Annotated in this window: 59 protein-coding genes, 1 tRNA gene and 1 pseudogene (2 of these 61 running past the window's edge); 14 read left to right on the forward strand and 47 right to left on the reverse strand. The window is 45.0% G+C overall.

Going from position 1 to position 55954, the window contains the following annotated elements:
• The 20 genes from ADU37_RS09605 to ADU37_RS09700 form a co-directional block, all read right to left on the reverse strand.
• On the reverse strand, positions 1-625 hold the 5' portion of the coding sequence (locus ADU37_RS09605) for an FprA family A-type flavoprotein (protein WP_058947373.1). It extends 602 nt beyond the left edge of the window; the window shows 625 of its 1227 coding nt (coding positions 1-625); it begins with the start codon at positions 623-625; the stop codon falls past the left edge of the window.
• A gap of 48 nt (positions 626-673) precedes the next feature.
• Positions 674-1120 carry a peroxiredoxin gene (locus ADU37_RS09610; protein ID WP_058947374.1) on the reverse strand — a complete coding sequence of 149 codons (447 nt, stop codon included), beginning with the start codon at positions 1118-1120 and terminating at the stop codon, positions 674-676.
• A 26-nt stretch (positions 1121-1146) separates the two neighbouring features.
• Positions 1147-2019, reverse strand: a complete 873-nt coding sequence (locus tag ADU37_RS09615) for a thiamine pyrophosphate-dependent enzyme (protein ID WP_058947375.1) — start codon at positions 2017-2019, stop codon at positions 1147-1149.
• Positions 2016-3728, reverse strand: coding sequence for a 2-oxoacid:acceptor oxidoreductase subunit alpha (locus ADU37_RS09620; protein ID WP_058947376.1), 1713 nt, complete (start codon positions 3726-3728; stop codon positions 2016-2018). The genes ADU37_RS09615 and ADU37_RS09620 overlap by 4 nt, the downstream gene beginning before the upstream one ends.
• Before the next feature lie 137 nt (positions 3729-3865).
• Positions 3866-4516 carry a peroxiredoxin gene (locus tag ADU37_RS09625; protein ID WP_058947377.1) on the reverse strand — a complete coding sequence of 217 codons (651 nt, stop codon included), beginning with the start codon at positions 4514-4516 and terminating at the stop codon, positions 3866-3868.
• Positions 4517-4647: 131 nt separating this feature from the next.
• Complete coding sequence (locus ADU37_RS09630; RefSeq protein WP_238981965.1) at positions 4648-5388, reverse strand: N-glycosylase/DNA lyase; 741 nt, start codon at positions 5386-5388, stop codon at positions 4648-4650.
• 61 nt (positions 5389-5449) lie between these two features.
• A complete protein-coding gene (nuoI, locus tag ADU37_RS09635) occupies positions 5450-6067 on the reverse strand; it encodes an NADH-quinone oxidoreductase subunit NuoI (RefSeq protein WP_058947379.1) in 618 nt (205 codons plus the stop codon).
• A 5-nt stretch (positions 6068-6072) separates the two neighbouring features.
• Positions 6073-7248, reverse strand: coding sequence for an NADH-quinone oxidoreductase subunit D (locus tag ADU37_RS09640; RefSeq protein WP_058947380.1), 1176 nt, complete (start codon positions 7246-7248; stop codon positions 6073-6075).
• Between the two features lie 10 nt (positions 7249-7258).
• Complete coding sequence (locus ADU37_RS09645; RefSeq protein WP_058947381.1) at positions 7259-7786, reverse strand: NADH-quinone oxidoreductase subunit C; 528 nt, start codon at positions 7784-7786, stop codon at positions 7259-7261.
• On the reverse strand, positions 7783-8370 hold the full coding sequence (locus tag ADU37_RS09650; protein ID WP_058947382.1) for an NADH-quinone oxidoreductase subunit B family protein: 588 nt from the start codon (positions 8368-8370) through the stop codon (positions 7783-7785). The genes ADU37_RS09645 and ADU37_RS09650 overlap by 4 nt, the downstream gene beginning before the upstream one ends.
• Before the next feature lie 10 nt (positions 8371-8380).
• A complete protein-coding gene (locus ADU37_RS09655; RefSeq protein ID WP_058947383.1) occupies positions 8381-9310 on the reverse strand; it encodes a respiratory chain complex I subunit 1 family protein in 930 nt (309 codons plus the stop codon).
• Positions 9311-9313: 3 nt separating this feature from the next.
• Entirely contained in the window at positions 9314-11167 is a 1854-nt protein-coding gene (locus tag ADU37_RS09660) for a proton-conducting transporter membrane subunit (protein ID WP_058947384.1), read from the reverse strand.
• Positions 11164-12648 (reverse strand): proton-conducting transporter membrane subunit, encoded by a 1485-nt coding sequence (locus ADU37_RS09665; RefSeq protein ID WP_058947385.1) that lies wholly within the window; start codon positions 12646-12648, stop codon positions 11164-11166. The genes ADU37_RS09660 and ADU37_RS09665 overlap by 4 nt, the downstream gene beginning before the upstream one ends.
• Entirely contained in the window at positions 12645-12986 is a 342-nt protein-coding gene (locus tag ADU37_RS09670) for an NADH-quinone oxidoreductase subunit K (protein WP_058947386.1), read from the reverse strand. The genes ADU37_RS09665 and ADU37_RS09670 overlap by 4 nt, the downstream gene beginning before the upstream one ends.
• Complete coding sequence (locus ADU37_RS09675; RefSeq protein WP_058947387.1) at positions 12983-13696, reverse strand: Na(+)/H(+) antiporter subunit B; 714 nt, start codon at positions 13694-13696, stop codon at positions 12983-12985. The genes ADU37_RS09670 and ADU37_RS09675 overlap by 4 nt, the downstream gene beginning before the upstream one ends.
• Entirely contained in the window at positions 13690-13965 is a 276-nt protein-coding gene (locus ADU37_RS09680) for a DUF4040 domain-containing protein (protein WP_058947388.1), read from the reverse strand. The genes ADU37_RS09675 and ADU37_RS09680 overlap by 7 nt, the downstream gene beginning before the upstream one ends.
• Positions 13958-14371, reverse strand: a complete 414-nt coding sequence (mnhG, locus tag ADU37_RS09685) for a monovalent cation/H(+) antiporter subunit G (RefSeq protein ID WP_058947389.1) — start codon at positions 14369-14371, stop codon at positions 13958-13960. The genes ADU37_RS09680 and mnhG overlap by 8 nt, the downstream gene beginning before the upstream one ends.
• On the reverse strand, positions 14368-14616 hold the full coding sequence (locus tag ADU37_RS09690; protein ID WP_058947390.1) for a monovalent cation/H+ antiporter complex subunit F: 249 nt from the start codon (positions 14614-14616) through the stop codon (positions 14368-14370). The genes mnhG and ADU37_RS09690 overlap by 4 nt, the downstream gene beginning before the upstream one ends.
• Positions 14613-15119, reverse strand: coding sequence for a Na+/H+ antiporter subunit E (locus tag ADU37_RS09695; RefSeq protein WP_058947391.1), 507 nt, complete (start codon positions 15117-15119; stop codon positions 14613-14615). Before ADU37_RS09695 ends, ADU37_RS09690 begins: the two co-directional genes overlap by 4 nt.
• A gap of 228 nt (positions 15120-15347) precedes the next feature.
• Positions 15348-15848: an ACT domain-containing protein gene (locus ADU37_RS09700; RefSeq protein ID WP_058947392.1), complete on the reverse strand. Its 501-nt coding sequence runs from the start codon at positions 15846-15848 to the stop codon at positions 15348-15350.
• Between the two features lie 145 nt (positions 15849-15993).
• Between ADU37_RS09700 and ADU37_RS09705 the strand changes: the two genes are divergently transcribed.
• Entirely contained in the window at positions 15994-17247 is a 1254-nt protein-coding gene (locus tag ADU37_RS09705; protein ID WP_058947393.1) for a radical SAM protein, read from the forward strand.
• A 646-nt stretch (positions 17248-17893) separates the two neighbouring features.
• On the opposite strand, the gene ADU37_RS09710 is transcribed toward ADU37_RS09705, so the two are convergent.
• From ADU37_RS09710 to ADU37_RS09720, 3 genes are read right to left on the reverse strand one after another with little or no spacing between them, the layout of a single operon-like run.
• The gene (locus ADU37_RS09710; protein WP_058947394.1) at positions 17894-19321 is read right to left on the reverse strand and encodes an McrC family protein; all 1428 of its coding nucleotides are present in this window, start codon (positions 19319-19321) and stop codon (positions 17894-17896) included.
• 14 nt (positions 19322-19335) lie between these two features.
• Positions 19336-21720, reverse strand: coding sequence for an AAA family ATPase (locus tag ADU37_RS09715; RefSeq protein ID WP_058947395.1), 2385 nt, complete (start codon positions 21718-21720; stop codon positions 19336-19338).
• Positions 21708-22154 (reverse strand): hypothetical protein, encoded by a 447-nt coding sequence (locus ADU37_RS09720; protein WP_058947396.1) that lies wholly within the window; start codon positions 22152-22154, stop codon positions 21708-21710. The genes ADU37_RS09715 and ADU37_RS09720 overlap by 13 nt, the downstream gene beginning before the upstream one ends.
• 1084 nt (positions 22155-23238) lie before the next feature.
• Here ADU37_RS09720 and ADU37_RS09725 point away from each other — a divergent pair.
• On the forward strand, positions 23239-25173 hold the full coding sequence (locus ADU37_RS09725; RefSeq protein WP_238981966.1) for an alpha-amylase family glycosyl hydrolase: 1935 nt from the start codon (positions 23239-23241) through the stop codon (positions 25171-25173).
• A 19-nt stretch (positions 25174-25192) separates the two neighbouring features.
• On the opposite strand, the gene ADU37_RS09730 is transcribed toward ADU37_RS09725, so the two are convergent.
• The 4 genes from ADU37_RS09730 to ADU37_RS09745 all read right to left on the reverse strand — a co-directional run bounded on the left by ADU37_RS09730 (position 25193) and on the right by ADU37_RS09745 (position 29621).
• The gene (locus ADU37_RS09730) at positions 25193-26506 is read right to left on the reverse strand and encodes an RNA-guided endonuclease TnpB family protein (protein WP_058947397.1); all 1314 of its coding nucleotides are present in this window, start codon (positions 26504-26506) and stop codon (positions 25193-25195) included.
• Complete coding sequence (locus ADU37_RS09735; protein WP_058947398.1) at positions 26503-27123, reverse strand: IS607 family transposase; 621 nt, start codon at positions 27121-27123, stop codon at positions 26503-26505. Before ADU37_RS09735 ends, ADU37_RS09730 begins: the two co-directional genes overlap by 4 nt.
• A gap of 81 nt (positions 27124-27204) precedes the next feature.
• Positions 27205-28338 (reverse strand): non-hydrolyzing UDP-N-acetylglucosamine 2-epimerase, encoded by a 1134-nt coding sequence (gene wecB / locus ADU37_RS09740; RefSeq protein WP_058947399.1) that lies wholly within the window; start codon positions 28336-28338, stop codon positions 27205-27207.
• Complete coding sequence (locus ADU37_RS09745; RefSeq protein ID WP_058947400.1) at positions 28335-29621, reverse strand: UDP-N-acetyl-D-mannosamine dehydrogenase; 1287 nt, start codon at positions 29619-29621, stop codon at positions 28335-28337. Before ADU37_RS09745 ends, wecB begins: the two co-directional genes overlap by 4 nt.
• 299 nt (positions 29622-29920) lie before the next feature.
• On the opposite strand from ADU37_RS09745, the gene ADU37_RS09750 reads away from it, so the two are divergent.
• The 4 genes from ADU37_RS09750 to ADU37_RS09765 are packed head-to-tail and all read left to right on the forward strand — an operon-like array spanning position 29921 to position 32283.
• Positions 29921-31009, forward strand: coding sequence for a DUF354 domain-containing protein (locus tag ADU37_RS09750; protein ID WP_058947401.1), 1089 nt, complete (start codon positions 29921-29923; stop codon positions 31007-31009).
• On the forward strand, positions 31006-31515 hold the full coding sequence (locus tag ADU37_RS09755) for a hypothetical protein (protein WP_058947402.1): 510 nt from the start codon (positions 31006-31008) through the stop codon (positions 31513-31515). The genes ADU37_RS09750 and ADU37_RS09755 overlap by 4 nt, the downstream gene beginning before the upstream one ends.
• Entirely contained in the window at positions 31499-32038 is a 540-nt protein-coding gene (locus ADU37_RS09760; RefSeq protein ID WP_144433258.1) for a hypothetical protein, read from the forward strand. The genes ADU37_RS09755 and ADU37_RS09760 overlap by 17 nt, the downstream gene beginning before the upstream one ends.
• Complete coding sequence (locus ADU37_RS09765) at positions 32035-32283, forward strand: hypothetical protein (protein ID WP_058947404.1); 249 nt, start codon at positions 32035-32037, stop codon at positions 32281-32283. Before ADU37_RS09760 ends, ADU37_RS09765 begins: the two co-directional genes overlap by 4 nt.
• Here ADU37_RS09765 and ADU37_RS09770 read toward each other — a convergent pair.
• Both ADU37_RS09770 and ADU37_RS09775 read right to left on the reverse strand, forming a co-directional pair.
• A complete protein-coding gene (locus ADU37_RS09770; RefSeq protein ID WP_058947405.1) occupies positions 32255-32812 on the reverse strand; it encodes a stage II sporulation protein M in 558 nt (185 codons plus the stop codon). The genes ADU37_RS09765 and ADU37_RS09770 overlap by 29 nt on opposite strands.
• Positions 32802-33089, reverse strand: coding sequence for a lipoate protein ligase C-terminal domain-containing protein (locus ADU37_RS09775; protein WP_058947406.1), 288 nt, complete (start codon positions 33087-33089; stop codon positions 32802-32804). The genes ADU37_RS09770 and ADU37_RS09775 overlap by 11 nt, the downstream gene beginning before the upstream one ends.
• A 69-nt stretch (positions 33090-33158) precedes the next feature.
• Here ADU37_RS09775 and ADU37_RS09780 point away from each other — a divergent pair, with 69 nt between their 5' ends.
• Both ADU37_RS09780 and ADU37_RS09785 read left to right on the forward strand, forming a co-directional pair.
• Positions 33159-35093, forward strand: a complete 1935-nt coding sequence (locus tag ADU37_RS09780; RefSeq protein ID WP_058947407.1) for an arginine--tRNA ligase — start codon at positions 33159-33161, stop codon at positions 35091-35093.
• 58 nt (positions 35094-35151) lie between these two features.
• The gene (locus ADU37_RS09785) at positions 35152-36039 is read left to right on the forward strand and encodes a dihydrodipicolinate synthase family protein (RefSeq protein WP_058947408.1); all 888 of its coding nucleotides are present in this window, start codon (positions 35152-35154) and stop codon (positions 36037-36039) included.
• On the opposite strand, the gene prf1 is transcribed toward ADU37_RS09785, so the two are convergent.
• The 3 genes from prf1 to ADU37_RS09800 form a co-directional block, all read right to left on the reverse strand.
• Positions 36019-37266, reverse strand: a complete 1248-nt coding sequence (gene prf1 / locus ADU37_RS09790) for a peptide chain release factor aRF-1 (protein WP_058947409.1) — start codon at positions 37264-37266, stop codon at positions 36019-36021. The genes ADU37_RS09785 and prf1 overlap by 21 nt on opposite strands.
• 77 nt (positions 37267-37343) lie before the next feature.
• Positions 37344-37580, reverse strand: a complete 237-nt coding sequence (locus tag ADU37_RS09795; RefSeq protein ID WP_058947410.1) for a hypothetical protein — start codon at positions 37578-37580, stop codon at positions 37344-37346.
• On the reverse strand, positions 37573-38106 hold the full coding sequence (locus ADU37_RS09800; protein WP_238981967.1) for a HEAT repeat domain-containing protein: 534 nt from the start codon (positions 38104-38106) through the stop codon (positions 37573-37575). The genes ADU37_RS09795 and ADU37_RS09800 overlap by 8 nt, the downstream gene beginning before the upstream one ends.
• Before the next feature lie 200 nt (positions 38107-38306).
• Here ADU37_RS09800 and ADU37_RS09805 point away from each other — a divergent pair, with 200 nt between their 5' ends.
• Positions 38307-38597 (forward strand): MazG nucleotide pyrophosphohydrolase domain-containing protein, encoded by a 291-nt coding sequence (locus ADU37_RS09805; RefSeq protein ID WP_058947412.1) that lies wholly within the window; start codon positions 38307-38309, stop codon positions 38595-38597.
• 52 nt (positions 38598-38649) lie between these two features.
• Here the strand turns inward: ADU37_RS09805 and ADU37_RS09810 are convergent, their stop codons facing one another.
• From ADU37_RS09810 to ADU37_RS09825, 4 genes are all read right to left on the reverse strand, one after another.
• Entirely contained in the window at positions 38650-39036 is a 387-nt protein-coding gene (locus tag ADU37_RS09810; RefSeq protein ID WP_058947413.1) for a type II toxin-antitoxin system VapC family toxin, read from the reverse strand.
• 75 nt (positions 39037-39111) lie between these two features.
• A complete protein-coding gene (locus ADU37_RS09815; protein WP_058947414.1) occupies positions 39112-39489 on the reverse strand; it encodes a class III signal peptide-containing protein in 378 nt (125 codons plus the stop codon).
• A gap of 30 nt (positions 39490-39519) precedes the next feature.
• Positions 39520-39957, reverse strand: a complete 438-nt coding sequence (locus ADU37_RS11860; RefSeq protein WP_082663053.1) for a class III signal peptide-containing protein — start codon at positions 39955-39957, stop codon at positions 39520-39522.
• Between the two features lie 105 nt (positions 39958-40062).
• Positions 40063-40548: a class III signal peptide-containing protein gene (locus ADU37_RS09825; protein ID WP_082663054.1), complete on the reverse strand. Its 486-nt coding sequence runs from the start codon at positions 40546-40548 to the stop codon at positions 40063-40065.
• A 78-nt stretch (positions 40549-40626) separates the two neighbouring features.
• On the opposite strand from ADU37_RS09825, the gene ADU37_RS09830 reads away from it, so the two are divergent.
• Positions 40627-41160 carry an HTH domain-containing protein gene (locus tag ADU37_RS09830; protein ID WP_058947416.1) on the forward strand — a complete coding sequence of 178 codons (534 nt, stop codon included), beginning with the start codon at positions 40627-40629 and terminating at the stop codon, positions 41158-41160.
• A 328-nt stretch (positions 41161-41488) separates the two neighbouring features.
• On the opposite strand, the gene ADU37_RS09835 is transcribed toward ADU37_RS09830, so the two are convergent.
• From ADU37_RS09835 to ADU37_RS09845, 3 genes are read right to left on the reverse strand one after another with little or no spacing between them, the layout of a single operon-like run.
• Positions 41489-42709 carry a site-2 protease family protein gene (locus ADU37_RS09835; RefSeq protein WP_058947417.1) on the reverse strand — a complete coding sequence of 407 codons (1221 nt, stop codon included), beginning with the start codon at positions 42707-42709 and terminating at the stop codon, positions 41489-41491.
• Between the two features lie 42 nt (positions 42710-42751).
• A complete protein-coding gene (locus tag ADU37_RS09840; RefSeq protein ID WP_058947418.1) occupies positions 42752-43144 on the reverse strand; it encodes a DUF126 domain-containing protein in 393 nt (130 codons plus the stop codon).
• A gap of 9 nt (positions 43145-43153) precedes the next feature.
• A complete protein-coding gene (locus ADU37_RS09845; protein ID WP_058947419.1) occupies positions 43154-44314 on the reverse strand; it encodes an aconitase X in 1161 nt (386 codons plus the stop codon).
• A gap of 230 nt (positions 44315-44544) precedes the next feature.
• On the opposite strand from ADU37_RS09845, the gene ADU37_RS09850 reads away from it, so the two are divergent.
• Positions 44545-44622: transfer RNA gene (locus tag ADU37_RS09850), tRNA-Met, on the forward strand.
• Between the two features lie 277 nt (positions 44623-44899).
• Positions 44900-45725 (forward strand): annotated as a pseudogene (locus ADU37_RS09855) (carbohydrate kinase family protein).
• On the opposite strand, the gene ADU37_RS09860 reads toward ADU37_RS09855, so the two are convergent.
• The 5 genes from ADU37_RS09860 to ADU37_RS09880 are packed head-to-tail and all read right to left on the reverse strand — an operon-like array spanning position 45722 to position 49552.
• Positions 45722-46135, reverse strand: a complete 414-nt coding sequence (locus ADU37_RS09860; protein ID WP_058947420.1) for a hypothetical protein — start codon at positions 46133-46135, stop codon at positions 45722-45724. The pseudogene ADU37_RS09855 and the gene ADU37_RS09860 sit on opposite strands and share 4 nt — an antisense overlap.
• Positions 46132-47367 carry a DUF58 domain-containing protein gene (locus ADU37_RS09865; protein ID WP_058947421.1) on the reverse strand — a complete coding sequence of 412 codons (1236 nt, stop codon included), beginning with the start codon at positions 47365-47367 and terminating at the stop codon, positions 46132-46134. Before ADU37_RS09865 ends, ADU37_RS09860 begins: the two co-directional genes overlap by 4 nt.
• Before the next feature lie 5 nt (positions 47368-47372).
• Entirely contained in the window at positions 47373-48326 is a 954-nt protein-coding gene (locus ADU37_RS09870) for a MoxR family ATPase (protein ID WP_058947422.1), read from the reverse strand.
• Positions 48304-48729: a hypothetical protein gene (locus ADU37_RS09875; protein WP_058947423.1), complete on the reverse strand. Its 426-nt coding sequence runs from the start codon at positions 48727-48729 to the stop codon at positions 48304-48306. Before ADU37_RS09875 ends, ADU37_RS09870 begins: the two co-directional genes overlap by 23 nt.
• Entirely contained in the window at positions 48713-49552 is an 840-nt protein-coding gene (locus tag ADU37_RS09880; RefSeq protein WP_058947424.1) for a DUF4129 domain-containing protein, read from the reverse strand. The genes ADU37_RS09875 and ADU37_RS09880 overlap by 17 nt, the downstream gene beginning before the upstream one ends.
• 73 nt (positions 49553-49625) lie before the next feature.
• Here ADU37_RS09880 and ADU37_RS09885 point away from each other — a divergent pair, with 73 nt between their 5' ends.
• On the forward strand, positions 49626-50120 hold the full coding sequence (locus ADU37_RS09885) for a DUF2118 domain-containing protein (protein WP_058947425.1): 495 nt from the start codon (positions 49626-49628) through the stop codon (positions 50118-50120).
• A 192-nt stretch (positions 50121-50312) separates the two neighbouring features.
• Positions 50313-50795, forward strand: coding sequence for a peptidylprolyl isomerase (locus tag ADU37_RS09890; RefSeq protein ID WP_058947426.1), 483 nt, complete (start codon positions 50313-50315; stop codon positions 50793-50795).
• Here ADU37_RS09890 and ADU37_RS09895 read toward each other — a convergent pair.
• The 3 genes in view from ADU37_RS09895 to ADU37_RS09905 are tightly spaced (at most 11 nt apart) and all read right to left on the reverse strand, a layout consistent with a single transcriptional unit that may run on beyond the window.
• A complete protein-coding gene (locus ADU37_RS09895) occupies positions 50781-51701 on the reverse strand; it encodes a type II secretion system F family protein (RefSeq protein ID WP_058947427.1) in 921 nt (306 codons plus the stop codon). The two genes, ADU37_RS09890 and ADU37_RS09895, sit on opposite strands and share 15 nt — an antisense overlap.
• A gap of 6 nt (positions 51702-51707) precedes the next feature.
• Positions 51708-52769, reverse strand: coding sequence for a type II secretion system F family protein (locus tag ADU37_RS09900; RefSeq protein ID WP_058947428.1), 1062 nt, complete (start codon positions 52767-52769; stop codon positions 51708-51710).
• A gap of 11 nt (positions 52770-52780) precedes the next feature.
• On the reverse strand, positions 52781-55954 hold the 3' portion of the coding sequence (locus ADU37_RS09905; protein WP_058947429.1) for an ATPase, T2SS/T4P/T4SS family. The gene runs 162 nt beyond the window's last position; only the last 3174 of its 3336 coding nucleotides appear in the window; the start codon falls outside the window, past its right edge; it ends in the stop codon at positions 52781-52783.

Raw genomic sequence — 55954 nt, forward strand, 5'->3', positions numbered from 1 at the left:
GGTAGTGGCCGATAACGGTAACTATGTACTTGGTAACGTAGGGGAGGTACTTCTCAACGATCTCTTCGTCGCTGTCATCTATGGCTTCGGGGATAGAATAACCTCCTCCAGCATCGCAAGAGAAGATTATCCTGTCCTCAACTACGTAAGTTATCATGGTATCGGGCCAGTGAAGCCATGGAACCGTTATGAACTTTAAAGTCCTGCTGCCAATCTTAAGCTCTTCTCCGTCTTCAATTGCATGAACGTTCTCTTTGATACCATAAAACGTCTCCAAAAGCCTCTTTGCGAATGCGGTGCCTATAATTTTTGCCTTGTATCCGTTGGCCTCAAGAACTTTTGGTATTGCTCCGCTATGATCAGGCTCCGTATGATGAACAACTATGTGGGTTATCTCTTTAGGGTCAACTATACCCGAGAGTGCTTCAAGAAACTCATCAGCGTAGTCTCTTTTCCAGGCATCAAAAAGAATAACAGCGCTGTCCGTCTTCATAAGGTAAGCGTTGTATGTTATTCCTTCCGGAATGTCCCATGTTGCCTCGAAGTATTTTATTTTGTCGTCGTCAATCCTCAAAAGGTAGAGCTCTGGCGTATCAAGAAGTTTCTCTATCCAAACCTTTGGCATTTTTTCACCACCCCAATTCAGTTTAAAAATAGAAATATAAAAAGTTTTTCACCCTTCCAGAAACTCGAATATCTCATCTAAATCCGGCACCTCCCTTATTGGGTAAACTTTGTAGAAAACTATCTTTCCCTCCTCATCCACCAAAACGTTTGCCCTTTCTGAAATCCCGTCCTTTTCTCTAAAAAGCCCGTATAGCCTTGCAACCTTACCGTGGGGCCAAAAGTCGCTCAGAATTCTAAGCTTCTTAAGCCCTATATGCTCAGCCCAGGCCTTTTTACTCGGCACGGGGTCAACGCTTATACCTACCGGAAAAACGTTTAGGTTTTCAAATTTTTCGTAATTTTCCTCCAGAGCTTTCATCTGTTTTTCGCAGATACCTGTCCATGCCAGCGGGTGGAAGGACAGGAGAACTTTCTTCCCTCTAAAATCCGAAAGCTTAAATTCCTCTCCGTTTTGGTCTTTCAACACAAAATCCGGTGCTTTTTCTCCAAGCATTTCCTCCACCTCAAAATTTATAAAAATCAAAACGTTCTCTTAGCCTCCAAAATTTTTCCAATTTCTTCAAGCTTAGGCTTCCTCTGCCACAGCGGTGTCTTGTCCTTCTTATAAGCTGGAACCTGCTCTTCAAAGGTTGGCTTTTCGTGGATGTAGAACACTCCCAGCGGGAGGGGATCGCTCTCTATAGCTCTCCTAAATGCCTCCTCCCTATCGTACGGGTTGTGATCCTTCATCCAGTAAGTGTGCTCGCGGTACCACTCGTAGGTGTTCACCTTGTTGAAACTCACGCATGGGTGGAAGATGTCCACTATGGCTAATCCCTTATGCTGGATGGCCTTTTTGATTATCTCCACGCTCTCCTTAAAGTATCCCATAAAAGTCCTTGCTACAAAAGAAGCATCAAGGGCTATTGCTAAAGCTATTGGGTTGAAAGGCTCTTCAAAGACTCCCCAAGGTTGAGTGGGGGTTTTCATCCCCAGCATTGTTGTTGGAGAAGCTTGGCCTTTAGTCAAACCATAAATCTGGTTGTTATGGACTAAAACCGTTATGTCCGGGTTTCTTCTTATGGCGTGGAGTAGGTGGTTGCCTCCTTCAGCGTACATGTCTCCATCTCCACCCTCCGCTATTACCGTCAAAGACGGATTTGCGGCTTTAACAGCTGTGGCTATTGGAATTGAACGACCGTGAAGTGTATGATAACCGTTGGCGTTTATGTAGTGGGGCATCTTTGCAGCTTGGCCGATTCCGCTTATTATGACAACATCCTGCGGCCTTAGGTTGAGTTCAGCAAAAGCAGACTTCAAAATGTTCCTAATACCGAAGTTTCCACACCCCGGGCACCAGGCTATATCCTTGCTTCCGGGTCTTTTGGATTCAAAAATAAGCGGAGAAATCATTCTAACACCCCCTTAAGAGCATCAAGAATCTCTTCAACGGAGAAGGGTCTTCCATCATACTTCAAAATCTTGTGATGCACTTCCACTCCAAACTCCTTCTTTAAAAGGTCTGCAAATTGAGCGGTAACGTTTTGCTCGATGTCTACTATCACTTTGCCCTCCAAGAGACCTTTGACCCTCTCGGGCAGAGGATACACCCACTTAAAGTGTAAAAACGCTACGTCTTCCCTGTTGAGAACTTCGAGGGCTTCTCTTATCACATGGTAGGTTGAACCCCATGCGACAATGACGTATTTCGCATCCTCTCTCCCCACAAGTTCCGGCATCATGGCATTTTTCCTTATCGTTTCAAGCTTCTTTATTGCCCTTTTCTCCTGCATCAGCCTTGAAAGTTCTTCGTCTTCAGTTATGTCTCCCCACTCGTCGTGTTCGTTTCCATTAGCCACCACAACCCCCTTTCCGTATCCGGGAATGCTCCTTGGAGAGATGCCGTCTTCGGTGAGCTTGTACCTCTTGTAGTCCTCATCGCTCTCGACAATGTATTTTTCCACTTTGATTTTGCTTAGATCAAGCTCTGGGAGGTTGTAGTAAGTGTCAACAAAATACTGATCCGTTAAGATTATAACGGGCACTTGGTATTTGTCAGCTAAATTGAAAGCCTCTGCCGTAAGGTAAAAAGCCTCCTCAATGCTCCCCGGAGCTAAAACTATTCTTGGAAACTCGCCATGTCCAGAATAAAGAACAAGGTTCAGGTCGCCTTGCATTGTTCTTGTGGGTAATCCCGTTGCCGGACCGGGTCTTTGGGCGAGATGAATTACCACTGGATTTTCCGCCATTCCAGCCAGACTTAGGGCTTCGCTCATCAAGGCAAAGCCGCCTCCCGAGGTTGTTACCATTCCCCTCGCACCGGCGAACCATGCTCCCAGAGCCATGTTTATTGCAGCTATCTCATCCTCCACCTGCTCCACTATTATCTCAAAGTCTTCAGCATGCTGGGCAGAGAAAACCGCAACACCTGTGGAGGGGCTCATGGGATAAAAGCTCAGGAAGTTCATCCCCCCAGCGACCGCACCCAAGGCTACGGCCTCGGTGCCGCTTAAAAGGAGCTCATTCTTAACGTTTTCATCTCTTTTAACTTCAATTCCAATTGTTCCCTCTTCACAAAGCTTCACTCCAAGCTCATAACCTCTCTTGGCGGCTTCAATGTTTTTTAACACAACCCCTTCTCCTTTGCTGCCAAATCTTTTCCTCAGATATTCCTCAAAAACCTCAAAGTCCCCGTGGAAGAGTCCAATCACAACTCCCGCTGCTATTGTGTTTAAATACAGAGGACTGCCAACTCCTTTTGCCATTTCATTGAGAGGCACTTCAACGAAGTTCACCCTGCTGAGGTATTCCTCCTCAACGTTTTCTTTTTCGCCAAGAACCACTGTATTTTCTGTTAACCTTTTTTCCACCCAGGGAAGAACTCCACGCTTGAACGGGATTAGGATATCGATTCTCCTTACAAAAGCCCTTACCTTTTTTGATGATACTCTGATTTCGGTGGTGTTTATTCCACCCCTAACCCGTGACATGTACTCTTTGTTCGCATAGACGTTGTAGCCAGAAAGCTTCAAGACCCTTGTGAGGATTTCCTCAACTGTCTGAATCCCCTGACCTGCTGCACCGCCCAAAACGATAGAAACATCCTCCTTAAACTCGACCATATGCCATCCCTTCCAATAAAGTTCGACTTTCGTCATAATAAGGTTTATGGATTAGGTTTATATAATTTTCTTCTAAAGCCCTAACGATGAAGAAAGCAAACAAACTCTGGGAAAAAGACAGAATTAAAGAGAAGAGATCACTCAAGCTTCTTGTAGCAGAACCACCAGTCGTAGCACTCTATCTCGCCCTTGGCCTTCGCTTCCTCGCGTTCTTTAACTTGGTCAACTGTACTGGCCGGTGGGACAATGACTTTGTCACCTATAAGCTCATTGTTGGGCCACTTGTGGGGCAAAGCAACTCCCTTCTCGGTGCTTATCTTCAGGGCCTTGACGAGCCTTAAAATCTCGTCCCAATCCCTACCAACTTCGGCTGGGTAATAGACTATTGCCCTGATAACGCCTTTGTCATCAACAACAAAGACCGCTCTGGCAGTTATTGTGGCACCGCTTGGTATCATGCCGAGCCTATCGGCTAGGTCTCCTCTATCGTCTGCTATTACTGGGAAGGTTATCTCCTCCCCGAGGTTCTCCTTGATCCATTCCATCCATTTGATGTGGCTGAATACTTGGTCAACGCTCAGTCCAATTGGCTCAACACCGAGCTCTCTGAACTTATCGATTCTCTTTTGTAGAGCGTAGAACTCAGTGGTGCAGACCGGGGTAAAGTCGGCCGGGTGGCTGAAAAGAAGGAACCACTTGCCCCTTTCTGCAAAGTAGTCCGGGAGCTTTATCACTCCATGGGTTGTTTTTACCTCAACCTCTGGAAACTTTTCACCGATAGCTACCATCTTCATCACCTCGCTTGTTTTCATATGAAACTTTTAAAGTTCGAATATATAAACCTTTCGGTTTTCCTAACAAAACTCAGAAACCCTAATTAGTTCAGCGACGTTTCCATTCCTAAGTTCGAAAGAATAACTCAAAGAGACACAAGTTGTAAAACCAGCCCGGATTTTTCACAGTGCTTCTTCAGTCTCTCAATGATCCTTCTATCTCCCCCGAGTACGGGCCAGAGGATGGAATCTATGTGGAGGGGAGGTATTCCAACTTCCCTCGAAATTTTCCTCCAGAATTTTACTGGCTCCTCGGATGTAAACCTTCTTGTATAATTTTCGATTCTGAAGTCTTTTGGGATGTCGATTTCCATTGGATAGGGGATGAACTCTTTGAAAGCTATCCTTGAGGCATAGCCAAACATTTTTACAGCAAAAACAATTGTTTTTGCATCTTCCTTTGAACTCATGACCCCTGCCAGACGATCCCGAAATCTCAGCATGTTGTGGTAGTAATTCCTTAAATCCTCCCCCGTTAGAGAGTTCAAAAAAGGCTCCAGCTTTTTAAGACGAGCCATCTTTGACTGAATTAATCTCCTGTTGGTTTTCGAGTTTGGTAAGAACTCGGAGTAAGCTGCTACGATGCCTTTTGGAGGGTTTTTTGAGAAGTACTCCGAGAACTCCCACCACCAGTTCTCTCCTTTGGCAGAAAGCTGATAGCTAACGATTGAATTAGCCACCACAAGCTTGAGAAAGAGCTCACCATCGTTAAGGTTTTTGTAAAGGTTCTCCAAAGCCGAAAACTGCAGGTCAACCTTCTCCTCGATTGTTCTTGCGCATTCAACACCGAGTTCCTTAAGAATGCTCTTGAGGGCTTCAACTTTCAATTTTCCCACCAAAAAGAAAAAGGGGGTAAAGCCTTATAGAATTTGCGAAAAATAAAAGAGGCTACTCGGCTTTCTTTTCTTCTTTAGCCTCTTTCTCCTCTGGTGGCTTGGGCTTTGCCGGTGGCTTTAGACCGTAGCCGAGAATCCTGAACTCTATCGCTTCACCGTCCCTCAAGATGTATCTTACCCTACCATCTTCAAGGTGCTCTATCTTCGCTAAAGGATGCCTGTAGTCTTTGAACTTTCTAACCTTCTCCTCCGGCAGGGGAACCCAGTCAAATAGCTCAAGCTCTTCCTCTTTCCACTCGGTTGTGAGGAGATAATTCTCCACATAGCCCAAGGCATTTGTGGGACAGACATCAACACAGAACTGGCAGAAAGTACAGCGTCCGTAGTCTATCTTCGGGTGGGCCCTCTTCTCGCCCTCTATCCAAGTCATCTCTATTGCCCTCGCTGGGCATATCTGGCCACACATGTTACAGCCTATGCACGTTTTCCAGTTGAGCGTGTGGAACCCCCTATACTTCTCGGCTATTTGTGTCTGTTCGTAGGGAATCTTAATGGTAACGGGTTTTTTGAAGAGGTACTTAAGCCCAAGCCACGGCTTGAGGAATGAGGGTTTCTTCTTAACTTTCTCCTCAGGGGCAACTTTAAATTCAACCTGTTTTGCGCTCTCCATTTTTATCACCTGTCTATGTCGGGTGGGCAGTTGTCGAGGCTCACCAAAATCACGGACACGTCTGCCAACCTCGCTCCAACCAAAAGCTGCTCTATGACTCTGATTCCATGGGCTATGCTCGGGCCTCTTATCTGAACCCTGTAAGGCTTGTTTCCTCCATCGCTTACTACATAAGCCCCAAAGTCACCTTTGCTCGACTCCACGTGAGCGTAAGCGTCTCCAGCTGGCACCTTAAACCTTGGAAGGGCCTTAAAGCCAGCGTGCTCCACCTTGTATGGCCCGCTCGGTGGCCCCATTTCAAGGAGCTGTTCAAGGATGTAAAGATCCTGTTCAAGTTCAAACCTTCTTACGAGAACTCTTGCCAAGGCGTCTCCCTCTCTAAGCACCGGCACCTCAAAGTCAAGCTCTGGGTAAAGGAGATATGGGTCGAGCCTTCTGACATCGGCCCTAACTCCCGTTGCTCTGAGGTTTGGCCCGGTTACACCTTCTTCTAAGGCAAATTTCTTGTCCATAACCCCAATTCCCTCAAGCCTCTTGAATGTGATGTAGTTCTCAAAGAGGACGTTGTCAAAGTCTTTAAGTTTGTCTTTTAGATACTCCACAGTGTCCTTCAACTGCCTTAACCACTTGTCACCGGGTATGTCCCTTCTAACTCCGCCCGGAATCGTGTAGATGTGATAAACCCTCGCTCCGGTAAGCTGCTCGAAGAGCGCCATGAACCTCTCTCTATAAGCGGCGGCCCACTGTCCAGCGGTGTAGACACCGAGCTTAAACGCCATTCCCATAGTCCAGAACAGGTAAGCGCTAACCCTTGCCATCTCGAGAACCGTTGTCCTTATCCATTGGGCTCTCTCCGGAACCTCCCATCCCATGAGCTCGTCAACTGCCATCGAGTAGATTGCCTCCGGCACATCTGGCTCGGGAACGCATATTCTCAAAAGGAGGGCTATGTTTGTGTACCATGGCCTGTATTCGGCAAGCTTCTCAAACCCTCTGTGGAGGAAACCGGGGTTAGCTATGGCCTTGACCACCCTGTTACCGTCCATTTTAAGGATTAGGCTGTAGTTCTCGGTGGCCATGTGCTGTGGCCCAAAGAACAACTCGTAAGTGTCCTTTTCAAGGGGTAAAAGCTCCATCCCATTTTCTCTCGCTTCCCTAATCAACTCCTGTTGTGAAACCATCTATCTCACCTCAGATCACATAGTTTTCCTTATCCTCTTCAAACCTATCGAGCAGTTTGTACTTCCTCTTGACATAGCCAAGCATGTCAAAGTCCTTCCTGTGAGAAACCCCGGCTTCTCTGTCCTCATCTTCAAGAATCCATGGCATTTCAAGCTTATCGTTACCCTCAAAGGTTACCTTGTAGAATTCATGGGCGTCTCTCTCATAAGTTTCTGCTACCGGATAGATGTCCCTAACACTTGGAACCTTTGCCCTATCAACGTCCCTTGGAATCCTCGTCTTTACAAAGGCATGAACTGCATATGTGTAGCTCCACATCTGGTAAACGAGCTCTATCTCACCGTCCTTTGGCCAATCAACCGCCGTTATCTGCATCATCGACTCAAAGTTGTTTTCCTTGAGGAGGAGAAGAAACTCCCTTATCCTGTCGGCTGGAATCTTGAATTCTATTCTTCTCTGCCTTCTAACCCTCCCCTCTGCGTACGGTGCTTTTTGGAGTATGGTATCCACGATTACCTGCTCTTTTTCAAGGCTCATTGCTCTCCTCCTCCAGTTTCTTTCTTTTTATTCATTAGCCATGGAATCCATCTTCTCGCGGTTCTCTCCCTCCAGCCCTCACCAAAGAGCTCGTCCTGGTTCTTCTTATAGTATTCGTAGTTTTCCCTGTAGCGCTTCCATCCATCGGCTTTGCCCGTTTCTATGAGTTCCATCATCTTCTTTATTCCGTCCATCACAGCCTCCGGCCTCGGCATACAGCCGGCTATTGCCACATCCACCGGGATGTACTTATCAAGGTGCTTTATTGCGTTGTAAGCGTCCCAGTAAATGCCGCCGTTGAGGGGACATGAACCGTGGGCGAGTACGTACTTAGGATCGGGCTGCATCTCGTAGGTTATTATTATTCTCTTCAGGGTCTTTGGAGTTACATAACCGGTGATGAGGAAGAGATCGGCCATTCTCGGCGCTGGATTGGGCATCATACCGAAACGCTCAAGGTCGTATCTTGAGGTCATTAATGGGGGCATTTCTATACCCCCACATCCTGTACAGAATGCAACAATCCACATGCTTCTCTTTCTCGCAAAGTTGATGAGCGGTTCATACAACCTCCAATCTACCATCTTCTCCACCTCACAAGCTTGCTAAGATAGCTCCAAGGGCCGCTATAATTGTGGGCCACTTCCAGTAGAACTTTGCGGCTTGATCTATGGTGAACCTCGGGAATATTGCGCCAACGAATGTCGCTATCAGCAGTACCGCCACCTGCTTGACGAGGAGCACGGCAAGGCTCGCTATGGTGTTGAGTATCGGACTTGCAAATGCCGTGACCACTCCTCCGCCGAGGAAGATGTTGGCGAAGAACAGCGTCTCCGCGAAGAGGGCTATGGCGTGCTGTATCTGCAGTATTCCCATGTGCTTTCCTCCGAACTCCACCATTGGACCGAGGGATATCTCACCCGGGGCTATCATGATGTCGAAGGGCTCCTTTCCGAACATCGCCTGCAGGACAATATCATAGGCTATCGCAGCAAGCAAGAGCGGAAGGTGAATTATGCTCCAGCCCATTGTCTGCTGGGCCATGACTATTTCGTAGGTGCTGAAGGTTCCGTAAAATTCAGCCAAGGCGATTATGGCAAATCCGAGCGGTACTTGAATCGCTAAAAGTGTAAGCAGGGCTCTCTGGGCACCAATGCCCGCATAAGGGTTCCCCGAGCTCATTGCAGCGAACATTATTCCCAGCATTGGGATTTCGAGGAGGAAGGTGATGAGGATTAAATCACCATAGGCTCTAAGGATTCCAATGCTGCCAAGTGGAATGAACATCAGGGCCAATATTGTCGCTCCTAAAGCGTAGATTACGCCAAAGTCGTAGATCAAACCGTGGGTTATGTTGCTCTTTTTGGAGAGAAGCTTTATTGTATCAAGGATGGGCTGGTAAATCGGGGGCCCAATCCTTCTGTGAATTCTTGCCGTGACTATTCTGATTATTCCCATGAACATGAACCCTACAAAGGTCGCATAAATTAAAATTAGGAGAGCCTTCAAAGCGGTTTCAATCATTCTTTACACCCCCCACAGTGCAAGGATTAGCAAGATTATTGCCAGATACCACGCGTAGCTTTGGACGCTTCCGTTGTAGATGTAGTTTCTCAAAACCTCGGCCAAGTCCTCAACCCATGCCCCAATGTCGCGGTAAAGCCTATCGAAGCTTATCCTGAGCCAGAAGGCAAGGGCCTCCTTGAGCGGAAGGAAGAAGTTCCTCCTTATGGTTAGGTTGTACTCCATTGTAACGGGGTTAGCGGATTGATATGTATCGGTAACTGGCACTTTCCTGACCTTTGCCCCAAGGAAGTAGATTATTCCAGCTATTATGATGCCCACTATGAGGTATATCACTATCGCGAGAGCGTTGTACCTTCCAAAGCCAAGGTCGAGGACGAAGAGGTTTCCGCCGATAACTTCCTTTCCAAATATTTTGTTGAGTTCCCTCGCAACGAGGCCGGGCGCTATGCCCAGGACAACGTTGAAAAGTGCTAAGATTGCCATCGCTATCGCCATTGGCAGCGGGGCATCCTTGGTGTCGTCAAGGTCGGTTGGCCTTTGCCCGAACCAGACGGCGTATGTGAACCTTATTAGGTAGACAAAACCTATTGCGCTTCCAAAGAAGACTATACCACCAAGTATTGGAAGGTTCTGGCTTATAACGGCTTCAAAGAGCACCCACTTGCTGGCAAAGCCAACGAGTGGGGGTATTCCGGCTAAGCTTAAAATCGCCACGAAGGCCATGGCGAAGGTGAAGGGCATCTTCTCGGCCAGTCCTCCCATGTCCGCAAAGGTCGTCTTGCCCGTTCTGTAAACGATGGTGGCCACTATGAGGAAGAACAACCCCTTGAAGAGTGCGTGGCTTAGAGCGTGGAACAGAGCTGCCTGCATGCTTAAAGCCGTGCCCACTCCTATGCCCACCAGTATGTAGCCGATTTGGCTTATACTTGAATAAGCGAAGAGCTTTCTTATGTCCTCTTGAAGAGCCGCCAAAAGACCACCGACGATTATTGTTAAACCACCGAGGAAGGCTATAATGTAGCCGAACTTTGTCGTGCTTCTAAACCCTCCAAGTTCGATAGCCAGGCGAGTCCCCATGAGGATGTAGAGCATTACAAGACCATAAACACCGGCTTTGCTTAGAACTCCGCTGAACATTGCTGCGTAGCTTTGATTGGTCTCGGAGTAAGCGTCGGGCGCCCAAACGTGGAGTGGAAACATTCCCGCTTTAACTCCAAATGCAATGAGGAAGAGCAGGTATATAAGGGCGCTCTCACCTTTGCTGAAAACCGTATCTGCCCCAAAAGCCGCTGCATAAGCTTCTTTGTACATTGCCTGCTGTATCTGGGCAAAGTCAAACGTGCCGAGCTTTGCGTAAATAATTCCCAGTGCAATAAGCATCGCATATGCTCCAAAGACACTCAACAAGAAGTACTTTAGCGAAGCAGCTCTGTTGTAGCGGAGGACCATCATGAAGCTCGCAAAGGTCATTATTTCCCAGAAGATGAAGAAAGTCATAAGGTCGTTTGCGAGGAATACTCCAAGTACTCCGCTGAGGCTCATTAACGCAAATAACCATTCATAGCTGTCCTTAGCAGTCGAAACCAGTGCCAAAACTGCCGAAAATCCCACCAAAGCACCTATCCCTAGGAAGAACCAGTTCAATGTGTTTAGGGCAAAGGTTAGCTTAAAGACGCCCAAGTTGAGGACAAAGCTAAGGCCCTCGCCCGTCTTCTGGTATAGCAGAGCGGTGTATCCGAGTGAGACCCCGGCTCCTAAAACACCAAGGGTCTCTCTAATGCCTTTCATGTCAATGAGCCACGCCAGAGCACCGGCTATTAGGGGAGCAAATATAACTAAGGCAAGTTCGTTCATGGGCTCACCCCCATTAGAGGAACGTTCTTAACATACTGGGCAACGTTGAAGATGTCACTTCCAGCTTTCTGCATAACATTCCAGAATGGTTCTGGATAGATTCCAATGAGCATTATTAACGCCACCAGCAAGAGCATCACCAATGCCAGCACGCTGTTTTCCTTCACTTTCTCGCCCTCTCCCTTGAACCATATTGTGTGTATCAGCCTTATGTAATAGGTAGCCTCCACCAAGCTTGCACCCAAGATCAGTGCGACCACCCAAGTGTACCGAGCATTTAACGCGGCAAGGATAAGTTGCATTTTGCTCCAGAAGATGTTGAATAGCGGTATCCCAATGATGCTTATTGCACCAATGGTTATTGCAAACGCGGTTACCGGCATTCTCTTTCCTAAGCCTTCAAATTTGTCCATTTCTGCCCCTCCAAGCTCCACCGCAACGTAGCCAACTGCCAAGAACATAAGGGCTTTAACTATTGCATGGTTAAACATATGGAATACGCTTGCGCTTACACCGCTTGCTGTTCCCAAGGCTAAGCCCACGGCAATCAGACCAACCTGAGCTATACTGGAATAGGCAAACATTCTCTTGACATTGCTCTGTCTTAACGCACTCATCTCACCAACGATAACAGTGAGGGTCCCCAAGATTATCAGCAACCTTAGGATTGAACTCCATCCTTCTGCGGCGCTGAGAATATACACAACCCTTCCGATTGCGTATAAAGAGGCTTTAACCACAAAGGCGGAGAACATTGCCGTCACTGGGTGTGGGGCTTCTTGATACGCATCAGGCGCCCAGGCGTTAAGTGGGAACTGCTCCGCCTCAACTGCCAATCCAAAGATAAGCAATGCTAAACCTACTTTAGCAGCGATGGGATTAATTAGATTTGCCAACTGTGCAATGTGAGCCATGTTGAGCGTTCCAAGACTACCGTAAATCAAGGCGATACCGACGAGGAAAAAGCTTGAGCCAACTCCTCCGAGGACAATGTACTTTAGAGCAGCTTCACTCGCTTCTCCGGTTTTGTTGTAAGCGGTCAATGCATAAGCGCTGATTGCGGTGATCTCCATGAAGACGAAGAGGTTGAAGAGGTCTCCAGTGGAAATCATACCGGTTGCACCGAGCATGAGGAGCAAGAACAACATTGCATACTTGTCCTTTGGTTCAACGCTAACGGATTTAACGCTAAAGATTGCCATCAGGAAGCTGGCAACTGCAATAACTAAGACGAAGAGTGCTGCAAAGTGCCCAATGTAAAGGTTGATTCCCACTGGGGGCTTGAATCCACCTGTCATGATTATTATGGGCTTTCCAGTTGAGTAAACCTCGCTAAACACCCATGCTGCAATTCCGGTCTGGATTAGCGTTACCAAAGCCAAGAAGGGCATCACTGCATTTTTGCTAATTCTCTTGAGTATTGGAATGAAGAATGCACTAAACAACGGTAACGCGATGAGGAGTGAAGCGTACTGACTCATCCCCTCAACCTCCTTATCTCTTCTACATTAAGGGTCTTGTACTTCTCGTAGAGGTTTATAACAACACTCAAGGCCATCGCAGTTGTTGCAACGCCAATAACTATTGCCGTAAGAACCAGAGCTTGAGGAATTGGATCCACGGCTTTATCTGGAGTTATTCCCTCGCTAAGTATGGGGGCGCTTTTTCCGCTCACATAGCCAACACTAATGAGCAGTAAATTAACCCCGGTTTCCATTATGCTGAGCCCAACGAGCATCTTAAGGACGTTCCTCTTTACCAACACTGCATAAAATCCGATAAGGATTAATGCGATTGAAGCAAAGTAGTAGGGGTTCATTGCCCTCCCTCCTCGGGCTCTTTAACCATGTTGTCAACGATTCCGGTAAGCTCAGTGCCGACCTTTATTCCGATTAGGGTGTAGATTATTGGTATGAAACCAGCACTGAAAAGTCTCCCTATATTTTCCCTTCCGATTCCCCATGTTTGCCATATCCAGTCAAAGAGGAAGTAGCCGCCTATTGCTAAACCTATAAGACCAACCGTAACGTAGCCAACACCGGCGAGACCTTCAAGGGGCTCAAAGATTTTGTGATCTATTTCGTAGACCGTAAAGGCCAAGTAGAGGAACAGGAACGCTGTTGCGATTGTTGCCCCGCCAGGGAATCCTCCACCCGGAGTCAGGTGTCCGTGGATGAAGATGTAAGCCCCAAAGAGCATTATGAAGGGTAAAAGGAGCCTTGCACCGGTTGTTAAAACAACGCTTCCCTCTGTTTTTGCAGTTCTCTCCCTCTTCTTTCTCCATAGAAGGGCGGCAACACCTGTGGAAGCTATGAACAGCACGGTAACTTCTCCCAGAGTATCAAAACCTCTGTAGTTAACGACCACAGCGGTTACAGCGTTTACTGCTCCGGTTTCTTCCTTAACATGCTCGAGGTAATATTTGCCTACGAGCATTCTATCTTCTCCGAAGGGAACCTGGTCGAGGGCTTTTGCCATCCAGAAACCTATTATCAAGATGAAAACTATGGCGAGGATACGCTTCACCATCTCACCCACCATCCCGTGCCTTCTTCCTCACTCTCGTATCTCTCGGTTCTCTTTATTGCGAAGATGAAAACTGCAGCGCTCAGAGCGGCCCCTATAGCTGCCTCAACCATAGCCACATCCGGCGCCTGGAGGAAGAAGAAGGCTATTGAGGCGAATAAGCTTACTGCAGCCATTCCAACTACCGCCGCCAAAAGGTCTCTCCACTCAACCGAGAAGATTGCGGAGAGTATCATAAGAGCGGCTATAAAAATGGCAACCCAGTCACTCATTCGTCTCAACCTCCTGGGAGGGTTCTTCCAAACTCTCTCCAATCTCTTCCACTTGCTCCAAAGAATAATTTGCCTCCTTGTACTTATCCACGACGCTGCCTTCCCATAAAGGCACTCCGCTCTTGTAAGCAGCCCTAATTAGTGCATGCGCCGCTATCGGATTTGTCAAAAGCAAAAACACGGCAATTATCAAGGTCTTTGGAATCCATGAATAGCTCCCAACTTCTCCAATGGCCCATATCCCAGTTCCAATGATGACGCCAAGGGACCCCAAAGTAGCGCTCTTGGTTGCAGTTTGCATTCTGTTGTAAACATCGGGCATTCTAATGAGACCTAATGAAGAGAGCACATAGAAGAATGTTCCAAAGAGCACAAGGGCTTGGCCAATTATTGAGGCAACGCTCATAGACCTCCCTCCATGTATCTGGCGAAGGCTATAACTCCAACGAAAGCAAGAACTGCATAAACTAACGCCACGTCAAGGAATATTGCTCTCCTGTAGTAGAGGGCAAACAGCACCATCAGCCCGGTGGTTAAAGTGGTCATTATGTCCACCGCAACTATTCTGTCGGCTGTCGTTGGTCCTCTGAAAAATCTGTACATGCTCAAAATAACCGCGATGGCTATTAGGTATAAATAAATCTCTATCATTCGAAGATCACCTTCAGGAATTTTTCAAAGGGTTTTGTTATGTTCTCAGAAGCCCCCTCTACACTTTTGTCTTTAACATCAATCCAGTGGATGAAGTAGCGATCGCCCTTAACATCGAGGGTAATTGTGCCCGGGGTTAGGGTTATTGAATTGGCAAGAGCCAGCTTTCCAACGTTGTTTGTGAGAACCGTTCTGCACTCAACAATTCCCGGATTTATTGGCCTTTTTGGATGTAAAACACGGTATGCAACGTCCAGATTTGCCATTATCATTGCCCAAAGGAAGTAGGGTATGTACGCTATGAAATACAGCACCCTTTTCGGATTAAGGTTTTCTAAGCCTCTCTCTGTAAAAACTTCGTAGGTCAGCGCTCCAACCATTAATGAAAATATCGCCCCGATGGTGAGCTCTTGAGGATCAAGGCTGCTGGTTAAAAACAACCAAATAATAAACAATATCAAAACGGTGTAGATGTACCGGCTTATCTTGCTTGCTTCTCCCATTTAACAACCCTCCACAAGCCAAGGTTGAAATTTTTTACACCTAACGTTTCTAACCTTTATTGGGAGATTGATATTTATAAACCTTATCAAAATACCAAAAGGTTAAAAACCAATGGTTAAACAAATAAAAACTTGCTTTCCTGAATTTAACATAAAGAAAAATCACCGACAAACCGTATCAAGATTATGGCCCAATGTGTACATCAAGATAATAAGTTAAAAGAGAGCTCAATAAATGGAAATACGCTTAACACCCTCAAGCTTCGATAGTTCATTTATCAGTTCTCCTGGAATAGGCTTCTCGGTGATTATGGTCAAAGTGGCCTCCGGATAAAGCTCCGGATCTTCTGCAACAACCTGTACAATGTTTATCCCTCTCTCTGCAATCTTTGATGCTATCTTTGCCAGTATCCCTATGGCCCTTGGCTCGGGCTCTATCTCTATGACTCCATATCCGACATGCCTTCCGACGAACTTCATATGAACTGTGGGCTCGAGGTTCGTGTATACCTCTCTAAGCTCCGGGATTTTTAGTATCATGGAAACAGTCTCCTTGACAACCCTTCTATCAACGTCGAGGGCCTTGGCTATTTTTGTGTACGGAACCTCTATGTTGCCGCATTTTATTTTCATATCATCCGAAACCTTGAGACCGTATTTCAATAACAGTTTTGCTATTTGCTTTCTTACCGGATACTCATCAAAGTAGTGCTCAATTCTGCCCCACATTTTCCCCACCCCTGTTCATAATAGTTCATCATTAGACCGTTTGCTACAAAAGTATTAAAATGTTTCCATGCAGAACTGTGTCCAATTATAGTTTTATAAGTTTTGCTAAAGTTTTAAAAGAGCATAACCATTAAAGGGGAACGTTATGAGAATAAAGCTTCCAAATTCGTATTTTGAGGAAGTTGACAATAGCATAAGATTAATCTGGAGAAACACCCTCTATGCTGATTTTGAAAAAGCCCTCCTTGAAAAGGCCATTAGAAGAAAATTTAGAGTTAAACCCGAAATTCACGTTGAGAATGGATACCTTGTAGTGAATACAGAAAGCGAAGAGATTGAAAAATTCATTGCCTTCTTCATTCAGAGCCACCTTGGAGAATTTTTAAGGAGCAGGTACACGAGAAGAAAAGTGGTATACATCCACGAAGGGATGGAAGTTCCTCTTTTGGGATATAACGGATTTGGTTTGATAGATAGGGGGACTAATCTAATTCAAATCAGAGGCTCAACTGGGTGTAATGTCTCATGCATCTTCTGCTCCGTTGATGAGGGGCCATACTCAAGAACCCGGCTTCTTGATTACGTTGTTGATATCGACTATCTGCTGAAATGGTTCGATGAGGTTGCCAGGTTTAAGGGCAAAGGTCTGGAAGCCCATTTAGATGGGCAAGGTGAACCTCTGCTATATCCGTTCATTGTAGAACTCGTCCAAGGGCTTAGGGAAAACCCAAACGTTAGTGTGATTTCGATGCAGAGCAATGGGGTGTTGCTAAACGATAAACTTGTTGAAGAGCTGGCAGAGGCAGGTTTGGATAGGGTAAACCTCTCAATTCACTCCCTTGATCCCGAAAAGGCAAAAATGTTAATGGGAATGAAGGAGTACGATCTCAACCATGTTTTGGAGATGGCTGAGGCACTTGTAAATGCCGGGATTGACGTTCTTTTGGCTCCGGTAATAATTTTTGGGATAAACGACAATGAAGCGGAGAAATTTATAGAGTTTGCAAGAAAAATTGGTGCCGGGAAAAGATGGCCTGCTTTGGGTTTCCAGAACTACGTCCCCTATAAGTTCGGGAGACATCCCACAGTAAAGTTTCTATCATTTAAAGAGTTCTACGCATGGTTGAGAACTCTTGAAGAAAAAACCGGGATGAGACCACTTGTTCTAAGACCAGAACACTTTGGGATGCACAGGAGAAAATTTATTCCCTTGCAGTTCCACACCGGAGAAGTTGTCAAAGCAAAAGTCATCCTCCCGGGAAGAATTGATGGAGAAATGCTCGGAACAGCAAGGAGTAGGTTAATAGAGATAATAAACACGAACGCAAAAGTTGGCGATGAAATTAAGGTCAAAATAGTGAGAACAAGGCACGGAATCTACGTTGGGACTCCCGTTTAGAAAAATTTATTAATTTCCAGCCCTATGTGGATATTTGAGGGAAGGCTCATCTACTTATTGTGGCTGAAAGGTTTTTAAGTTTTCTTCATGACAGGGGTAATTACAAACGACATAATCGCCCGAAGATTATTCTTACCAGACCAAGAAGAGTGTTACAGGACAATCAGACAAATCCGCTGGCCAAACGGAGTAGCTAATACTGCGGCAGTAAAAACATTCAGAAGAACGGACACACGCCGAAAAGAGCCCAGAAATACCACTGCAAAAACTGCAGAAAACACTTCAACGACCTAACAAGAACAATATTCGACCACCACTTATGATTCTCTGAAGGAGGGTTTGGGGATTATTAATTCTCATGGTGGTTCTCAGAACTAATATCAACCAGAATATCTAGATGAGCGTTATTTTTAATCAACACTCTCGCTGTGAAAACAGCCCTCTCATGCCTTCTTTTTACACATGATTAAAATTTCATGTTTCTAAGGAAAATTATTGTGGTCAAAATACGTGTATTGTCTCCAAACCCAGATGTTACAAATTGCTCCAAATGAAGCCCTCAGAAAGCTCCTTTTCAAGCCACTTAAAAGAATCCTCATATTGTCCCCAATTCGAGATGTTATTCCTCGTTTGCATTCAAGTTACTTCATGGATTCAGAAGATCACAAAGTGATTTCTTAAGTGATTCCCCAAATTTCTTCTCAATTTCCTCAATTTTAAGCTCCTTTTTGAGAGTTTCCATGTCATACACCATAACTAAGAGCTTCCTGCCATCAAAAAACATAGCACTACCAACTGTGGCTTCATTGTCTTCTGTCTTAATGCTTGAGTTGTACGTATAGCTCTTGGGGAATATGAGGACAGTAGGTACTCTACTAACATCATATTTTTCCTCAAGAATCTTGGCATAAACGTAAACCTGCCTCAGCAAATCTGGACTAATCTGAAGTTTGCCCTCTTTAATCCCTAGGGGCCTGTATTTGGCATCTAATACTGCAACAGGAATGCTGTTCTTACTAATAATAAAATCAGGATACTGTTTTCTTGTTATTATGTTTCCTCCTTTTTTCTCATCAAATAAATTCAACTCTCTCTGATACTCGACTTCATACTCTTGGAGGCTTTTCTTGAGCACCCACAGTATGAACCGCTCAAACAATTCATTCATGTCAACGAAGAATCCTCCAACTTCTTCTCCAGAAATGCCACCAAAAGATTTCAAAATAATCTTAACAAGGTTAAAGGGTTTTCTAAATCGATCATTGAGACGAGTAAAATGCACTTTTCTCAAATCAGCCTCAGTTATCCGTCTAAAACTCACACCATCAAACACCATCATGAGCTCGCTCAGCAACTTCTTGTTGGCCAGCCACATTGTTTTTGAGAGCGAAAACCGTATCGTTGCATAGAATATCTGGTTAAGGAGGTTGTCCTCACTGAACTCATGAAGTTCAACACTGAATGTGTGTCTTTTGTGAGGCAACTTCTTTATCTGCCTGCTAACCAGAAGTTTCCCCCTTAGAAACTTCTCTTCCTGCTGTATCTCTTGATATTCACGGTAGTAACCTTTCTGCACTTCCTCCCACAGGCTTTTTGCGAAAAGGTGAATAAATATTTCGAGGATGCTATTAGGAATTTTTGAGTATCTAAGGTTGGCCAATTCTACATCTCGAATTTTCAGACCATAGGACACGTTAAGCATGCGAATAAATGCTAAAAGAGCTTCTTTCTGGCCTTGATAGTTTTGTTGATTTGTGCAGTTCTTATTTGAACCTTTTGACTTGAAGACTTTAGGAAGCACTTGGATGAGCAAGTTATCAATGGTCGCAAAACCGACATAATGCCGAGCCCTTACTGCATCGCTGTAGAGAAGTAGGAATCCCTTATTTTCATTTAACTCCGTTTCTTCTGGACTGTCATTGGACATTGATTTGGGAGGATTTCTGGCAAATGCCCTATTCAATTTCCTTAAACTTTTTTCTATCTCATGCTCTGATATCCCCAGCTTTTTTGAGAGACACCCATAAGAAACTTCGTCATGCTCGTAGAGGGTTAAAATTTTGAAGGAAGGCATAGAGCTCCCCTAAATCAGCTTTGTTCAGATTGTTGGAAACCATTTTCCAATTCCTGAGAGCTTTCAGGATTTCCTGAAGTGGTTTTCTCTGAAACTTCAGGTACTGAATTGATGATCTCCTGAAGAGCTTTAATAAAATCACTCTTCTCTGTTCCTAAGTCATATTTTTTGATTTTGTAAATTGAACTAGCCTCTATTTGCATGTTGGAAGCTGTGTTGAATTTGCTTGCAGGGATGACCTCCTCGACAAATTCACTTCCAAGTAACCACCGCAGGGAGTCCCAGTCATTGTAGAAGTACTCCATGAGTAAAGGTATTATCTCATAGTACCAAGCAAACCAAAGATCCTCTAGTGTTTTGACTTTCATGAAATAGCTGTGGCCTATCCTGTGGTCCCTGTCTTTAATTGCCTCAATTTTAATGTTCAGCTTTTCAAGTAGCTCTTTTAGGTTTATCCCTTCAATGGTCTTGTTCTCCAGTTCTTTTGGCTGTGGTTCAATCTCCAGAAATGCAAACCTTCTCCTTAGTGCGACGTCAAGTAATGCAATGCTTCTGTCTGCCGTGTTCATAGTCCCAATGATGTACAAGTTAGGTGGAACACCAAATGGTTCTCCTGAATATGGGAGGGTCACAATGATTTCGTTTTCCTCGCCTAAGCGTTTGTCATTTTCAAGGAGAGTTATCAGCTCGCCAAAGATTTTGCTAATATTACCACGATTAATTTCATCAACGATAAGGTAGAATTTTGGAGCGTCTTTGTCTTTGAAGATACCTTCTCTTTTTTCTTTAGACAGCGATAGTAGTCTCCCCCATAGCTTCTTCTTGAGCTCGTGGTATCTTCCGTAATCTTTTACAGCATCTTGTCTTAGATATTGGAGAAGTTCGTCAAGTTCATCGGCAAAGTCTCCGAGTAATTCCTTATGTCTTTTCAGAGTCTCAACAATTGCCTTAAGAGCAATCTTCTTGAAAATTCCATCCTCAACCACATAGACAACATTCTCTCCTTTGCTGACTGGTCTGAAGCCCTCAATGAACTCCTCATAACTGTAAGATTGGTGGAAGGTTACAAAGTCCCACCTATTTCCTGGTGTATTTTCTTTTGTTTCTAATCTCACATAATTTTGGGCGAGCCAAGTTTTTCCGGTTCCTGGTGGACCGTAGAGAATAATTTGACCTTTTCTTTCTAGGAGCTGAGTTATTTCTTCAGATAACTCGGGAGGAATCTGTTCGTTATTGTTGGAATCGCTATTTAAGCCATTTAGAACACTTTCCAAGACTTTTCCAAATTTGCCCCAGTCAAGTTTTTCTAGAGTGTATGGAATTGAAGGAAGCTCTTCCACAGTAACACCGTCGGAATTGTACCAAATAAACTCAACTCTCCTCGAGTGATTGTAATCCGTGCCTTCAATCGGGGACTCTTCGAGATATTTGTATTTTCCCGTAACTTTACAGATGGCAACTACCCTGTTAATTCCCTTCTTTAGTACAACAATATCCCCGATATTCATGTTGTAAAAATTGATTAGCATAGTTGCAACAGGATTAGCTCCTTTAGAGGTATATTGATAAATCTCCCGAAGCTTTTGCCCCAATGCTTCTCTAAGGCCTTTTTGAGAGTTAATATCTTTTGCAATCATGGAAATGTCTCCGACTTTTCCCCATCCAATAAATATCCTTTTTTCATTGTAAAATGCTTCTAAAAATTTGCCTTCCTCACCGGGATACATCTGCCAGACCTTAACTTTGTCAAAGAAGTTGAACATCTGGTCAATTTCAGCATTAATTGGAAATACATTTTCCGAGAGTTTACCCGCGATTTTTAGATATTCTTTTTTCAGTTCTTCAAAGGTCTCTTTGAATTCATTGTAATTGTGTTTATCGAATGAATAGTATCCCTCTAGAAACCTTCTGGAGCATGCGTTCATTATTGGGCAAGTTTCTATGTGCAACTTCCCATACAGCTCACCAAAGATGTTGAATAAGTTACCTTTTAGCCCAGAGAAATTCTCAGCTTGAGGATAATGCTTTTTAAGAAGTTCATAAACTTCATCCACCCATTCTTCCCTAAATTCGTTTGAATTTTTTACATCAACAACTACTTCAGCAAGCTTTTGGATATCCGCTTTTGGAGCCCCACTTAGAAAGCTCTTGAGAAGCCAAATATTTCCAGCCCATATCTTCTTATTAAACAGTTCTTTGAGAAGCTTTGGCATATCGCCCTCTTTGTTTTCGAGCTTTCTAACAATTTCAGTAATGTCTTCTATGTTTCTCAACCATCCAGAATTACCTGTCAAGTCAAAATACGACTCATCTCTCTTTCCAACAAATTCAACAAAGTTCTTCCAAAGGATTAATCTCTCATGTAGTTCTTTACGCTTACCCTCAATTAACCTTGACATCCTAACACCTCAATTTTGTTGCTAACTTTGTCAAGTATTCTTTTTACACTTTTCCAGTAAATTAAATCTTTTTCAGTTTTAATTTTTTCTTCATTTACCAGATATGCCCCTTTCGGAGTCTGGACAATTAGCTTTTGTTCCAAAAGCTCTTCAAGAGTGTCGTCTAAAGATTTCCACGGTTTTATGATATTGAAGAACATTTCTCGATCCACATAGTAGAGAACTGCCAAGAATTCTTCAAGGTCATTTTTAGTAACTCCTCTGCTCTTCCCTCTAACATGCTGGAGGTAGTAAATAACATTCAGGAGCAGAAACCTTCTTCTCCCAGCCCTAAGCCAGTCCTCCCAATGTTCAAGGTGCTCCTCAGGATGCTCTACACACTGTCTAATGTACTCAGAGATTTCTTTTGTTCTCTTGTTAGAATCCTCATTCATAAATAACACCCTTATCCTTTTGGCTCATCTACTTATTGTGGCTGAAAGGTTTTAAGTTTTCTTCCCGAGTATTAGATCATGACAGGGGTAATTACAAACGACATAATCGCCCGAAGATTATTCTTACCAGACCCAGAAGAGTGCTACAGAACAATCAGACAAATCCGCTGGCCAAACGGAGTAGCTTGATTGCGGGAGAACTGAAGGTTTTTACTGACGAGTATTCCATTTATGATTCTCTGAGGGAGGGTTTGGGGGTTATTAATTCTCATGAGCGGGTTAATCATTCTGGGAGAGAGTTTGCACGTTGTGAGCATGTTAACAGTTGTGAGAACAGGCATGGTTTTCTGAGGGCTTATCCGAGGAAGTATCGTGTGCCAGCTTGAGTTGCAGGGTTATTTGGACTTTCTGGCGTTGCTTTTGAATAACAGGTGGGGGTGGTTCCCAGAACTAATATCAACCAGAATATCTAGATGAGCGTTTGGGAATTTTGCATTTATCAACTTAAAACAGAAAGTACAGCCTCGGGGGGAGCGGGAAAATCATACGGAAACGTAACCGTCAAAGATTGCTTCATCTACCCAAATTCCAATTTTGGAAAATTGTAGCGAAGGAACTAAAAGCCGGAGGGGAAAATGTCGTAATGCTTGAATTCCCTACAAAATGCAACGGGCAATTTTTAGCGGTGTGGGTTGAAGAAGTAAACATCACATACTCCCCTTTCTCCTCGAAAGGCAGTGCAAAAAATTGCTCTCGACAATATAGAATGCCCTTAACAAAACTTTAATATATCTAGAGGATGATCACTACCGGTGATACACAATATGAAGAGATGGGCTTCTGGGGTAGTGATGGTAATTCTCATAATAGGAACAATGGCTTCTGGGTGCGTTCAACAGAGTGTTCCTAAAACTACCGAACAAACTCTAACCCTTCCAGAAGGCAATTACAGCACTATTTATCTCAATGAAGAAACCAAAGAGACTTGCCCTCCAGGAAAAACCCCTGTAACTTTCACCTATAACCCACAGGAGGAGAATGTCACCTCCGTTAGCTTGCGCGGAACCTTCAATGACTGGGGAGAGTGGCCAATGGAAAAGAGGATGGAGTATGGACAATTTCCGTGTGCTTGGAACCTGGTAGATACGAATACAAGTTCTTCGTGGATGGCGAATGGGTAAAGGATATGTCCGCTGTAGACTCAACGGCCGATACCTACGTTGATGACGGCTTTGGCGGAAAAAATGCCGTCAAAATCGTAAAAGGCGAAAAAGGTCTGGGAATAGAGCATGACCCCAAAAATCCCGCATATCTCTCAATTGCCGATAATAGGACGGTGATCAGGTTCAAAATACATCCCAACCAGATAAAATCAGCCCTTCTCGTAACCTCCAATGGAGAATACGAAATGGAGCGCCAGCTCTGGTGGGGTTCTGGAGAAGTCTGGAGGGCTGAAATTCGGGAAGTGAAGCCAATTAAATATTACTTTAGGCTTGCGACAAAAGAGGGAGACGTTCTTCTTCTCAATACTTCCACCAATCCCTTCTTTACATTCGACGGGATAAACAGGTTCCCCCAAGTTGAATGGGTGGGCAAAGGAATAGGATACCGGATATTCCCGGATCGCTTTAACAACGGCGACCCGAGCAATGATCCCTTAGCCCTCCAAAACGACGAGCTCTGGTTCAATGAACTCACGGATAAGAAACCTACCCTTTCAAACTGGAGCGATTCTATAGGCCCGCTCCACTGCTGCCACCAGTACTTTGGTGGAGATATAAAGGGAATAATCGAAAAGCTCGATTACCTTCAAGAACTTGGAGTCACTGTTATCTACATAAACCCAATCTTTTTGGCTGGAAGCGCTCACGGCTATGATGTATACGACTATTACCGCCTTGATCCACAGTTCGGGAGCGAGGAAGACTTAAAGACCCTCATTGAAGAGGCCCATAAAAGAGGTATCAGAATCATCTTCGACTTTGTCCCCAACCACAGCGGAATCGGACACTGGGCATTCCTAGATGTTGCATCAAGGGGAAAAGAAAGTCCCTACTGGAACTGGTACTTTGTGCAGAGGTGGCCCTTCAAATTGGGTGATGGGAAAGCCTACCTCGGCTGGTGGGGACTTGGAAGTTTACCCAAGCTCAACACCGCTAACCCAGAGGTCAAGGAATACCTAATAGGGGCCGCTCTTTACTGGCTCGATTTTGGATTTGATGGCATTAGAATAGACGCTCCGCAAGAACTCATAAACGCTGAGGAGTTTTTCTCCGAGCTAAGGAAGGCCATCAAAGAAAAGCATCCCGATGCGTATATAGTTGGAGAAATCTGGTCATTATCTCCAAAATGGGTTCAGGGAAACATCTTTGATTCTCTTATGAACTACGCTCTTGGAAGAGACATCCTCCTAGCCTACGCAAGAGGGGACTGGAATGGAGAGGGGACACTAGAGCTTTTGGGCAGATACTATGCAAGTTATGGGGAAAACGTCGTTGCCATGGGCTTTAATCTGGTAAGCTCCCACGACACCTCGAGAGTCCTTACAGATCTTGGAGGCGGGAATTTAGGAGACAGCCCCAAACCAGAAGCAATACAGAGACTAAAGCTCCTATCAACGCTTCTATATACGCTCCCAGGCATGCCTGTGACTTTTCAGGGGGATGAGAGGGGGCTCCTTGGAAACAAGGAACACTTCGATTCGCAGAGGTACCCAATACAATGGGACAGTGTAAATGAGGAAGTTTTAGATCACTACAAAAGCCTTGCAGATTTGAGAAAAAGCGTTCCAGCATTAACAAGCAGCAAAATAAAGTTTTACACTGCAAAAGAAGGAGTACTGGCGTTCTTTAGAGGGCACGACGATGAAGTACTTGTGGTTGCCAACAATGCTCCAGAAGATACAGATATCTCTCTTCCTCCCGGAAGATGGAAGCTGGTGTGGCCAGATGGAGATAAAACATACGAGGGAAAGTTAACTGTCCCGGGGTTAAAAGTTTTGGTGCTTGTGAAAAGCTAGGTTCCGTTTCCTCCTGCACTTATTTTTGTTGCAGTCCTTGACTAATTATCATTAACGAGTTCTTGCAGTGCAGGAGGTTGGCCTCAACCACCAGCATCACCGGACTCACCGAGCCCTCCGCCGATGGCTCACAGGCCTTCGGGCTGAACGGAAACAGCCCCAACAAGTTCAAGACCGCAACAAAATCCCTGTCCATTGAAAAACCGCAAACCGGACACTCGAAAACCCTCCGACGCAGAGCGTCGTCACCGGGTTTAACCCTAAACGCACCACAATGCGGACAAACCTGAGAAGAATAAGCAGGATTGACAAAAACCACAGAAACACCATACTCAACCGCCTTCTCAAAGACAAAACGCTGGAAACCATTCATTCCAATGTTGTGAAGCGTATCCCTCAACCTCGCCTCGCTCTTTCTTCTTTTCCTCACAATCCTTTGATTAAAATTCTTCGGAACGGCTTCAAGGACGAGAGTAGCGTTCAACTTCCCAGCGAGATCAGCAAGCCTCATCGCCAACTTCCTTTGCAAGTCAACCCTCCTGTTCATCTTCCTCCTACCGAATTTTTTGAGGAGGTTTCTACCACGCTTTGAGGGTAGTTTCCTCTTCCAACCGACCGAGTGAGTCTTTTGAACCTGCTTCCTCACGTCAGAATAAAACCTCGTCATTCTGCCCAAATCCGTCTTAACCTGAATTAAAAACTCGCGAGTGCCAAAAGAGACATTATCGACGTTATAATCCACGCTAAGGAATCTTTCGGTTGGTTCAAGCTCGGTGAACTCTTTCTCAAAGATGAAGTATGCAAGAACTTTCCGCTCCTCTTCAACGACGCGGAGTTTCACGCCAGCCTTGACCTTCCAGCCCTCGTCAAGATACCTGAAGAAGAGTTTGTGCGGTTTCAGCGGGAGTTTTATCCTACCCCTTTTCGTCGTGAAGCCTATGATGAGGATTTTTCTCCCATTTTTCAGGACGTTGAACCGTGGAAACCTCTTGTAATCCCACAGAACGTCGTCCAGCCAGAGGGAGACGCGTTTGATGACGGGTTTCCCGGTTTTGGCCTTTCCCTTCTTCTTCAGTTCGAAGAAGCTCTTGGCTCTCGTCACTGCGTCTTGGCAAACCGTGTAATAATAGTGGGTTGGAAGATTGTGCTCCTCCTTGAGTTTTTTGTAGAAGATTTTCCTAAGTTTTAGATGGCTCTTCACTTTGTTTTCAACTGCATAGTTTGTCAGAAAGGTTAATATTTCCGAGTATTCGTCATAAATCTCTTTTATCGCCTCGAACTTCTTTCCCGTGAGTGGGAGGCTTTCGAGGATGACTGTTCGGGTTAGTTTCACTCGTTCTCAACCTCCGCGAGGAGTTTTTTAAATTCTTGAACGAACCTTTTGTTCTTGTGGCTCCTTAGCCCATAAAGTCTCCCGGCAAAGCTGGTTATTATTGCGATTAAGTCTTCAACGAGTTCTTCTTTTGGTGTCTTGTCTTCTTTGAAGACTGTTTCAATCCTCACGTTGTATGCTGAGAAGAGTTCTTCCAGATATTTGAAGCCGAATCGTGTAAGCCTATCTGGATAAGTGACGATAAGAACGTCATACTCGCTGTTTCTTGCGAGAGTGATGAGTTTTCTTAGGCCCTTTCTGTTTTCGTTCAGTCCAGAGGCTATTTCTTTCACCTCGTCCACGATTTGGTAGCCTTTGCTGATGGCGTATTGTTCGAGGGTTTTGAGTTGTGTTCCGAGGTCTTCTTTTTGGTCTCTTCCTGAAACTCTTGCGTAGAGGACTGCCCTCGTTGTTTCGTTCTTTTTACCCAGTAGTCGCTGGACTTCCTCCTCGGGAATTCTGAAGTCTCGGCCTATTTTGATGGCTCTGATTTTTCCAGCGTGAATCCAGCGAATTATGGTGACTTTGTTGTAGTTAAGGAGTTCTGCAACCTCAGAGGGTTTGTAAAATTTTGGCATTGATAACACCTAAGTCAATGTATGCAACGAAAATATTTAAAACTTACGCAAAATACCAACTAGAGAACAGCCTTTTTATTTTTAAATAAACCTCGAACTCTTCACCCTAAGTTCTCCCTTTTCGTAGAGACCGATAAGTATTTCAGCAATTCTTTCCCCAGCCTTTCCATCTCCAAAAGGATTCTTAGCACTTGCCATCCTGCCGTAAAACTCTTCATCGTTTAGGAGCTTATCGACATAGTAAAAAACCCTGTCCTTCTCAAGACCGACTAAAACGTTCCCTCCCGCTTTTATTGTCTCCGGCCTTTCTGTATTATAACGTAGGGTTATGCATGGGACGTTGAGAATTATGCTCTCTTCCTGAACTCCACCCGAGTCTGTTAAAACAAACTTAGCATTTTTTTGCAGTTTTAAAAAGTCTAAATAGCCAAGGGGTTTTGTTAGAATCACGTGCTCTTTCTCTTCCAGCTTTTCCCATAGACCTAAGGACTTTAATCTTTTTTCAGTTCGGGGATGGACGGGATAAACCACTGATATTGGGAGGGATTCTATTATTTCCACGAGTCTTTTGAGGTTCTCCTCGCTATCGGTGTTCTCAGCCCTATGGGCTGTCAAGAGGGCATATTCCTTTGATTTTAGTCCTAAAGCCTCAAGAATCCTGCTTTTCCTTTCGGCTATCTCCGAATTTTGGAGAACGGAATCAACTATCGTATTTCCAACAACATAAACCCCTTCAACGATGCCCTCCTTCTCAAGATTTTTCTTCGCCTCCTCAGTCGGAGCAAAAAGAACTTCACTCGCGTGGTCGGCCAAAATTCTATTTATTTCTTCCGGCATTGTCCTGTCAAAGCTTCTCAAGCCGGCTTCAACGTGTGCAACGGGAATTTTAAGCTTAACACTCGCCAAAGCTCCAGCCAAGACGGTATTTGTATCCCCCTGAACCAATGTAACATCGGGCTTCTCCTTCATAAGAACTTCTTCTATCTTTATCATTGCCATTCCCGTTTGATAAGCCTGGGTTCCGGAGCCCACTTCGAGATGGTAGTCAATTTTATGTAGCTCGAGCTCTTCTAAGAAAATCCTGCTCATCTCATAATCGTAGTGCTGTCCCGTGTGAACTATTAGCGGCTCAATGCCCCTTCTTTCGAATGCCCTTATTACGGGTGCGAGTTTTATTATCTCCGGCCTTGTACCAAAGACAAACGCCGGTTTCAATACTCGCCCCTCCCAATCCCTTTGAATACAAATCCTTTCGGAGGCTCTTTTACGACATGCCTTCCGTCTATGAGTATTTTGTTTCTCATAAGGCCTCCAAGGGCTTGCCAGTCTAAACTCTTAAACTCTGAATGGTCTGTTGCTATGACAGCTGCATCCGCCCCCTTTAAAGCCTCCTCAAGACTTTTATGCGTGCCTTTTACATAAGGATCGTAAGTTCTAACCTCCATAACATCTTCCCTTATCTCCTCAATGAACTTAAGGGATGGGGAATTTCTTGTATCATCGGAATTCCCCTTGTAAGACAGCCCCAGAACCACCACGACAGCTTCTTCCGGTGGAAGGTTAATCGTCTTTAGGGCATCCATAAGAAGATCCTTTGCAAAGAGCGGCATGTCTTCATTGATTTCCCTTGCTTTCTTTATCAATCCAAAGTCTTCTTTTGCAGAACTGAGGAGCAGATATGGGTCTTTTGGCAAACAGTGGCCTCCAACACCGATTCCCGGTATATGGATTTTAACCCTTGGATGGGTGTTGGCAAGCTCTATTGCCTCAAAAACATTGACCCCATACTGGTGGGCAAGAAAAGCGAATTCGTTAGCTAAAGCAATGTTTACATCCCTAAAAGTGTTCTCCATTAGCTTTACCATTTCGCTTGTGGTCGAGTTTGTTTTAAAAATTTGGCCCTTTACAAATGACCTGTACAAAAGCTCAGCGAGTTCAGAGCTTTCTTCATTTATCCCCCCGATTATTCTGGAGTTGTAAACGAGCTCCTTGAATATTCTGCCGGGCATGACCCTCTCAGGAGCATGAGCCATATAGAAGTCTTCCCCAGCTTTGAGGCCCGTCAGCTTCTCTACAAGCTTTGCCATCTTCAGAGTTGTCATAGGGGGAACGGTGCTCTCTATAATAATGAGAGAACCCCTCTTCATGGATTCAGCGGTTGTTCTAACGGCGTTTTCAAGATAGCTCAAGTCGGGAGTTCTATCATCTTTTAGAGGGGTTTGAACGCATATTATGTAGACATCCTTACCTGCTATCTCCTTCTTGTCTGAAGTAGCCTTTAAATTTCCGTTTTCAATTGCTCTCTTTAGCATCTCCTCTATTTCCGGTTCGATTATGTGGGAATTCCCCGAGTTTATCTTTTTCACCACTTCTTCCCTTATTTCATATCCTATTACTTTAAATCCGGCATTGGCAAAAATAATTGCCGTGGGAAGGCCAATGTAACCCAAACCTATGACAGCAATTTCTGCGCTTCTGTCCATTATCTTCTCCCTCATGCATTCTCACCAATGAAGAGAGATTGAGCACCAAAATTTAAGGTTTTTCCACGAAACAATTTCGGGTGGTAATCTCAAAGATTTCCCGGCAAGCTCCAAGAAAATTTTAATAGACTACGTTTTCCTACGAACCTTTATGGGGTTACTCTGGTATTAGACCTTCTTTCATGAACAGAAAGCGTAATAAACAATTGGCAGATCAAAGAATTCCTAAATAACTTGAAAAATAAAGGCAGAAAAAACCGTTTTACGGAAACCCTTTTAATGGACAAAGCTGTCCATAATAATGGGTGAAATCCGTGAAGATATGGGTAGATATTGTCAATGCACCTCACGCTCACTTCTTCAAGGGTATAATCAGGGAGCTTGAAAAAAGAGGACATGAGGTTTTGGTCACCACGAGAGAGTTTGACGGCTTAACTGGAATCTTGGATATGTTGGGAATAGACTATTACGTTGTAGGAAAGCATGGCGGATCAACCCTTGAAGGGAAGCTTATAGCAAGTGTTGAGAGACAATACAAGCTTGCTAAGCTGGTAATTGAAGAAAAACCAGATTTGGCACTCTATAAAAATTCTCCGGAAGCTCCGAGGGTGGCTTTCGGATTGGGGATTCCTACAATTGGATTTGCCGACAACGATACCGCCATAGCGGTCAACAAGCTCATGCTGCCCTTCACAAGGAGACTAATATACCCCAAAGCCATAGACGCTTACGAGCTCATAAGATGCGGGGCAGATGTAAATTCCCTCAAGCCAATAAACGGCATACCGGAGTTGGCCCATGTATATGGCTTTATCCCCAGCAAAAAGCCCCTAAGGGAGTTGGGGCTATCTTCATACAGCTACATTGTGATGAGAACCGAGCCCATAAAGGCCAATTACTTTAACGGCGACGCCGAGAAGAGCGTTCTTGAAAATATAATCCCTCTACTCCCGGATATTCCCATAGTGTTATTCCCAAGAACAGAAAGCCAAAAGAAGCGCTTTGAACACTTTGAAAACGTCATAATTCCGGAGCACGTTACTGACAGCCTGTCCCTCCTCTACTATGCAAAGCTAATGATCGGTGCGGGGGGAACGATGAACAGGGAGGCCTTGGCTTTAGGAACTCCCACCATTTCAACTTACCCGGGCAGGCTTTTGTCAATTACGAGATGGCTTATAAGCCTCGGCATTAAGTTCCACTCCACCGATCCGATAGAAGTTTCTGAAAAGGCCTGGGAGCTTATGAGGAAGAACGGAGCCTTTAGAAAGCATATAAGAGGAATAATTGCCTCCATGGAGAACCCTATAGACGCTTTCCTAAGGGAAATCGAAATCTATGAAGAGTACGGCACCTTCCCTGCTCCGGAAATTTCCACAGAGGAGCTGGTGGACAAAGGATGAAAACCAATGCTGTTGTGAGTATTCTTCTCTTACTCCTCTACGCTTTTCCAACCACAGCTTTTGAATACTACCTACATGGGATTGGGAAGATAATTGACGATCCCCCACAAGCTGTTTCTCTGAACATCCAAGAGATTCCCGTAACCTACGTTGTAGGCCCTGATCCGGAGGGGTACCTTTACGGAGTTGAGTACAGAAAACTGAGGCACGAGAGGAGGAAAATCCTAAAAAGCAGGGATGGAATAGCGTGGGAGCTTATATACGAGCATGGGACGGAGGTTAAATCTCTCTATCTCTGGAAAGGAGTTCTCTTCTTTTCAGACGCCGATGGAAGTGTATTCATGAAGAACGGAGAAAAATTCGAGGAGGTCTTAAGATTAGACAAAGACAAGTACGCAATATGGTGGTCGTGGGCAGGAAACGAGGAGTTTTTGCTTATAGGGGAATATGGGGCCAAATCCAACAGCGCAAAGGTTTACAGAAGTTTCGATGGGAGGCATTGCTAAACCCCCAGTATCGATAACCTTGGTGGAGCATCGCCCTCTGGTGATCTACCTGAAGAACGAGAAGCCGCTTGGAGTTACAGTAAAGGGGAAAGAGTTCAGAAATTATCTCTCCCCCAACTTAGCTTGGGTTCCAGTAAACGGAACTTTGGAAAAGCGGGGAAAATTTTTAGTATTTACCACATTAAGCCCCTCTGCAGTCCTTAAACTTAAACTTCCCCTAGAAAAAGGGTGGTATACCTTAGGTCTATGCATGAAAAGCTCCCGTTCATGGAACGAGATCGCTCCCGCCCGTGTAGCAGTCCTAACAAAAGAAAGAAGCTACGGGGGTTTAGCTCAAGTAAGCACTGAATTGAGACCTTTTTACTACGTATTCAACATGCCGGAAGATGGTACAGCGGAGATTGCGATAGAGTTTAACGGTAGCGCAGTTTACCAGATTGGGTGTTTATTCTTATCAAACGATTTGAGTACATCGAAGCCAAACGGTGAATTTCTAAAGGGGGAGGTTACTCAAAGAACGTGACGTTGAGGATAGATGGGAGAATTTATCACATAGGTGACCTCAGGCCGGGAGAAAAAAGAATCATCCGTGTAGAAAAGCTTCAAACTCTGGAACTCCTATCCGGAGGAGCTGTTGATTTGCTGATAACAGAAACTTCAGAAGGAGAAAAAGAAAACCCCAAGAGTACTCCCTTGACTATCCCGGCAGTCGTTGCATTTCTTGCTTTTGCATATCTACTTAAACGCCTGAAGCAACGGCCGGAGTGATGTAAGCCTCAACAAAAGCCGCCGCTAGAAGCATTACAAGGGCTAAGGCAAGCATTCTCACAGCTCTCTTAAATCCCCTTAAAAATCTCTCTCCAACGGTTCCTTCTCCGTTGATTATCTCAAGATACCACTCCACTCCCCCCATCCCGGCAACTGCAAAAGCCGGGATCTCTATCACCCCATGGGGAATAATAGCAAGAAGAATCTTCGCCAAGCTTTCCCCCTGTGCATTGAAGTACTGAATAACCACCCCCACTATAAAGCCGTTAAAGAACAATATTCCAGCCGGCACTATGCCAAAAAGAACTCCACCAAGGGTGCATATTACCGCGACCCTTGAGTTGTTGAGGAATATAAAGCTGAAGAGGCTGAACTTGTCGGTATTTTCTCCTATAGTCCCGCCAAAAAACTGCCTGAGGTTTGAGAACAGGTTCTCCGCAGAGTTTGGACTTAACATGGAAAATACCACACCAAAGAGAACTCCAGCGAGAAAAATTCCAAGAAAAGCGTAAAAAACTTTACTCCTCATTTTCACCACGCAGAGCGTTTTTGAGGGCGATTTTAAAGTCCTCAACGTTTATGTAAGGCATCTCAATGTCCAGCCTGACAGCAAAGAAGTCCTCTATCTCCTTCTCAAGCTCATCAAGTTTTTTTCCTCTTAACCGGCTCTCAAGCTCGCCGATAGCTTCCTCAGGATAGATAAAGAAGTCGCCAGTGATCTTTACGTCCTTTGCAATTCCCTTTTCTTCCTCAATCTCAAACCTTATAAGGCCCTTTTTGGCTTTGTGCTCTCCTATTCTCCTCATGCCCACCACAGACAAATTTAAAGCGGGTGGTTTTTAAAGGTTTATGAAAAATGAGAAGCGGTGATAACTGTGGCTTACGATGATGTCAAGAGAGAGGTTAAGGGGATAGTGGAGAAGGTTATTTCAGAAATGCTTGAAAAAGAGGGAAAAAGCTGGGAAGGTGAGGTTTTATTTGATGAAACGCCCAGTATGGAGCTTGGTGACTTTGCCACCACCGTTGCCTTTCAGCTTGCAAAAGTGTTTAGAAAAGCCCCAAGAGTTATAGCCCAAGAGATTGTCTCAAACTTAGAAGGAAAGCTCCCCGATTACATTTCAAGGGTAGAGGTAGCTGGAGCCGGATATATAAACTTTTTCTTAGATTACGAAAAATTCGGGAAACTTGTGGTGGAAGAGATCCTCAAAAAAGGAGATCAATTCGGAGAAAGCAATCTGGGAAATGGAAAAAAGGTTATAGTGGAGCACACCTCCGTGAACCCAACCAAGCCGCTTCACATGGGGCATGCAAGAAACTCAATTCTTGGAGATACAATGGCAAGAATAATGAGGAAACTTGGCTACAAGGTGGAGGTTCAAAATTATATAGACGATCTGGGGGTTCAGTTTGCACAGGTTCTGTGGGGCTACCTAAACCTGAGGGAAGAGTTTGGGAGGATCATTGAGGAACTCAAGGAGAAAGGACTTTCTAAGGACGATGTAATCGACCACGCTTTGGGTCTGCTCTACGTTGAGGTTCACAAGAGAATGGAGGAAGACCCGGAGGTGGAGAGACAGATAAGGGAGCTCATGAAGAAGCTGGAGGAGGGAGACAACGAGATAGCCGAGGAGGGCAGAAAGCTGGCGGAAAAGGTGGTTAGAGCTCAGATGGAAACAACCTACAGGATGAACATCTTTTACGACCTGCTCAGCTGGGAAAGCGACATAGTGAGGAGTGGAATATTTGAAGAGGCCTACGCAATGATAGAAAAGAACGAACACTTTGAATGGGCAAAAGAGGGCAAATACAAGGGAGCGTTCATCATGAAGCTTGGAGACCTCTTTCCAGACATGGAGAACCCAGACACGGTGCTCATAAGGAGCGACGGAACAGCGACTTACACGGGAAAGGACATAGCTTATCACTTGTGGAAGTTTGGTAAAGTTAAATCAGATATGCGCTACAAGCTCTGGGATAAAAAGGATGGACATGAGACGTGGACGACGGCAAAAGATGGGGAAGAAATGCCGGGAAGGTTTGCCAATGCGGATATAGTGATAAACGTCGTCGGCTCAGAGCAGAGGTACGAGCAGAAAGCAGTTGCATATGCCCTCAAGCTCCTCGGCCATGAGGATGCCTACAATAACTTCTATCACCTTGCTTACGAGCACGTTGTGAGACCTGAAGGAAAGTTCAGCGGAAGAAAGGGGACATGGATAGGCTTTACCGTGGATGAGGTGCTTGATGAGGCCATAAAAAGAGCTAAAGAGCTTGTGGAAGAGAAGAACCCCGGATTGAGCGAAGAAGAAAAGGAGAAAATAGCGGAGATAGTGGGGATAGGGGCAGTGAGGTACAACATGATAAAATACTCGCCGGAAAAGATAATAACGTTCAGATGGGACGATGTGCTGAACTTTGAGGGCGAAAGCGCCCCATACATCCAGTACGCCCATGCGAGATGCTGCTCCATAATTAAGAAGGCAAAAGAAGAAGGGATAAGCGTTGAAAGCGAGAAGCTCTTAAGCAAGGCAGACTTCTCAAATCCAGACTTAAAAGAAAAAGAGCTAATAAAGATCCTTTCCAAATTCCCGGAAGTCATAAAGACGGCCGGAAGGGACGTAAAGCCCAACCTAATAGCGAATTACGCAAATGAGCTTGCAATGGTCTTCAACAGGTTTTACATGGCGCTGCCAGTGCTGAAGGCTGAGGAAGGGATAAGGGAGATGAGATTGCTTTTGGTCATGGCAACAAAGCAGGTTCTAAAGAACGCCCTTGAGCTTATGGGAATCGAGGCTCCGGAAGTCATGTGATCCTTTCTTTTTTCCACAAACCTAAAATATTCTGAGGCTTATTTACCTTGGTGGTTCAATGAGAGGAGTGATAGTTCCCCTTGTAACGCCTTTTAATGAGGACTACTCCATAGACTTTCCTGCACTGGAAGAACATATAAACTACCTTCAAAACGCCGGAGTACATGGAATCTTCATCAATGCAACAACTGGAGAATTCACAAGCCTCAGCTTCGAAGAAAGAAAGCTTATCGCAGAGAAGGGCAGGGAGATTGTTACCTCAACTTTCTATCTGGTAGGAACGGCTTCAACAAACACCTTTGAAGTGGTTGAGCTGACTAAGCATGCCCAAGATATCGGGGCGGATTATGTGGTTATAGCGCCCCCCTATTACTGTCCTCTCAGTGATGAGGCACTCTTTAACCACTACTCCATAATAGCAGAGAAAACGGATATCCCAATAATCCTCTACAACATCCCGGGCTGTACAACTCCTCTAAGCGTTCCACTCATCAAAAAGCTCGCCACTGAGTACTCAAACATAGCCGGCATAAAGGAGACCATAGATAGCATAAACCATGTTAGGGATGTCATATTTGAGGTCAAAGAAGAAAGAGGGGACTTTAAGGTTTTTACGGGCTTAGATCAGCACTTCCTCAATACGCTCCTCCTTGGAGGTGACGGAGGGATAATGGCATGCGCAAACTTTGCCCCGGAGCTCCATCTTGCCCTATACAAAGCCTTTGAAGATAAGGACTTTGAAAAAGCTATGGAATATGCCAGAAAGCTTGCCAAACTTTCAAAGGTTTACGACCTCGCATCTTCCTTCGGCTCTGCAATAAAGATAGCAATGGGCATAAGGGGCTTCTCCATAAAGCCCATCCTAAGACCCCCATACACGATGGACGGAGAAGAGGTTATAGGGAAGGTAAAAGACCTCTTGTCTTCACTGGGTCTTGTACCTTAAAATTGCCCCGAGTCCACCAAATGCCCTGTAGAACTGCTGTCCATCCTCGGTGTCAAGGGAAATCACTTCAACTTCAGCCCCGCTCTCCTCCGCCATTTTTATTAACTCCTCCGCAACATCCCATTTTTCAAAGCTTATGTTTTGGCTTCCACATTTGGGGCATGTTTTAAGGTTCTTCTTGTAAACTTCGTATTCGCTCTCGGTCATGGTCTTGAGCTCTTCCCAGCCGCAGTGGTTGCACTTTGCCTTAACGCGAACCCTGTCGTAGCCTTCGCTTATCAGGAGCACATCAACGGCTCCAAGCTCCAGAGCTTTTCTTACTTCCTTCTCTCCATAGGTTATCAAGCCCGTGTCCTTGACCAGGTGTCTGAAGAACTCCTGCACGAGCTTTCTCTCTCTAATTGCCTCGTGCTCCTTTAGTATGTCGCTTGCCTTTTCAACGAGCTCCCTCAGCCCGTACTCGCCGTGATAGCTTATGTCAACAACGCCAATTATCTTTTTCTTGAGCTCGTGGTGTAAATAATCCCCTTCAACGAACTCCTCCTTCGTGGGTCCGGGACCGCCGACAATGATTCCCTTAAGCTCATCTTTTTCAAGGAGGGGAAGGAAAGCCTTCGTTGCATGCTCTCCAATCCTCTTCATGAACTCATGCGTTTCCTGCTCCCTAATTCTCTCATATCTCCTTGCAGACTGACCACCGGCCCTTGTCTTTCCGGGAACGTTGGAGGTGAGCTCCTCAATGACCTCTATCTTCTTCCCCCTCAGAAGGCCTATAGTCGCTTCGTTCTTTTCAACCGTTATTAAGCCGTAGGCATCTTTAACTCGGAGCATCTCCTCAAGAGGCTCCGTAACAAAGGTTTGGTCACATCGATAGAGCCTCACGTTCAACGGTTCGGGTGGGATTATGGCAAAAAGCTGTATATCCGTTACCCCTTCCTGTTCGCTGACGTTTCCAACAAATAAGGCCAAGCCCGTCTCCGGAGTTTGTTTGTAGAGCTTGAGATGCTGCATTGCCCTTTCCAGAGCTCCGAGAACGTTCTTTCGAGTTGTCTTTGATTTGATGTTTTGTGCCGTGCCGTACTCTTCCCTAAGCTGCTGCATAACCTTGTTTATGTCGTAACCGGCGGGGATGTAAAGGGAAACCAGTTCAGTCCCTCGACCTCGAATCTTCTTAAGCTCTTCTACCTTCTTTTTGAGCTCATACATTTCAGCAGATTTGTGAGACATGAACATCACCTCTAACAACTTATTTCTTCTCTCCCAACCACCTTTAAAAATTCGACTTTATAAAGGTTTGGAAAAGGCTAAAGGAAGGACAGAAAAGCCAAAAGGAAAACGCCCAAAATTCCACCCACGGCTATTATGAGGAAGTTTATAGGGGTGAGCTCTATGTGGGTAACCCCGAGGTAGTTCAAAACCCCCACGAGGATGAGCCCTATTACAGCGTTTACTGCCATCCATCTCAGCACAGCAAAGGTCAGCTTAACCACTATAACCGCGGCGAGTATCAAGAGCACTATGAATATCAGAAGGTTAATCATTTCCATCACCTCCAAGCTCTTTTATAACCTTCTCCGCTATCTCTCCGAGGGGCACCCATTTGATGCCTTCCAGGGGCAAAATTACGGTATCGCTGACGTTTCTGAATTCCTCTATTAACGGAAGGGCTTCTTTCACCTTTAGCTTTCCAAGCATTAGAATCGCAAAGGCCTTCTTGTTTTTATCTCCCGTCTGGAGAATCTCAAGCAGTAGAGAAGTCATTTCATTCCTGAACTTTTCCCCAACCCATGGGAAGTATCTCAGCATGATCTCAAAGCTCTGCATGGCGTTTTCTTTAACATAAGGATTGGGGTCGTTTATAAGCGAAAGCACGGTTATGGGGAGCCCTTCTTCAACGTATGGCATCACAAGGTCTTTGTGCCTGACCGTTAGCTCTCCAATGAGGAGAAGCGCATCTCCCCTTATCCCCGGGTTCTCCTCGTTGAGGAGCTCCACTATGGCGTCCACATACTTTGGATCTTTCGCTGCAGAGCGGAGAGCCTCCTCAAAGTTTCCCTCCGAGAGCATCTTTATGACCTTATTCTTTTTCGATCCGAAGGAGAACAATCCCATACTTCATCACTTAAGTTATCTTACACCTTCATCCTTAAATGGGTTTTGGCTAACCTTTAAAAGGCTCCCGGGAATTTAAAGTTGGGCAATGAGGAGAGCGAATTGCGCTGAGTGGTGATGACAGCTCGACCCGAGCCATCAATAGGGGTGGGAATATGCACATAAGGGAGTTCCAAGAGCTCATTAGGGAACTTTACTTCCACCGGGATAAGAGGAGGGGCTTGGAGAAGACCTTCCTATGGTTTACTGAGGAGGTAGGCGAGCTGGCCGAGGCATTGAGGAAAAACGATAGAGAGGCCATGGAAGAGGAGTTTGCCGACGTTTTAGCGTGGCTTGTGAGCCTGGCCAACATAGCTGGAGTTGATGTGGAGGAAGCGGCGAAGAAGAAGTATCCGGGAGTCTGCCCCTACTGCGGGAAGAACCCCTGTGAGTGCGAGAAGGAGTGAGGGCCTTATTTTTCCGAGATTCACTCCTTCTAAACTATGTCAAAAAGAGAAATCAACGATCCGGTAGCCTCTTGAACCCATAAACCTCAAAGTCCCGGTCAAAAGTAAAAGCTTCCTTGATTTTCAGCCTCTCCATTATAGCAAAGCTCAAGCAATCTACGACATCCATGTCGTTCTGATGCTCATACTTCTCAAATATCTCCCAGGCCTTTTCCCAGTCTTCTTCCCTTTCTTTCTCAATTATCACAACCCTACTCTTTGCGTAGCTTTTATAAAGCTGAATCGCAGTCTTCTTGTTAACCCTCTTTGAAACCCCATTAAGGAACTCCACCAGTACTGGCCTGCCAACAACGAACTTTATGCCGCTCCTAATAGATTTTTCAAAAAACTCTTTTGCTTCTTTATGATTTCTGTCGGTTCTGCTGGCTAACGCTATCATCGCACTCGTTTTAGGTTATCGGTTCTTCACAATCCAGTCCTAAATAAAAAAAGAAGTTGTGGAGCATCTCCAAGACTAATCGCCCAAAACATAAACTATCGCTTTGCATGAGTCCAGGTTGTTCTCGTAGATGCACTTGTTGTAGGCGTTCTCAAGGGTGTCTGAGTATGTAAAGGTGGAGTCGTCTATCTCTTTTGTCTCCCCGTTGAACTCACACTGCCCGTTCGAGCAGGAGATGGTTTGGGCTTTGAGTTTCCCCCAAGTTCCCGTGGCTTCGTAATTGCTCTTTATGATCTCAACGCTATCCTGATACTGGAGAAGCTGGGCCTGCTGGGCGGAGTTTATTGTCTTCGGAACAACACCTTCGCCAAGGTAAAAAACCGCAACCAATATTATGACAAGAACGAGGGCAATCATTGCAGAATACTCGAGGGAACCTTGAGCTTTTTTCATAAAAATCACCAAAAAAGGAAAGAGCCGAGATCAGGTCGTTGAACCTGCAAGAACTCCGAAGACTTGGCAAGCTTCCAACTTACCAGCTTGGCACTCATTGTAGACCGTTATTATAGACTTGTTGCTGCTGCCGAAATAAGTGGAAAGTGTATCCTTATATTCAGTGGGGACGCTGTATTGTGGGCTGGGAGAAACGCCAGGTATATTTAGGGTCAACTTCGTACTATTATTATCGTATGAAACAGTTGTACTATTACTCCACCACCCTTTTGCTTGGAATGATGATTTTACAAGTTCCGCTTGACTTTGCAACACCGTTATGTCCCCTTGTGAAGCAGCCTGCTGCCCAGTGCTTGATATATACCTAACCACAACAAAGATTATTATCAGGGCCGCTGCTATCATGAAGAGGTACTCCAGCGCACCCTGACCCTTCTTCCTCCTAAACAACTTCTTCAGGTTTATCATTTTCCAACACCTCCGAAAGGGTATCTTCAAAGACAAATTACATCGAAGACCTATAAATATCTTTCCCCTCAATTATGCCGATCACTTCCGCAAATGTGGTACAAACTATTGAGGAATCCACAACGACTCGTCGAGGGTGATTATTACCTTGCAAGCGTTTTCATCACCTGCGAGGCATTGGTCATAGAGCTCCTTAAGGGTTTTCAGATTATATTTCCCGTCCCCGTAGAGGGCCTTCACTTCCTCCCTGTATTCCGAGCCACTGTAGTCGAGGTAGTAGATGACCCTGTCACTCTTATCACACTTCCCATTTGAGCCTTTGTCCTTTATGCTTATGCCGTATTTGGAGCCAACTTTGTCTTTGGAATAACTCTCCGAGAGGATGTAAAAGCAGTATTCGTCGTTCCAGAGGCCTTTAGCAGTTAGCTTAGATTTTGCAAGCTCTGCCTGGCTTTGCAGTAATGCAATGTCACCTTGTTGTGTAGCTTGGCTTCCAGAACCGCTGATATAACTCACCACAGCGAAGATTATTATCAATGCTGCGGCAACCATGAAGAGGTACTCCAGTGAGCCTTGACCCTTCCGGCTCATGCTTTGATTATCTTCGGAAAAGGATAAATATTTTTTTCCTCAATTTTACCTATGGGATAATCAAAAGTGGGGATAGCAATGCTGGTCTTCATAGAGTGCGAGTCATCGAGCATTGAAAGCTGTTTAGAGGAGCTCAGAAAAAAGGCCGAAGTTTTAAAGAAAATCCCGGGAAGAATAGATAAAGCCAAGATAGAGCTCTCTTTCGGTGCCTTTATGAGCGTTAGAATAAGCCTGAGCATAGAGGTGGACAAAAACTATGGGAAGATGGTAATAGCTGAATACTCATCAGGGAAGGACGTCCTCGAAAGGCTGCAGGAGAAGATGGGGGAGAAGGTAAAGAATGCCCAAATAGTGGACTTCACCTTCGGAACCTACACTATGCCAATAACCAGAAGGAAATATGCCGTAGGGATAGCGGTTGTGAACATACCAAGAGAAAGAGAAAGCTTCGATAATTTGAGCATTGAAGAAAGGAGGGCAATCCTGAGAAAAGCCCTTGAGCTTTTTGGCTGGAATCCAAAGGTTTTGAACATCTCTGAGATAGCGAGGCTATTCAACGTCTCGAGGGATTCAATCTACAACGACATAGAGCAGATTTTGAAGGAAAGTTAGAGGGCCCCTGAAACTTTGGAAGAAAGCTCTCGGAAATTTTGAACCCACCTTTCCTTGGGCTTTTCATTGCTTTTGCTAATTCTTTTCTTTTGATAGACCCCCTGCATCGTACAAAAAAGCGCAAAACCTTTAAGCCCCCTCATCGCTGTAAGAAAATGCGGGGATTTTCCATTTTCGGCTCCGTTATAAAATCTTGATGTGACACCCCAGCAATTTCTGCCCTTTTTCTATAGAAGGGAGCTCATTGCCGCTAAAGCTCAAAGTCTCTACCGAAGAGTTTATGGTATTTGAAAAGAACTGACAAATCGTTGTAAAAAATATAAAAAGCTCACTGGACAACGCTTATGGGCACTGGCGTTGCCGAGAGGATGAATATTGCGAGCACTATCAAAGCCAGAACTATTCTCTTAGGCGAAACTGGGCTGACCTCATCTAAAGCCCCCGGGTTTCCTATTCTTCCCATGAGGAGGATTATGAAGCCCCAGATGAGCCACCCTGCCCAGAGGACACTTAGCCCAATCATTGCCAAGCCCAGACCAAAGGTCAAAATCGAGTGGAGCTTTTCCCCAAGGAAGGCCCTCGCTATGTGGCCACCATCAAGCTGGGCGGCTGGGATTAGGTTTAGGAATGTCACAAGTATTCCCACCCACCCGGCTATCGCCACCGGGTGGAGGTAAATCACATAGTCCCCGGGAACCCTAAAGATGTACCTCTCAAGGAGGAGCATTATAAGGCTTTGTCCAAAGGCTATCTCGCCCTCCATTTGAGCAGCAGAGATTGGTAAGGTTGGAGAGAGCCTTAACCCTATAAGTAGCACTGGAATGGCAACGATGAATCCCGCTATGGGTCCGCTTGAGCCCAGGTCTATGGCGGCGTTTCTCGTTGGTATTGGGGATTTAACCCTTATAACAGCTCCAAGAGTGCCGAGTATGTTTGGAAACGGTATGAAGTAAGGAAAAGTTGACTTTACGCCGTGAAGGGTAGCCGCTATCTTGTGCCCCATCTCGTGGGTGCCAAGAATAGCCAAAACGCTTATTGAAAAGGCCAGGGCATTTAGATAGATGTTCCTTATCCCCGGGAGGTTGTACTGGTCAAGAAAGGATATATAAGAACTTGAAAGCCAGTAGCCCGCAAAGAGGGTGCTCAAAACCGTTGCAATAAAAAGCCCTATGCCGATGAGGGGGTTTTCTTCCTTAACCTGCTGCGCTGGAAAAACGAAGAGAGCAACTTTGCCTTCCCTCTTTTTCAATGCCGCCCAGTAGCCGAGCTTCTCAAGCTCCTTAAGAACCCTCTCGAAGTTGGTCTCTTTCACCGATAAAACCTCAAAAGCCATTACGTCTCCTTTAGCCTGCATCTCGCCAAGAGAATAAAACTCGCTGAGCTTTTCCATGAGAGGCTCGTTAAAGGTTTCCTCAACCGGCTCAATCTCAAAGCCAACAAGAACCATGTCCGAGCCGCACTTTGGACAAGAATTTTCCAGCAAAGCTGCGTTGGACTCTCTAACCTCTCTATGGCCACATTTAACGCACTTGTAAATACCCTCTGCCATTTTTTCCACCACTTAAAAAGAATAGGGAAGAAAGCTTAAAAACTATTCCTCTATGATTACCTCCCCCCTGTCCGCATCCACCTCAACGATCTGGCCGCTCTTGATCTTGCTTATGTCCACTTTGTCCACCATGGGGATTTCTGCAATAATAGCTCCCGTTGCTACAATCGTCTCTGCCTCTTCAACAACTATTGCCTTAGGTGCAACACCGTTTTTCTTCAGCTGGTAAATGACGTAAGAGCCAACAGTCGAGCCTTTGCCCCTCGGAAATACAAGGATTTTGTCCTTTATGATCTCTCCCCTGATGTCACTCTCGATGTCCTTCACTATGCCAGTTTTTGGGTCGACACCCCCTAAAAATGAGAGAGGCTTTTTTGAGACAAGGGCAACTCCCTTTGCCTTTCCTCTGGTGATTTTTCTTCCCTTAAGTCTCATCTTCCCACCTCACGGTGCCTCGAGGATTAGCCTTTCAGTGTCCTCAAGCCTCACCTTCAGCCCGGCCGAGGAGAAGTAAAAGCTCGCCTTTCCGCTGTTAGTGGCTATCCCCTCATACCACCTCTCCACCGGAGATACTATTAAACAGCCGTCGGCTATTATCCTTCCGTTATATCGCTCTATAACCTCGGTATAGCCCAAGGTATCCGAGAGGGCCTTCACAGCCCTGCTTGCGGTTATTAAGAGCGGCACTTTCAAAGGCTTCCTCCTCATCTTCAAAAGCTCTGCCACCTCTTTTATCTCCTGAATTGAAGCATGGGGACAGCCTATTACTATTGCATCTATCTCTCTCCACTCTGCGTTGAACTTTTCCTTAACCTCTTCGAGTCCCTTCTCATCAACCTCAATTCTCTCGAGCTTGTCCCCTATGGCGTGCCTGTATTCCGGAGTCTCGCCTTCAACATGGTAGAGTGCTATTGAGCCCGTTGCCGCCATTGAAGCTCCTAATTCCTTGAGGTAATCCGTCTTTTCCGGTTTAAGGTTCTTGAAGTAGGGTATATCGTTCTTCAGAGCTCTGCCGAGGTAGTAGCCCAAAAAGCTGTAGTCTGCAAAGTCTTTGAGCTTTGCTTTCACCTCAACGATTACCGTTGCCTTTCTGTTCTCCTCAAGGTGGAGACCATAATTTGGAGTTTTGCCAACGATTGCGGCTGCAAGGCTTGAGGGTCCGCCTTCCCTGTTTGTTCTCGCTCCTATTATGGAGTTTGCAAAGATAACCGCGGAGCTCTCGCTCCATGCTATATGGTCACCAAACTTCGGAAGGTTTGCACCGTAGTAGGGGGTGCAGGTGGAGGTGACCTCTATTCCCATGGCCCTATAGAGCTCGAGTATTTCCCTCTGCTTCTCCATGAATAGCTCGTCTCCTATGCCAGCCGGATTGAGAGTAGTATAAACGCTAACCTTCGCCCCGGAATTAACGAGGTCTTTCAGAAACTCTATTCCGGCATCTCCGATATTTTTGTAAGAAACCCCAGCCACCTGAGCACTTTTAATCGGAATCAATCTATCCGCCCCATAGATATCTCCCAATGCAACAAGGATTTCCATGGCCTTTTGCAATGCATAGCCGTATTCTCCGGCAAGTATCAGTTCCTCCTCCTTTGTGAGGTACATCTCATCACCAATATAAAATTGGAGGGGGAGTTTAAGGGCTTTTTCATCACATGAGAAAAGCCCGGCAGTTAAATCCGGCATGGTGGGATTGGAGTTAAATCCAAATAAAGGGCTAAAAAGTTAGAAATGTTTTTAGACACTTCCAATGGAGTATCCGGCATTTGAAACTCCCGAAAGAGATACCGCAAACTTTATAAATCGGCTTCTTATTAATAGGTAACGGGTCAAGCAGCGGGGTGGGGCAGCTAGGAGTGCCCGCCGGGCTCATAACCCGGAGGTCGGTGGTTCAAATCCACCCCCCGCTACCAGTCTATTTTTGAGCATTGTTTTATACATGCTCCAGCCTAAAAGTTGCTGTTTCCCCCGTATGATAAATCCTATCATCTTGTAAAACCCAGAGAGATTATCTTTTCTGTAAATCCTTATCTCGTAAAGATCTGAGGAGTATTGGTACCCTTTTTCCCCGGATCTTTACTGTGGTGCCTCTTTTGTTAAAACTAATTCCAATTTTACTCCAAACGTTGCAGTCAATTAAGTTAGGGCAACCTTATAAACCCTCTCCGATTAGGTCAAAGGGGGCTTGCCATGGATCTGGTAGTTTTGGGGCATGTTGCGATTGACCACATAATCTTTCCCGATAAGAGAGAAATGATCCTTCCGGGAGGAGCGGCCGCGGCTGTTGCCACTTCCGCCGCTCTAAGTGGAGCCAAAGTGGGATTGGTTACAAAGGTCGGAAAGGACTTCCCCATGGAGTGGCTGAAAAACCTTGAAGGAATCATAGACATTAGGGGAGTTCACGTTCTCGAAGGGAAAACAATGCACATCTACATGATCTACCACGAAGACGGGAGCGTCGATGCGCCGGTGGAGATGGGAGTGGCAGAGAAGATGGGTGAGACAGAGATTCCGGATGATTACCTAAACGCGAAAATATTTCACATCTCTCCAATACCACCGGAAGAGCAGCTAAAGGCGATAGAAAGACTAAAAGGCAAAAGGGTTACCCTGGATTTCAACCCGACATACATGGAGGAATACAAGACAAAAAGGGAACTCATGAAGGAGATAGTGTCAAAAGCGGAGGTAGTTTTTCCAAACGAAAGGGAGGCAAAAACTATAACCGGAGAAAAGGACATCAAAAAAGCCGCCGAAAAGCTTCACGAATGGGGGGGCTAAAATCGTCGTGGTAACCATGGGAGAAAAGGGGGTTCTGCTTTATAACGGGAGAGATTTCAAAAAGTTCAATGCTCTTCCAGTAGAGGAAATCGTAGACCCAACGGGAGCTGGGGATGCTTTTGCTGGTGGCTTTCTAGCTTATTATGCAAGGGAGAAGAACCTCGAAGAGTGCATAAAGCAAGGACTGACGAGGGCAAGAGAGGTGCTAAAGAAAAAAGGAAGCTGGAGCATCTAATCACTCGTGACTATCCTTGAGAATACGTAGAGGGTAATTAGAATAAAAACGGCAACTGCGGTGACCTCGAGCTTGGGCATGACCAAAGAGAGCCCCATTATGAGGGCGTAGGTGGGAATGGCCAATAGAGATGCTATGCTCAAGATTAGATAATGCTCTCTGGGGGCTTTTTCCCTATCTAAGTAAGCGGACTCAATAAAGATTAAGGCTAAAGCCACTATCAGAACTCCCAGAGCGCCTCCTATCTTGTAGTACACTAGGAAGCCTATAACGGCCATCAAAAACAGTGTGCCAAAGAAATAGGAGACAAAAGCTAAAGGAGCAAGCAGTAAGACCGGAAGGAGTTGCCTATAGCTTAGAAAGATGAAAAACAGGATTACAAGCGGTATCGGTGAGAACTTTATCCTCATAACTTGATCACCTCTGCGATGGCGCTTCTAAGGGGTTTTCTGGTATCCCAGTCTATTATTAAGGCATAGGCGGAAAGCTTCCTTAAGTATGCTTTCCTCTTGAGGGCCAGTATCCTAACCGCCAGCTCTTCCTCTTTGCTTCTTGGCTCGATGGCTGAATACAGATCCGGGGAGATCACTATTATCTTGTATCCGTAGCGATAAATCATCTCAAGGGCCCTTCTGCTCTCTTCGCTAACAAGGGGTGAGATGTAGATTATCTGGGCATTTGCAGGAAAGCGCGTCCTTATAAGATGTTCAACCTGATAGGCGATTAGGTTATTTTTATCCGGCCTAGCAGTGCTTAGAATGTCAACACACCTGAAGAAATGCCTCTTTCCATAATCCACCCTAACCCACAGGGGGACGCTCTCCGAAAGCAAAAGACCAAAGCTCGTGCCGTTTTTAAGGCAGTCGAGCATGAGAGAGGCAGCAGCCCTTACAGAGTAGTCTATAACCCTGCCCCCCAAATAGCCAGCGTCCACTATTATCACAACATCAACTTTTCTCTCGCTCTCATACTCGTTGCTCATTATTTTGCCCATCTTTGCAGTTGCTTTCCAGTTTATTATCTTGAAAGGATCCCCGGGCTGGTATTCCCTTATGGCGTGAAACTCTACTCCTTCACCTATCCTTGGAGATGGCAAGGGACCAACGGTTATTTTCGTACCCTTTGTGGAGTAGGGAGTGATGACGTCCTCTATGAGCGGAACACCGATAAGCTCATCATACAGCTCAACCGCCTTGTCCCTTTTGAAAAATCCAAATGGATCTTGGTAGCTCAAGTATATCCAGCTAAACTCATGAACCCCTCTGCGTACCCTAATCTTGTAGGAAAGCTCCCTCACTTCATCTTTTTTTAGGGAAAGTAAGAACTCGTTCTTACCTTCAATAACCTCAAGCTCCCCCGGTGTGCCATCCACAAGCCTTAAGCTTGGAATTCTTTCGTTGGACTTTACGGTTAATCTTACTTCCACGGTTTCTCCTTCAAGAATTCTGTCGTGAGGCAGGATTCTCTTAATCTCCACGTCAAGTTTTGGTTTAAAAAATGCAACCGCTATGAAAAACAGCCAAAGTATCGGAAGGACAAGATATACCATATCCCAGCGAAGGGTAAAGAAAGCAATGAGTACCCCTATCCATAGTACAAGAAGAAGCTGAAGGGCTTTTCCAGTTGGATAAAATTCCTTCATAGCTATCACTCAAACTTTGGAACGGGTATTTTTTCAAGCATTCTCTCCATGACCATCTCTTGACTTACCCGCGTATACCAAAGCTCCCTCTTCAGTATGAGCCTATGACTTAGTGCAGGTATGGCAACTTTCTTCACGTCATCTGGGATAACGTAGTCCCTGCCTTCCAAAACAGCGTATGCCCTCGAAAGCTTGAGCAGAGCTAAAGTTCCTCTTGGAGATGCTCCAACTTCAATTTCCTTTTTATTTTCCCTTGTTGCCCTCACTATCTCGGTTATGTATTCAAGAACGGCATCGCTCACATAAACATCCTCAACTGCCCTCTGCATCTCTACAACCTCTTCAGCAGAGGTTATTTGGCCTATATCCACTTCTTCCTTCTTTCTCTTGATCCTCCTCTTGAGAATCTCGAGCTCCTCCTCCTTGGTCGGGTAACCCACCCTGAGCCTGACGAGAAATCTATCGAGCTGTGCCTCTGGCAAGGGGTATGTTCCCTCTTGCTCAATCGGGTTTTGGGTGGCTATTACGACAAAGGGCTTCTCAAGCTGGTAGGTTTTCCCTTCTATAGTTACCTGCCTCTCCTGCATAGCCTCAAGCAAAGCTGATTGAGTCTTTGGGGGTGCCCTGTTGACCTCATCGGCAAGAAGGATGTTTGTAAACACCGGCCCTTTTTTGAACTCGAATTCAAGGGTTTTCTGGTTGAAAACACTAACACCGAGTATATCTGAGGGAAGTAAATCCGGTGTAAATTGAACCCTTTTGAACTCAACTCCCAGTGCCGAGGCAAAGCTCTTTGCCATTAATGTCTTTGCCAATCCCGGGAGATCTTCAATGAGAATGTGCCCATCGGCAAGTATTGTTGCCAGCATAAGCTTTAAGACTTCCCTTTTCCCAACTATTGCCTTTCCAACTTCATTTAAAATCTCGTTTCCTTTTTCATAAACTTCCTCTACTCTCATTAACATCCGCCTCCACAATTTCAAGAACTTTTTCGAGATCTTCAAGGAATTTGTTCCCAGAGCCCGTTATTTTAAGATTCTCAACCCTTGCCTTTGCCTTTTCTCTATCCTCTTCAACTATTTCATATATCTCCAAGAGGGAGTCGAGAACTATTTGCTTGGCAACACTACCTTTCTTTGCCATTTTTATAATATCCGCAAGCCTTTCAAAGTCCTCCCTCCTCCTTTTCTGTTCTCCCCTTCTTGGAATATAAGGAAGCTCAGCCTCTTCGAGTATAAAAGCCAAAAGTATTGTTCCCACTATTAAAACGGCTATCCACCTAACCAAATACGAAGCAGCGAAGATTGCGACTAAGACGAAGGGGACAGTTAGGATCAGGGCAATGTTAAGCCTCAACTTCATTTGCATCCCCCTTGATTTTCATGTAAAGCTCATAAGCCTCCCTCGCATCTTCCATAGTTACCTTTTCCGGAGCGTATTTTGCCTTTTCAAAAAGCCTCGCAAGCTTTACATATGCGTCGTGTTTGTATTTTACCTTTTCAGCATGCTCCCAATGAGTCCAGCTTTCTCTGTAGGGGATGCCCAAAAGCCTAAGCCAGATCACTGCGTTCTTGTAGAGCTTCACCACAATTTCGTTCGGATCTCCAAGGAAATCTATGCCCTCTTCTTCCAACTTCTTATCAAATTGTTCAACAATCTCTTTAAGTTTTCTCCTTTCTCTGGCAGCCCTCAAATCAAGATAAAACCTCACCGCAACATAGCTGAGGGTTATTACAAGAACTCCAAAGAGAGCATATAGGTAAACGCTACCTTCTGAAGACCCTCCAAAGGGATTTTGGAAATACCTCTCGTAGAAGCTAACGTGATAACCCTGATTAACGTGGTAAATTCCCTCACTCCCGTTCACCGTCATATTCGGTAAGGGAGTCTTGTAAACCTTGTAGAGAATGAGGAGAGCAAGTATAGTGGAGCCTATTATTATGGCAAGGAAGATGCCCCAGTTTACACCGTATTCCGGGCCCTTTTTCGCAAAAGGATCTCCAACAGTTAGGAAAATCTGGATCAGTATTATGCCCCCAAGAACTATCAAGATAGCAAAGAAAAGCCCTGTTAGGTAATAGTCTTGATTACCCTTCTTAATTTCACCTATCTTAGCCTCAGAGCTTACTATTGCGCCCATTAGCAGGATTATCAGCAAGTATAGGGCCATTATTCCACGCCTCATAAAGTACCATCACATAGAATTATGTAAAGATAGGTTTAAAAAGTTTTACAGCTTGGAAGAAGTTGGTGAGAGTATGGAAAAACTCCCGCAGTTGTTCGTTGAGGCAGAGTTTGAAGAATGCTTTGAAGGAGACGAGGCAAAAGTTGATTGCATAATAATCCAAGACAACATAGAGGTTAGACTACAAAAGGGACAAAAGCTTCCGGAGTTTATAGACGTTAAAAAAGCAAAGTTTCTGCGGAAAGAAATTTACGACAGGTTTCACTTTTATGTGGATAAATACGAGCATAAAATGCTCTGTGATGCGAGAATAGTTTTCCCCGATAGAAGAACCGAGATAAGGCTGTATAAAGGAGACGAACTTATGTTGCTCCCGGTGGAGGGGTTTGTTTCCACGATAATAGCTGGAGTGGGAAACAGGGTAAGAAAAAGCGATGCCTTCGCTGCAATAACAACTAAAAAAGGAGAAGTCCACTACCTAAAGCCTCCAAAAAATGGGGTGGTGGTTTACATAGACGAGTTCACTAATAGGCCTCACTACATTTACTACCTTCTCCCGGAGGAATAGCTAAAGACTCCAATTATTGCCCTTACGTTTTCTCTGATTCTCATTTTTAAGCATCTCCCCCTCATACAAAAATCACCCATTGGAGTTTTGATTGAGGGAGTATATAATTTTCACAAACTTGTATAACGCTGACCAAAAATGTTATAAAGTTAGTGGAGGAGTTAAACTTGAAGAAATTTAGTTGGTGAAAAAATGAAAGTTGAAAAAGGAGATTTTGTGGTTTTTAACTACATTGGAAGGTTTGAAAACGGAGAAATATTCGATACGACTTATGAGGATATCGCCAAGGAAGCGGGCATTTATGTTGAGGACAGAGCATACGGGCCCCTTGGGGCTAACGTTGGTGTCGGTGAGCTTATCCCCGGAATAGACGAGGCTCTTATAGGGATGCAAATCGGAGAGAAAAAAACCATAGTGGTTCCTCCCGAGAAAGGCTACGGGATGCCAAGGGATGACCTGATAATTGATGTCCCAATAGAGGAGTTCGAAAAAGCAGATATAGAACCGGTAGAAGGGGCTTACATAATGACCGATAGTGGGATAGCAAGAATAACCGCAGTCACAGAAGAAAACGTAACTTTGGACTTCAACCATCCTCTGGCAGGCAAGACACTAACGTTTGAAGTGGAAATAGTGGATATAGAAAAGGCAAGGCCAGAATCAGATGAATCCTGATATCTGAACCCTGGTGGCCACAAGGAATATCACAACTCCAAGTATGGCCAGCATTGCGCTGTACTTGAAGCCTGCAGAGAACTTTCCTTCTCTTATTATTCCAATTCCTAACCCCGAAACTATGGCTTGTATTGCCACAAACGCAAGGGAAACATTTTTTATCGCTTCTAATGGCAGGTTAAGTCCCACTTCGGGAGTGTTCATACCCCCCATAATCTGGGATACAACCCCCAGGATGAATGGCCCTATGAAGCCGCTTGCAATTATAAAGAACATTGCCTGCATTCCGGTTGAAGCTTTCCTCTCCTTTTTTATTCTCAGTATTTCACGGACGTCGTTGGCAACCGCCACAAGTACATCGGCCATCGGGGCTCCTCTCTCGTAGGCCTCCAGGATGATCATTGTGGAGCGATAAATTACCGAAGATTTCTTGTTTCTTATTGCAAAGGCTCTCAGGGCTTCTATTGTTGCTCTACCCCTCTTTATCTCCTGTACTGTTCTCTTGAATTCCTCTGTCAATGCTCCAAACCTTGCAGTTGATGCCTCCTCCAAAGCTTCAGAGAAGGAAACTCCAGCCCTCAAAGAACTTGCAAGATAGAAGAAAGCATCGGGAAGATTTCTTTCCATGTCTTCTATCTTCTTGGATAGGAGGTAGTATGGATAAACAAACGCAACTCCCAGAAAAACCGCAAGAGATGGTGGGATTACGTAGATCTTGACTGGAGACAGAATGAAAACTATTATCCCGACCAATCCTGCCAGCAGTAACGATATCAGCAAAAATTCAAGCGCTAAAAATGATATTCCCGCCGAGTATAGGAAGAGCTCGTACCTCCTAACCCATCTCTGGGGAAGCAGCTTCCCAAGGGCTTTCGCAAATGGCCTGAGGAATTTAACTTCAGCCAAATTTAATCACCTCGGCTCACTGCGTTTTATCATAAACACAACGAGTGTTGAGATAGCTGGGAACCCAAAGAGCAGAATAACGGCTAACCCTTGGACGGGCATTACTAACGCCCTACTCATTAATGAAGCGGCCAGTATCGCCACAACGAATAGCGTTGGCATTATTATGGTTATGAACATGTAAACAAATGCCACACCGTTTACCTTTTGGATGTACTCCACAAGCTTCATTCTGTATTCAAAGGAAAAGTCCTCTGCCAGTTTGTAGAGAATATCCGCCAAGTTTCCACCGAATTTTGTGGCCCTAAGGATCTGCTTTACAACTCTACTAACGTTTTCGGACGCCATCCTCTCCTCAAACCTCATTAGTGCATCTTCAAAGGACGTTCCTCCGTGCATGTCTCTTATCATAAGGTCAAATTCCTCGGATATGGGACCATAATCCGCATTGGCAACGGAAACCATTGCCTCAGCTATACCAACTCCAGCACTCAAAAGCGATGCCATGTGCCTCAAAACATATGGAAGGGCTTTTTCCACCTCTACAACCCTTCTTCGCCAGACTATTCTTGGATAGTTTCTCATATACAGGAATCCACCAATAAAGCCCAGTATCCCGAGCATCAGGGAGATGTCAACAGGCATGAGGAGAAAAACGCCTATTAAAAAAGCAAAAATTGCAGTGAAAATGGAAACACCCAGCATCAGTGCAACGAACTGCTCTTTACTCATTTTAATGTTAGCCCTCACGAGGTCATAGTCGAGTCCCTTTAGGGACTTTGTAAACGATTCAACTGGACCCCTAAAGTGCCTAAGCACAAATTCTGAGAATCTATGGGTAAAAGATTCCTCCAGCTCTCTTTTTCTCCATTCAACAATCTCTTCAAGTTCTTTTTCGTATTTTTCTTCTCTCTCCTGAGAGACTTCCTCTTGAAGTTTTTTCAGGAGTTGAAGTCTTTCCTGGAAAGTTAGTGTTTTAGGAATTCTTGAAATAGGACGTTCGCTAACCTCTATAGTTTTTTCACCCAGCCTTTCAATGAATTTAAGTATTTTCTCCTTTACCCCCAAGTCCTCTCACCCTAGATGACTGTTCTAACTTTTTCAGTTAACTCAATTGAGGCGTCCTTCTCTATTTTCCTCAGCAACTCTTCTTGATCAATGTAGAATTCTCTAATGTAATGGCCAACTTCTTCTATACTCCTTATTCCTTTCTCTACCATCCATTGGAGGATAACTTCTCTCTTTATCCTCTCCTCTAGGAGCTCATCCATTGTTAAACCTGTATGCTCAGCAAGCTGGTTTAGAACCCTACTCGGAACTCCCGTGCGGTAAAGCTCATCCTTTGCTGGATTGTACTTATAGATGGTGTTCAGCTGGACGCTTTCCCCCTCTATTCCGGAAACCTCAGCTATCTCGGTGATCCTTCTTATGGTTCCTTTCTTTCTGTTGTTGAACCTTACCTGCATTATGATAACATCCAAAGCTGGAATCATGATTCTTGGAACGTTCATAGGTGGACTCTCAAGCCTTACGATTGTTTCCCTAGCTGAATTGGAGTGGATTGTACCCATACAATTGGAAACCAGTATCCCGTTGGCTACATAATTGTGGTCGTCCTCCACCGTGAGATCGTAGAGGTATTCAATACCTAGCTCTCTCGGGTCAACTTCTTCAACACTTACAACTTCATCCCAATAGACATCCCCTTCGGCTATCAGCTGGAGTCTCTTTCCCATTACCCAAGCGTCTTCATCGCCGATGTCTTTGGCCACCTGCTGAAGAGCAAGGGCTATTCCCTTAAGTGCAGAACGTCTTATTTCTCTGGCCCTTCCTTTTTCTATATGTCTGATAAGACTCTCAGAAACTTTTTCCCCTGCATAATGGGAGGCCAGCTTTGAAAGCTCTGCAACTGTCAGTCCTAACCTCCGGCGGATGGGGGTTATCATTTCGCTCGATACCGGGACTCTGCGTGTTTTTCTTCCACGGTATGCCTTCTTGGTGTTCAAGATTTCCATAAGTTTGGCCCTTTTCCTTGAATGGCGTAGGGGTATAAATTTTGCGAATTTAGTAAGGTCTTCAATTCCACCTATGATTACCCTGAATATTTCGCCTTCTTTGAATTCCCTATTCTTTACACGGGAGACTGTGCTTATTATCCCCAGTCTCTGGAGAGCGTACCATATCTTTCTCGCTGCATTTTCGCTCTTGGTTACCAAAATTATGGAGGGTCCGTTTTTATCCACATATCCATCGGCATCAAAGAGTCCAGCTATAAAGTACCTCATGAGCTCATCGTTTGAGAGAACTATATCCGGAACGTCCCATATCTCAGATTTTTTACCCTTAGGTATTCCAAATATTCTCGAAATCATTTCGGCGAAAATCTTCGAACCAACGGTCACAACTGTGCTTTTTCCATTGCCCTTCATGTGGGGCACGTAGTTCGGTATAAAGTTCGAGACTGCGCTTACAAAGGCTTCCATGTAATCTTCATCGTCAAATGTAGCTGAGATGTAGTAGCCATTTGATGAGATATATCCATCGCCAAGGATAACTCCAGCGATGTATGAGAGCTTTTCATCGACCTCCCTGATCAATTTCACATGGTGTGAATTTACTGATGACAGATATTGGGCCTTCTCCGGAGGAAGACCTTCGTTAGGAACTTTTACCATTCCCTTTCCATTGGGGATGAGGTAGTAATCGCTTATTTTTACATAAATGTGGGGATCAACAATGGCTTTGTACTGGGGCGGTTTGGGAGGATTCATCATTACTGCAACCCTATCCCCAACCCTGAGTTTCTCCGCTTCTTTCCTGATCACATCCCCATTGGAGAAGACAAAAAACGGGTGGGTCTTAGTAAGTATTACCTCATTGCCCATTCTTGTCTTTATGCGCATCAGCCTTTCTCCATCTCTGACTTTTCTTCTCCAAACTCTTGAAACAATATGCTTACCCGCCTTGAGATCTGGACCAACGCTAACTACTTCAAAACGATCTTTTTCATCGAGTACTATGTACTCAAGATCTTTGTACGTCTCAATTCTATCAGAGTACTTCTTGAAGAGTTCCTCAACCAAATCTCCTATAAGCACGAATTTCCCATTAGAGAGCTGAATAACCGAGAAGTCGTAAAGCGCTCCATTATGTCCCGTATTCATTGCCGTGAACATGGTCCTTGCCTCAGGGCCTCTGACCTCACCGACGATAATTCTATCCGGACGCATTCTTAGGGTGTTCTTAACGAGATCATCCATCGTTATTTCTCCCTTTCCTTCTATGTTTGGAGGCCTTGTTTCAAGCCTTACCCAGTGCTCGATTGGCAATTGAAGTTCTGCAGTATCTTCAATACTTATAACACGCTCACTTGGAGGGATGAACATTGCCAATGCGTTAAGGGTGGTAGTTTTACCAGAACCAGTACCTCCGGCAACGAGGACGTTCGCAGGCTTAACTCCAAGACCGTCAACAAAAACCCAGAGCAGAGACGCTATTTCCAAATTAAAGGTGCCGTACTTCAGGAGATCAATTATCGTAAGGGGGTCTTTTTTGAATTTTCTTATGGTTAACGTAGGTCCATCTAAGCTAACGGGTCTAATAGTTGCGTTTACCCTACTCCCATCGGGCAAACGGGCATCCAAGAGTGGGGTTTGCTGGTCAATTCTTCTTCCAACCTGCCTTGCTATACGTTCAATAATGTTTAATATTTCCCTCTCATCCTCAAAAACGATGTTAGTTTTGCACATGTAGAACTTTCTGTGCCACACGTATACTGGTCTTCCCGTTCCTATTACCATGACTTCCTCCAGGTTATCGTCCCTAACAAGGGGATCAAGTTTTCCGTAACCTATCATGTTCTGGACAACCAGATTTACGAGAGTATTCATTCTTGCCTCGGAGATAGAAGGGGCAAGTTCACGCATTATGTTCTTTACAGCCCTTCCAAATATTCTTCTTCTCTCCTCCGGATCGGGGATGCTCTCGGGGTCTATTTGTATCTCTGCAATTGCCCTATCCCTAACAATTCTCACGAGTTTTTCTTCCTCTTCACTCAACTTTGGAAGGCGTATTTCATAAATTGGAATCGGCTCTCCTCTAACTCTAAGAATTCTCACATTTCCATATACATCAAGAACCTTCACTTCCTCTCCATAATATGTAGGAAGGGGGACTTTTGGTGAGCCTCTTGTGGACTTCAATATCTCCTCTAAGCTGCTCCCCTCCCTACTCTCAAAGGGTAAGAATCTTGA

Origin of the sequence: Thermococcus sp. 2319x1 (assembly GCF_001484685.1) — an archaeon.
Lineage (GTDB): Archaea > Methanobacteriota_B > Thermococci > Thermococcales > Thermococcaceae > Thermococcus_A.

Excerpts from the sequence above, each read along its gene's own strand:
- mnhG (WP_058947389.1), bottom strand. The coding sequence starts at position 14,371 with ATGAGCGTTGCCTCAATAATTGGCCAAGCCCTTGTGCTCTTTGGAACA.
- ADU37_RS09760 (WP_144433258.1), top strand. The coding sequence starts at position 31,499 with ATGGGAGGCATTGCTAAACCCCCAGTATCGATAACCTTGGTGGAGCAT.
- ADU37_RS09795 (WP_058947410.1), bottom strand. The coding sequence starts at position 37,580 with ATGATTAACCTTCTGATATTCATAGTGCTCTTGATACTCGCCGCGGTT.
- ADU37_RS09625 (WP_058947377.1), bottom strand. The coding sequence starts at position 4,516 with ATGGTAGCTATCGGTGAAAAGTTTCCAGAGGTTGAGGTAAAAACAACC.
- prf1 (WP_058947409.1), bottom strand. The coding sequence starts at position 37,266 with ATGTCTCACAAATCTGCTGAAATGTATGAGCTCAAAAAGAAGGTAGAA.
- ADU37_RS09700 (WP_058947392.1), bottom strand. The coding sequence starts at position 15,848 with ATGTGGGGCAGAATTGAGCACTACTTTGATGAGTATCCGGTAAGAAAG.
- ADU37_RS11860 (WP_082663053.1), bottom strand. The coding sequence starts at position 39,957 with ATGATAAACCTGAAGAAGTTGTTTAGGAGGAAGAAGGGTCAGGGTGCG.
- ADU37_RS09690 (WP_058947390.1), bottom strand. The coding sequence starts at position 14,616 with ATGATAGAGATTTATTTATACCTAATAGCCATCGCGGTTATTTTGAGC.
- ADU37_RS09785 (WP_058947408.1), top strand. The coding sequence starts at position 35,152 with ATGAGAGGAGTGATAGTTCCCCTTGTAACGCCTTTTAATGAGGACTAC.
- ADU37_RS09675 (WP_058947387.1), bottom strand. The coding sequence starts at position 13,696 with ATGGTGAAGCGTATCCTCGCCATAGTTTTCATCTTGATAATAGGTTTC.
- ADU37_RS09800 (WP_238981967.1), bottom strand. The coding sequence starts at position 38,106 with ATGCTCTCGGAGGGAAACTTTGAGGAGGCTCTCCGCTCTGCAGCGAAA.
- ADU37_RS09875 (WP_058947423.1), bottom strand. The coding sequence starts at position 48,729 with ATGAAGTTGAGGCTTAACATTGCCCTGATCCTAACTGTCCCCTTCGTC.
- ADU37_RS09670 (WP_058947386.1), bottom strand. The coding sequence starts at position 12,986 with ATGAACCCCTACTACTTTGCTTCAATCGCATTAATCCTTATCGGATTT.
- ADU37_RS09660 (WP_058947384.1), bottom strand. The coding sequence starts at position 11,167 with ATGAACGAACTTGCCTTAGTTATATTTGCTCCCCTAATAGCCGGTGCT.
- ADU37_RS09720 (WP_058947396.1), bottom strand. The coding sequence starts at position 22,154 with ATGAATGAGGATTCTAACAAGAGAACAAAAGAAATCTCTGAGTACATT.
- ADU37_RS09835 (WP_058947417.1), bottom strand. The coding sequence starts at position 42,709 with ATGGCAGAGGGTATTTACAAGTGCGTTAAATGTGGCCATAGAGAGGTT.
- ADU37_RS09815 (WP_058947414.1), bottom strand. The coding sequence starts at position 39,489 with ATGAAAAAAGCTCAAGGTTCCCTCGAGTATTCTGCAATGATTGCCCTC.
- ADU37_RS09775 (WP_058947406.1), bottom strand. The coding sequence starts at position 33,089 with ATGAGGAGAATAGGAGAGCACAAAGCCAAAAAGGGCCTTATAAGGTTT.
- ADU37_RS09890 (WP_058947426.1), top strand. The coding sequence starts at position 50,313 with ATGAAAGTTGAAAAAGGAGATTTTGTGGTTTTTAACTACATTGGAAGG.
- ADU37_RS09825 (WP_082663054.1), bottom strand. The coding sequence starts at position 40,548 with ATGAGCCGGAAGGGTCAAGGCTCACTGGAGTACCTCTTCATGGTTGCC.
- ADU37_RS09705 (WP_058947393.1), top strand. The coding sequence starts at position 15,994 with ATGAGAATAAAGCTTCCAAATTCGTATTTTGAGGAAGTTGACAATAGC.
- ADU37_RS09710 (WP_058947394.1), bottom strand. The coding sequence starts at position 19,321 with ATGCCTTCCTTCAAAATTTTAACCCTCTACGAGCATGACGAAGTTTCT.
- ADU37_RS09845 (WP_058947419.1), bottom strand. The coding sequence starts at position 44,314 with ATGTACCTCACAAAGGAGGAGGAACTGATACTTGCCGGAGAATACGGC.
- ADU37_RS09860 (WP_058947420.1), bottom strand. The coding sequence starts at position 46,135 with ATGAGGATAAAGTTCTCACCGATACCGCTTGTAATCCTGTTTTTCATC.
- ADU37_RS09615 (WP_058947375.1), bottom strand. The coding sequence starts at position 2,019 with ATGATTTCTCCGCTTATTTTTGAATCCAAAAGACCCGGAAGCAAGGAT.
- ADU37_RS09680 (WP_058947388.1), bottom strand. The coding sequence starts at position 13,965 with ATGAGTGACTGGGTTGCCATTTTTATAGCCGCTCTTATGATACTCTCC.
- ADU37_RS09735 (WP_058947398.1), bottom strand. The coding sequence starts at position 27,123 with ATGCCAAAATTTTACAAACCCTCTGAGGTTGCAGAACTCCTTAACTAC.
- ADU37_RS09880 (WP_058947424.1), bottom strand. The coding sequence starts at position 49,552 with ATGAGGCGTGGAATAATGGCCCTATACTTGCTGATAATCCTGCTAATG.
- ADU37_RS09830 (WP_058947416.1), top strand. The coding sequence starts at position 40,627 with ATGCTGGTCTTCATAGAGTGCGAGTCATCGAGCATTGAAAGCTGTTTA.
- ADU37_RS09865 (WP_058947421.1), bottom strand. The coding sequence starts at position 47,367 with ATGAAGGAATTTTATCCAACTGGAAAAGCCCTTCAGCTTCTTCTTGTA.
- ADU37_RS09870 (WP_058947422.1), bottom strand. The coding sequence starts at position 48,326 with ATGAGAGTAGAGGAAGTTTATGAAAAAGGAAACGAGATTTTAAATGAA.
- ADU37_RS09715 (WP_058947395.1), bottom strand. The coding sequence starts at position 21,720 with ATGTCAAGGTTAATTGAGGGTAAGCGTAAAGAACTACATGAGAGATTA.
- ADU37_RS09650 (WP_058947382.1), bottom strand. The coding sequence starts at position 8,370 with ATGGTAGATTGGAGGTTGTATGAACCGCTCATCAACTTTGCGAGAAAG.
- ADU37_RS09745 (WP_058947400.1), bottom strand. The coding sequence starts at position 29,621 with ATGAGGGAGAAGATAATGGACAGAAGCGCAGAAATTGCTGTCATAGGT.
- ADU37_RS09840 (WP_058947418.1), bottom strand. The coding sequence starts at position 43,144 with ATGAGACTTAAGGGAAGAAAAATCACCAGAGGAAAGGCAAAGGGAGTT.
- nuoI (WP_058947379.1), bottom strand. The coding sequence starts at position 6,067 with ATGGAGAGCGCAAAACAGGTTGAATTTAAAGTTGCCCCTGAGGAGAAA.
- ADU37_RS09640 (WP_058947380.1), bottom strand. The coding sequence starts at position 7,248 with ATGGTTTCACAACAGGAGTTGATTAGGGAAGCGAGAGAAAATGGGATG.
- ADU37_RS09810 (WP_058947413.1), bottom strand. The coding sequence starts at position 39,036 with ATGATAGCGTTAGCCAGCAGAACCGACAGAAATCATAAAGAAGCAAAA.
- ADU37_RS09885 (WP_058947425.1), top strand. The coding sequence starts at position 49,626 with ATGGAAAAACTCCCGCAGTTGTTCGTTGAGGCAGAGTTTGAAGAATGC.
- ADU37_RS09755 (WP_058947402.1), top strand. The coding sequence starts at position 31,006 with ATGAAAACCAATGCTGTTGTGAGTATTCTTCTCTTACTCCTCTACGCT.
- ADU37_RS09695 (WP_058947391.1), bottom strand. The coding sequence starts at position 15,119 with ATGGGAGAAGCAAGCAAGATAAGCCGGTACATCTACACCGTTTTGATA.
- ADU37_RS09610 (WP_058947374.1), bottom strand. The coding sequence starts at position 1,120 with ATGCTTGGAGAAAAAGCACCGGATTTTGTGTTGAAAGACCAAAACGGA.
- ADU37_RS09805 (WP_058947412.1), top strand. The coding sequence starts at position 38,307 with ATGCACATAAGGGAGTTCCAAGAGCTCATTAGGGAACTTTACTTCCAC.
- ADU37_RS09770 (WP_058947405.1), bottom strand. The coding sequence starts at position 32,812 with ATGAGGAGTAAAGTTTTTTACGCTTTTCTTGGAATTTTTCTCGCTGGA.
- ADU37_RS09655 (WP_058947383.1), bottom strand. The coding sequence starts at position 9,310 with ATGATTGAAACCGCTTTGAAGGCTCTCCTAATTTTAATTTATGCGACC.
- ADU37_RS09665 (WP_058947385.1), bottom strand. The coding sequence starts at position 12,648 with ATGAGTCAGTACGCTTCACTCCTCATCGCGTTACCGTTGTTTAGTGCA.
- ADU37_RS09645 (WP_058947381.1), bottom strand. The coding sequence starts at position 7,786 with ATGAGCCTTGAAAAAGAGCAGGTAATCGTGGATACCATACTCCAAAAA.
- ADU37_RS09620 (WP_058947376.1), bottom strand. The coding sequence starts at position 3,728 with ATGGTCGAGTTTAAGGAGGATGTTTCTATCGTTTTGGGCGGTGCAGCA.